We start from the raw sequence: 56,247 nt of genomic DNA, 5'->3' as shown, positions 1-56,247 counted from the left end.
TGAAAGCCGAAGATTTTCCCGGCATGGACGACAACGCGCTGTCCGGACTGGCCCGTACGTGCCTGCGTCCGGGCGCCATCAACCTGCAGTGGTATGCGGCAGGTGAGGGCGGTTACCCCTATTGGCACTGCGAGCTGTACCCGCGCGACCCGGCAGGGGAAACCCTGCACCGGCACCTGCTGTGGACGCTGTACCTCAACGACGAGTTCGAGGCGGGCGAGACCGAGTTCCTGTTCCAGGACCGGAAGGTGGCGCCGCGTACCGGGAGCCTGTTGATTGCGCCGACCGCCTTCACCCATACCCACCGGGGCAACCGCCCGCAGGGTGGGGACAAGTTCATTGCGACAAGCTGGATCCTGTTCCAGAGCGCGGAGAAGTTGTACGGGGGTGGGTGAGATCTGTGGGGTGGTTCACACAGAAACAGCATTCGGAATGCTGCAACGGGCTGGACGCGTCAATCAGTAGGCTGTGCCTACTGAAATCGAAAATTCAACAGAAACAATCGTTTTGTGTTCCGCAGCCGACGTCTGCAAGGTGGGTGCCGGAGCTCAAAAACTCCGCATAACCGAAAATAGTGGATGCCCCATGTCGGGAGGGTGGTTAATACAAGACCCTTCACAGGGGAATACGCCCGCCGTCTGGTTATGCACGGTTTTTGACCTCCCGACGCCCTCGCCTTAACCGGCGAGGGCCATTCCCCGTTTGGAGGCAAACCATGAAGAGCGACCCGGCCCAGCCGACTGAAGACCAACGCGTCCCGCGCGAGCGGTGGATGCAGTACAGCCAGATCAACAACGTACGTGCCGTGCCGCAGATCTCCGAGCGGGACCGCGATCACTTTGGCCCAGTCCCCTTTGTCATGCTGCGGGGCACCTGGCTGCGCAGGTTCGGCTTTGAAGTGGGTGTCCATATCAGGATCGAAGTAGTCCACGGCCAGATCACCGTCAGGCCGCTGTGGAACGACGGCCAGTTCAAACCCCAGGCCACGGCGACAGACAAGCCCATCACGTGGCGCGCGCAAGTAAAGGACCGCTGAGGATCGAGGCTGGGCGGGCCACCACGCAGCGCCATGTAGTGGCACCGCACCCGCCCATGTGCTTCCATTGCCAGGCACCCATATCCGCGAGGAGTCCGCCATGCCCCTGGCCCGCATTGACCTCCGCAAAGGCAAGACCGCCGCCTACCGGCAGCAGGTTGGCCAGGTGGTGTACGACGCCATGCTCAGCATCGGCGTGCCGAAGGATGATCGCTTCCAGATCATCCAGGAGCACGAACCGGATGGGCTCATCTACGACCCCGGCTACCTGGGCATTGCGCGCACCGATGACTTCATCTGCATCCAGGTCACCTGGAACGAGGGCCGCACCCTGGAGCAGAAGAAAGCCTTCTACACCGCTGTCGCCCATGGCCTGCACGACGCGGTGGGCGTTCGCCCTGAGGATGTCTTCATCAATCTGGTGGAGGTGAAGCGTGAGAACTGGTCGTTCGGAAATGGGCTCGCGCAGTATGCGATGTGAGCCACCCACTGAAGACTGCACCCAGCGCATCAATCTCGCCGGTAGATCGCACACGCTACAACGGCCCTTTGTGGGTGCTAACGTTCGCCACGTAGGCAATCCGGTCTGAACCTGGGGAGTAGGGCAGTGGGAAGAACCTGCGAGTCATCCATGCACCGCAAGCAGTTGCTGGCGAGCGATGTGGCCGCTTGCTACTACTGCTTTTCGGAGTTTCCGCCCAGCGCCGTCGAAGCGTGGTGCGATGGCGACGATCAGGACCAGACTGCACTCTGCCCGCGTTGCGGCGTGGATGCCGTGGTGGGATTCAATGGCCCGGTGGATGCGACGTGGATGCGGTCCGCGCACCAGATTGGATTTGGCTAGAGTGAAGGAGAACTGCACATGCTGAAGGAAGTCGGCGGCGTCCCCATCCAGCCCAAGCACCGCGCCACGTGCCACTGCGGCGCCGTGGAGCTGGAGCTTGACCTGCCCAATGGCATTGAGAGCCCACGGCGGTGCGACTGTTCGATCTGCCGTCGCAAGGGAGCAGTTGTGGCTTCGGTGCTCCTGTCCGGGCTTCGTTTGGTAAAGGGTGAAGAACACCTCAAGCTCTACGAGTTCAACACCCACACGGCCAAGCACTACTTCTGCGGCATCTGCGGCATCTACACCCATCACCAACGCCGCTCGAATCCTCATCAGTACGGGTTCAACGTCGGGTGTCTGGAAGGCATCAACCCCTTCGCCATACCCTACGTTCCCGTGGAGGATGGAGTTCACCATCCGGCCGACATGGTGGGCTGACTTGCTGTTCAGCGTGGCGCACTCTCGAGAGATAACGTTTCTGCGATACGTACGATGGAAGAACAACATGTTGAGCTTTGATAAGGGACTTTTTCGTCAGGATCTTGAGTTCCAAGCAAGTTGCGCACGACGTGGCCTCGATGCATCCGCTCGGAGGCGGCAAGGCTCATGAACGTTTACAAGAAGGCTGTGCTGTTGGGCGCTGGTATGGGCATTGTGGGGGCGTGTACGGTGTTCCTGTTTTCTACGGCAGGGGTGCCCTACCCATTCGCTCTTGCTGTTGCGGTAGCTATGGTGGCCGCATCGATGGCGTTGCTTGGGCCGCGCGACGGTGGCAGTAGCAAACCCTAACGGTTTGCTTGGTATACGCGCACTCAGCCGCCGATCTTTCCCGTCACCGAGTACAGCGGCTCCAGGATCCACTCGTAGATGCGCCGCTTCTCGCCCATGATGTCCGCATCCACGATCATCCCTGGCCTCAATGGTTCGGCGACCCCGTAGGCCAGGACGGATTGGCTGTTGAGTGATACCAGGACTCGATAGACAGGCTCTGCCGCCTGCCCTTGGTTCGATTGAGTAGGAACCGCACTGCGCGAGACCCGAATCACGCGGCCTTCGTGGCTGCCGAACTTCTGATAGGGGTATGCCCGGTAGCGCAGCAGCACGCGATCACCTGGCTTCACGAACCCGATGGCGGCACTCGGAATCAACAACTGCGCGCGCAGTGCGGATCCATCGGGGAGCAGGCTCAGCATGGGCTGGCCCGCCTGCACCGCTTGGCCTACCTCCACCAGCCTGCTCGCCACGAGCCCAGTGACCGGTGCCCTCAGCGACATCTCCCCGTTGGATTCCACCTGTACCGTCTCGTCGCCAAGCTCCGCGATGGCGCGTGCGGACGTGGCCTGCGCCGAGCGCCGCTGCTGGGGAATCTCCGCGATGGATTGATCCAGCTGCGCCAGGTTGCGGCGAATGGAGGTCGCCTGCCGCTGCAGCGTCTGCTGGGCGTTCAGCAGATCCAGCATGCCCTGCTCCTGCTGGTTCAGCTGGACAAGGCTCACATACCCCTTGTCTGACACCTGCCGGTACCGCTCCACGGTCTCTTTGGCGAGCCTGACCTGCTCGCCTCGTGTTGCCACCTCATCGTCAATCTGGCGCAGCTCTCGGCGCATGGCGTCGCGCTGCTTCTCCAGGCCGATCTGCTGCACCTTGAACTGTTGGTCCTGGGAGTCACGCTGGGAACCCAGGCTCTTCAAGCGGGTATCCAGGCCTTGGCGCAGCGCCTCCAGTGTGTCTTCACCTGCCGCAGTCACGCGCGGCACGCTGATCAGCAGCATGGGGGCCTTCCGCTGCACGCGGTCGCCCTCATCCACTTCGAGCGCGGCCACCACCCCCGCAGCGGGCGCCATCACGGTAGACAAGCCCAGGTCGGGTACCAGCTCGCCGGAGACGCGTGAGCGCCGCGAGTAGTCGCCGAAAACGATGAAGCCAACGATCAGTGCCGCCGAAAGCGCGCCGAAGCCGGCCAGCACCCACAGCCGAAGCGGTTGGGCCAGGGATATCTCCCCCAGCCAACTGCTTCGCTTTTCATCAAGAACTTCCTGCCGGAACAGTCCGCTCATGCGAGTTCAACCTCGCCAGCGTCCTCGATTCTGGGCGCCGGCGGCCGCAGCTCCTGGACGATTGCGCCGCCATGCATCACCAGGATCCGGTCCGCACTGGCAATCGTCTCGGGACGGTGCGCAATGATGACGCGCGTCAGGTCGAGCTTACGCACAGCATCGCTGACGAGACGCTCGCACTCCACATCCAGGTGGCTGGTCGCCTCGTCAAGGAACAGCAGGCTGGGCTGGCGATAGAGCGCGCGCGCCAGGATCACCCGCTGCTTCTGGCCGCCGGACAGGGTGGTTCCCATGTCGCCGATGAGGCTGTTGTAGCCCATGGGCATCGTCGCGATGTCCTGGTGCACGGCTGCCAGCTTCGCTGCGGCCTGCGCCCGATCTTCGTCCACACCCTCGTCCTGGAACGCGATGTTCTCGCTGATGCTTCCCGCGAAGAGCTGGTCATCCTGCATCACCGCGCCGAGCAGCTGCCTGTAGTTTTCCATGCCGATCTTCCCGAGCGGCATGCCACCCACGCGGATCTCGCCCTCGGTGGGCACCAGCAGGCCAAGCATCAGCTTCACAAGCGTGGTCTTTCCGCAGCCCGAGGATCCTACGATGGCGACGGACTCGCCCTGCTCGATTACCAGCGACAGGTTGCGGATCACCCAAGGCTCGTCAGCGGCATAGCGGAAGCCCAATCCCTCAACTTCAATGCGGAGGCTTTCCGGGACGGCGGCAGCATGGCCCGTCTGCGTGGCTTCGGGCGCAGCCAGAACAATGTCCGACAACCTCTCGCAGTGCAGCCGCAGCATGCGGAACTCCACCCATTTGTCTACCAGGCCGCCAACACGCTGCGCGAACTGATCCTTGTACGCGAGGTAAGCGATGAGCATGCCCACGGAGAACACGTTCTGCATCGCGAGCACCGCCCCGATCCAGATCACGGCAACGCGCTCCACGCCAAAGATCAGTTGGTTGGCACCACTGAACACCAGACCGAAACGTGAGAGCACGACCTCACGATTGACGGTGTCGTTCAGCAGGTTGAAGTAGCCCGATCGCCGCAGCGGTTCCCGCCCAGCCACCTTGATGGATTGGGCGCCCCGGATTGATTCAAGCAGATGACTTTGCTGGCGTGCCGCTGCAACCAGTTGCTGCTCGGTTCCGCTTCGCAGCGCGCGGAATGCCATGGCGCGGCTGGCCATGTACAGGGCGACGGCCAGCAACGTAACCAGCGCCAGCTTCCAGCTGTACAGAAGCATCATCGCCAGAGTCACCACCGCCATGAGGCCATCGATGAGCGCCTCCATGAAGCTGGTGGTCAGGGTGCGCTGTATGGCCTGCACGCTGCCCATCCGGGAGGTGATGTCGCCCAGGTGGCGCTTCTCGAAGAAGTCCAACGGAAGTTTGAGCAGGTGGCTGAAAACGTTGCCTGTCCACTGCAGGCCCAAGCGGCTGGAGAGGTGGATGACCGCCCATCCTCTCAGCTGGCCTATGCCTACCTGCAGTACCAGCACCAACAGGAATCCGATGCCGAGTACGGTCAACAGGTCCCGATCGGCAGCAATGAGAACGTGGTCGACGATCCATTGCATGAAGAATGGCGCCAGCAGCACGAAGACCTGCAATGCAATGGACAACAGCAGGATGAGTGCAACCGAGCGCCACAGCCCGCTGATCCTGCCCGTCAGCTGTGAGATGCCGATGGCCGGTGCCGGTGGCGCCTGCCTGAAGTCCGCCCCAGGCGTGAGTTCCAATGCCACGCCCGTGAAATGCCGCGAGACCTCCTGCAGCGTCAATGACCGCTTGCCGATGGCCGGATCGAACACGGTTACGCCGCGCTTGCCGACGCGTGCAAGCACGACGAAATGATTGAGGTCCCAATGCAGGATGCAGGGCAGCTGCAGCTCCGCGAGGTGTTCCATGTCCAACCTCAGCGGCCGGCACATGAAGTGCATCCTTTCGGCGATACCCATGATCTGGCCGAGGGTGGCACCCTTCAGCGAGAGCGAGTGGCGCCTCCGCAGCTCACGGATTCCCATACGGTTGCCATGCGCGGAGGCAACCATTGCCAGGCACGCCAAACCACACTCTGCCGCCTCCGATTGAACTACCGCTTCCATGCGCCGTCGTCTACACCACGTTCAATCATGCGGATGCTAGTGGAATTCCCCGAGGGTGTGTATCAGATTCTTCTGACTGCGCCCGGATGGACAGGTTTCCGCCTTCCTGCGGGCATCCGTACCCGGTCGGTGGGCATGCTAGTCTGCACGGTTGCACCCATCCTCCCGCCAGCCCATGCCCACCACGCCCAAACCCAGCGTTGCCACCCAGGCCGGAGCCGGCTTCCGCACGCTTTGGCCGCTGCTGGCGGTGATGCTGTTCTTCCTCGGCAGCGGGTTCCTGGCCGGCAAGAACATCCGCACCATCCGCGAGGGCAACGCCCTGGTGATCCGCTCCCAGGAGACGATGACCGCCCTGGGCGATGTGCTCTCTGCGGTGCAGGATGCCGAAACCGGCCAGCGCGGCTATCTGCTCACCGGCGATGACAGCTACCTGGAGCCGTATCGCACGGCCTTGGGTGTGGCCAGCACCCGGCTGGAGACCGTGGAAAAGGCCTTGGCCGATGACCCGGCCCAGGTGGACCGGCTGAAGCTGCTGGGGCGGCGGGTCCAGGACAAGCTGGACGAGCTGCATGAAACCATCGAGGTGCGCCGCACCCAGGGCCTGGAGCCCACCCTGGCAGTGGTGGGGTCCAACCGTGGCAAGGCAGCCATGGATGACATCCGTGCGCGGCTGGCCTCGATGGGCGCCATCGAGCTGGACAAGCGCGCCCGCCGCCTGGCGGAGATGGAATCGGCCTACAACACGGCGCTGAGCTCGGGCGCGGCCAGTGCGGTGCTGGGCATCGTGCTGACGATCTTCATCGCCATCCTGCTGCGCCGCCATACCCGCGCCCGCGAGCGCGATGCCTGGCTGCAGCGCGGCCGGCTGGAGCTCACCACGGCCACCGGCGGCGACCTGGACAGCGGTTCTCTGGCGCGTGCCAGCCTGGGCTTCCTGGCGGGCTTCACCGGTGCACAGGCCGGCATGCTGTTCGTGCCGGAGGACAACGGCTTCCGGCAGATCGGTGCGGTGGGCACCGCTTCCGCCCCGGACGGCACCGACCAGCTGCGCGACAGCGGCAGCCTGCTCGGCCGCGCGGTGGACGAGAAGCGCGTGCTGGTGGTGTCGGATGTACCGCCGGGCTACTTCACGGTCGGCTCCGGGCTGGGGCAGGCGCAGCCGCGCCACTTGGTCATCGCTCCAGGCATCCACGAGGGTGAGGTGAGCGGGGTGATCGAGCTGGGCTTCTTTGGTGCGGTTCCGGCCGAGGTGGTGGAACTGCTCCAGCTGGCCTCCGGCGACATGGCGGTGGCGCTGCGCTCGGCAGCCTACCGGGCCAAGCTGTCCGAGCTGTTGGCGCAGACCCAGCGGCAGACCGAAGCGCTGCAGGTGCAGAGCGAGGAACTTCGGGTCTCCAACGAGGAACTGGAGGAGCAGAGCCGGGCACTGCGCGGTTCCCAGCACGAGCTGGAAGAGCAGCAGGCCGAGCTGGAGCAGACCAACAACCAGCTGTTCGACCAGTCGCAGCAGTTGGAGAACGAGCGCGACAAGCTCGCGCGGGCCAACGCGGCCATCGTGGCCGAGGCGGACAAGGTGCAGCGCGCGAGCCAGTACAAGTCCGAGTTCCTGGCCAACATGTCGCACGAGCTGCGCACGCCGCTCAACTCTGCGCTCATTCTTTCCAAGCTGCTGGGCGACAACCGCGACGGCAACCTGAGCGCGGAGCAGGTGAAGTTCGCGCGCACCATCCACTCTTCCGGCACCGACCTGCTCAACCTCATCAACGAGATCCTGGACCTGTCCAAGATTGAAGCCGGGCACATCGAGGTGCACGCCGAACGCTTCGGCGTGGAGAAGCTGCTGACCGATATCTCGGCACTGCTTGGCCCGGTGGCCAGCGAGAAGGGCCTGACGCTGGACGTGTCGATGACGGCCGGCTGCCCGGTGGTGATCGAGTCTGATCGCCAGCGCATCGAGCAGATCCTGAAGAACCTGCTGTCGAACGCACTGAAGTTCACCGAAACCGGCGGGGTGACGGTGTCGGTTTCGTCGGCCGGCAACGGCAAGGTGGCGTTCGCGGTGACCGACAGCGGCATCGGCATTGCGCCGGAGCAGCAGGCGCGCATTTTCGATGCCTTCCAGCAGGCCGATGGTTCGATCAGCCGGCGCTATGGCGGCACCGGCCTGGGGCTGTCCATTTCCCAGGAGCTTGCACGTCTGCTGGGCGGCGACATCACGGTGGAAAGCGAGCCCGGCAAGGGCAGCTGCTTCCGGTTGGTGGTAGCCACACGGCTGGCAACCACCGAGCGCCCTGCAGCGCCTGAAGCGCTGCCGGCCATGGTGCCTGCACGCGCGGCATTCCCAGCGGGTGGTGTGGCCATGGCGCTGGAAGCGCGCGCCGTGGCCGCCCCAGGCAACAAGGCCAGCAGCAATGGCCGGGGCCTGATCCTGATCATCGAGGATGACCCTGCCTTCGGCCAGATCGTCAGCGACCTGGCAGTGGAGATGGGCTTCCGTGCACAGGTGGCGCAGACGGCGGCAGAGGCCCTTGCCGCCGCGCGCACCGAGCTTCCGCACGCGATCGTGCTGGACATCGGCCTGCCCGACCAATCCGGCCTGTCGGTGCTGGACGTGCTCAAGCACGACATCCGCACGCGCCACATTCCCATCCACGTGGTGTCGGCGACGGACCATTCGCGCAAGGCGTTGGCGCTGGGTGCGGTGGGCTATCTCGGCAAGCCGGCCACGCGCGAGGAGCTGGGCAATGTGCTGCTCTCGCTGGAGCGCCGCCTCTCGCAGCGTCCGCGCCTGGTGCTGGTGGTGGAAGATGACGATGTGCAGCTGGACGCGGTGCGCCAGCTGCTGGCGCTGGCCGATGTGGAAACCATCGGCGCGCGCTCGGCGTCGGAGTGCCTGCAGGCGTTGGCCCAGAACACGTTCGACTGCATGGTGCTGGACCTGACCCTGCCCGATGCCTCCGGCTTCGAGCTGTTGGAGCTGCTCAGCGAGCAGAGTCCGCACGCGCTGCCGCCGATCATCGTCTACACCGGCCGGGTGCTGTCGCCCGCCGAAGAGGTGCGGCTGGGGCGGTACTCGAGTTCGATCATCATCAAGGGCGCGCGCTCACCCGAACGCCTGCTCGATGAGGTCACGCTGTTCCTGCACAAGGTGTTGAGCGACCTGCCGGAATCGCAACAGGGCATGATCCGTACGGCGCAGCACCGCGACACGGCACTGGAAGGCCGCCGCGTGCTGATCGTCGAAGATGACGTGCGCAACATCTATGCGCTGATGAACGTGCTGGAGCCGCACGGCTGCAAGGTGAGCATCGCGCGCAACGGCCAGGAAGCCATCGATGCGCTGACCACCGCCGTCGACGGCCCGTCGCCCATCGAGCTGGTGCTGATGGACATCATGATGCCGATCAAGGATGGCCTTACCGCCACCCGCGAGATCCGCCAGGACGGGCGCTTCGGCAAGCTGCCGATCATCGCCCTCACCGCGAAGGCGATGCCGGATGACCAGCAGCAATGCATCCAGGCCGGTGCAAACGACTACGTGGCCAAGCCACTGGACGTGGACAAGCTGGTGTCGCTGATCCGGGTGTGGCTGATGGCGTGAGCCGGAGAGGGAAGCGCAGCACGGTGTAAGCTGTGGCTGATCAACGTGAACAACAAAGGAGCTTCATGAAAAAGGCATTTCAACGTTTGAGCATGCTCTCGGTATTTGTTCCATTGGCTGCAGCGGCCGATACCGCGTCCCACGAAGCAGGCTACAGCGCGGGTTACAAGCTGGGTTGGTACGTGGGCTGGTTTATTGGAACCTTCGGGCCGTACCTGATCGCCGCCGCCTTGGTAGGTGTTGTCGGGTGGTTGTGGTTCCGCCGGGCGAAGGCACGACAGATCCGCGGTGATGGCAGCTGAGTCATCCCAGGCGCTGCTGGACCTCCAACCGAAGCCGCGCCTGCTCCCGCAGCACCCATAGTTCGGCGCCCGTTTTGCCGTTGGCAAAGGCGGTGCAACGGCGAAGACGCCGTCCTTCCGGCTCGCGATGCGCATCAAGCATCGCCACCCATTCCCTGCCTCGCTGGGGTTGATAGATGTGGACCACCCACGTGTCGCCATGGGCGATCACCGTTTCGTCGTAGGCGGTGGCGGCGGGTTTGATCCATCGGAAGTCGGGCGGGAGCATGGACGAGAGCTTTACCGTTCCGCCTCTCAAATGCTGCGACAAGCGCCTTGGCCCGCTACCCATTGACGGCCTGCGCGGATCTGGCCGTTCCCTCAGAGCTTGCCAGCTTTCTTGTAACGGGAAACTCCGTGTTCGATCAGCTGCTCGAGCTCCTGCGGCAGCGTGGGATCCATTACCTCAAAGTTGAAGCATGATTTCCCCTGCATGCGCTTCTTCAGGGCAGGGCTGAGGCCCAGCAGCAGCTCGGGAAAGTCGTAGACCGGCATGAAGTGGAAGGCGTGCTTTCTGGCAGAGACTTTCACCGCTCCGAAGAACTGCGCCTTGCCCTTGCTGTCAGCGTCCCTGCAGTTGGCGTAGAAGTGGGCGTCGGTATCGTGCACGACCACCAGCGCATCCTTGTGGGCCAACAGTAGATCGCGCAATGCGACGAACAACGCCGAGGGCCTCCCCGATTCTGAATTTCGCGTCTGGGAGGTTGGTTTGCCTGGAGTCTTCATGGGTAGCTCCGGAAGTTCTCGCCACCATACCGCCGGCACGGGCACAACAGGTAGTGGCTACCTGGGCCCAGCGTTTGAGGGTAACCGGAGACGGCGCTATGCTGGCCCGGCCATTACGATGGGAGCTGCGGGTGCGAAGTGGATGGGCTTGGTGTGTCGTTCTGGCGCTCGCGTGCATTTCGGGTATCGCCCATGCGGCCGAACCGGATCGGCGCATCGCGCTGACCATCGACGATCTTCCGTGGCAGCGGCTGGGTGAACGTGCCGAGCCGGATCTCGCCGCACAGCACGCCAGATTGCTTGCCGCGCTGAAGCAGGCCAACGTCCCGGTGGTGGGCTTCGTCAACGAAGCCAAGCTTGAGGTCGGCGGCCAGGTGCAACCCACGCGCGTGCAGATGCTGCGCCACTGGCGTGATGCCGGGTTCGAGCTGGGCAATCACACCTTCGGGCATGTCGACCTGCATGCGATGCCGCTGGAGGCTTACGAGCAGGACATCCTGCGCGGTGAAGCCACCCTGCGCCCGCTGCTGGCCGAAACCGGGCAGGTCCCACGCTGGTTCCGGCACCCGTACCTGCATGCCGGGCAGTCGCCGGAGGCGCGCGCGGAACTTGCGGCATTCCTGAAGCAGCACGGCTATGAGATCGCCCCGGTCACGATCGATAACAGCGAATGGATCTGGGCCTTTGCGTACGACCACGTGCGCGATACCGAGACCGACCCCGCCAAGCGGGACGCCCTGATGCAGCAGCTGCGTCGTGGCTACGTGCCGTACATGCTCAACAAGCTGGACTACTACGAACAGAAGTCGCAGGAACTACTCGGCCGGCTGCCGGCACAGGTCTGGCTGATGCATGCCAACGCGCTCAATGCCGATTCCGTGGGCGAGCTGGTAGCCGCCACCCGTCGGCGCGGCTACCGCTTCATCTCGCTGGAAGTGGCGCTGCAGGATCCTGCCTATCAGCATGCCGACGGTTACAACGGCGGCAGTGGCATGAGCTGGATCCAGCGCTGGGCGATGGCCGAGAAGGTGCCGAAGGCGTTCTACGCGGGCGAACCCACGGTGCCTGGCTGGGTGATGACGCTAGCCGGGCGGGATGGCGAGTAGTCGCGCCCCGCCTATCGATCAGTTTTCCTGATAGTCGCTTTCATCGTACGTGCCCGCAACCGTGCAGGTCAGCTGCGGCGCTCCGCCGTCGCTCAGCATGAGCTCACCCGTCGTGGTCGTGCGTCCACCCGCCGTGCTGAGCTTTGCGGATTTGCGGACCGCCGCCGCGTTGGTACCGAGGGTCGCGGTGTAGCTCTCACCCAGCTCGCCGTCCGGGTCGATGAAGATCGACACTTCCTGCACCGGCAGACCGAACACCGTGAAAGGCGCAGGTGGCTTGATGGCCTCAATGCCGCCGGATTCGTCACGAGGCAGGGCTTTCCAGGCGGCGGCGGTCGTATCCGGCTTGGCGCGGCACTCAACAGCTGCCTGGATCGCGGGCGCTACAGCCTGCCATTGCGTAGCGTCGATCGCCTGCGCTGCCGGGGCGAACAAGGCGCCAACAAGCAGCGTGATGAGAATCTTGGTGGTTGCGCCGCGCTGATGCGGCTTCCCTTGGGTAGTGGTCATGAGGCATTCCGTTTGCGCTGTGGGGTTCTACTTCCAGAGCAAGTTTACTGCGCAACGCATCAGGCCGCCCAGTGGCGGCCTGATGGTCTACAGGGTTGCGATGCTCAGAAGAAGATCGCGTAGAGGATCAACAGCGGGATCGGTACGCCGAGTGCCCAGAGCAGCAGGGTCTTCATGGGAAGTCTCCTTGTTCGATTGGGAAGTTACAGGTCGCGGCGACGGCCGCCCCACGTGGCGCTGAGGCTGGCGAAGAAGGCACCGATCAGCAGCGTGATGAACAGCCACAGCGCCGCGTAGGCCGTAGCCTTGCGCGCATCGTCGGCTACTTCCTTGGCCTTGTTCTTGGCGTCTTCCAGCGCAGCACGCATGCGGGTCTGGGTCTCGGTGACACGCGCTTCTGCTTCTGCCTGGCTCATCCCAGTCTCGCGGGCGATCACCTGCGCCAGGTACTGCTTGTCTGCCGGGTTGAGGCCATCGGACTGCAGGCTGGTGACGATGATGCGGTTCACCTCGGCGCGCACTTCACGGCGGTCGCCGCCCGGGCGCGGGCCTTGCGGCGGCAACGGGCGCGGCGGCGCAACGTTTGCAGGGCCGACGCCCGGAACCATCGCCGACGGATCGACCGGTGCGGCAGGATCGGCCGGCGCCTGGCCGGGCATGGGTGCCGGCATGCTGCCATTGCGGAACAGCGAGTCCACCCAGTAGTTCAGGTCGCCCTGGTCCGAACCTGCGACAGCGGTGCCGGCGCCTGCGGCAGCAATCCCGGCGGTGGACGCTGCAGCGCCTGCGGTTGCGCCGACAGCTTTGACGCCCGTGCCGAGCACGCCGCCAATAGCCGAGGTCAGCAGGCCTGCGGTGAGGAGGGTAGCGACAGCCCAGGAGACGAAGCCATGGGCGGTATCGCGGAAGTAGGTTTCGTCGCCGTGCAGGCGGGTCCACTTGGTGCGCAGGCGGCCGGCCAGGTACCCGCCGAGGCCGGAGGCGGCCAGCGCGGTGAAGGTCAACCAGACGATGCTGCCCCAGCCGAAGGTTTCCTTGGAGACGCCATCAAATGCCCACGGCGATACCGAGGACAGGCCAAGGCCAACGCCGAGGATCAGCAGGACGAGCGACAGCGCGGCGGCGGCGACGGCACCTGCCAGGATCGCGCCCCAGGACACCGCGCTTTCGGGCGCAGGTTCGTGACGGATGTTTCAGTCACAACGGCGATGTCGGGCCCGAGGGCGCCTCGATCGGGGTAATCAACGCGGGTGTTCATCGGTACTGCGCTCCGTCTGGATGCTGCGTGTGCAGCTGGCACCCAGAGGCTGCGCGAAGGCAGGTGAAATCGGTGAGACCTGCGTCTTCACTTCCCGCATGCGCGGGCGGGCGCCAGGGCGATATCCTGTCTCGCGGTTGACGTGGCGAGGTTGTACAGCCAGGCCATGGATCTGTCATTCAAGGATAGGAGGGCATATGAAGCGCGGCGCAAAAGTATTGATCGCCATCGTGTGCACCCTGCTGCTGGCTCCCGCCGTGGCATTCCTGATCTATGACGCGTTGGTGTTCTGGCCACACCGCGATGACATGCGAGCCGTCCTGGAGAATGCAGATCCGCTGGATCGTTCGCCGCCTTCGAAGGTTCGCGCCTACATCCGTTCACAGCATGATGGTGCATTGCCGTCCGCAGTAGTGGCGCGTCAGTTGCATTCCCGTTGGCTGCCCCGCAAAGGCATGCTTGACTGGCACGTGCGGAGCTTCCTGTGGGAGCGGCTTGTCTCCCTGCACCTGTCGCAGGAAGAGGTATTGGGGCTCTATGCAACCCTTGCCTACAACGGACAGAGACAGGGGATGAACTCACTTTCGCAGCGCTTGTTCACCAAGCCCCTGGACGCGCTGTCGGATGAAGAGGCCGCGATGGTGGTTGCCTACACATGGGCGCCTGACCTCTATGCCCAGCATCCTGAACGGCTGCGGGCGCGTACAGACATCCTGCTTTCCCGGGCGCGCAGCACACAGCTCAACGCTCTCTGACGGCGCCGCGGGCAATGGCCTGCGCGACTTCACTATCAAAGCCCTCACTCGTGGTGATGTGTCTTCTGACGTCGTCGGCCATCAGCTGGTCAGCATCCAGGTAGGAGAGCTCGACCAGCTTCACCAGCGCATCCTTCGATGGAGACTGCTTCAGCCACCAGTGGAAGACGCCGTTGCGGTCGTGTTCGGAGGCATTCTCCATGCCAGGTTCGTAGGTCTCCATCAGCAGCTGCAGATGATCTTCTGGCACCAGGCCGTACTCTTTCCACCTGGGGTGGAAGTGCATGAGTGCGAGGTAGCTCTCGATGTCCATCACGCGCTCCGTTGAAATCGCTTGCGCCTGCGACGGCGCAGCATGAGGGCGGCGCCAGCAAGCACCAGATAGATGCACCCTACCATTGCCCTGCCAGAAGGCTGCACGAAGAAGCCTACTTCACTGTCGGGCATGAAGAATGGCTCGCCCAGCCAGTATGCAAAGGGCCAGTAGTAGATCTGGTGCAAGGCGAACGTGATCAGGTCATTGCCAAGGTCGAGCACCCACGGCAGCGCGATCCATGCGAGGAGGAAACCGACCCAGAGACGTGTTCTTTCTCTAAGGGAAGGCGGTTGTTCGATTGTCCTCTTACCTTCCATGGTCGGCTCCTGCGGAACGGTGTCCGAATGTGACGAGTATTACAGTTTCCACACACTACTAGCTCCAAGAGCTGCCTCTCGCTCACGCTTGGTTTCTGGCGCCATGATAGATTCTTGCCGATCCCGAAGGCATCTGGACACCATGACCGTACGGACGACTGAACCAGCATTCCCGTCCCTCATCAGGGGCCTTTTCGCGCTGTTGGCCGGCGTGTTGACCGCAGGCTGTGCAGGTGGTGCATTGGAAGCCAAGTCCGGGATGGCGAAGGCCAGTCCGTCTACCGAATCCAGGAGTGAGAATCTGATGGACCGCCTTCGTCATGATGTGGATCAACTGATCGAGACCCCCTTCGACGATATTGCAGCGGTGGACGCGTTGCTTGGGTCGCAACTCGGGCCGGTTGGGTCGGATGACCAGCTCAACGTGCGCAAGGCGGATGCGGGTGCCATTGCAGGGATTTCGCTGCGGAGCATCGAGTTGCGCTCCGCGCGGGATGATCCCAGGCACGCAACACTGCTGATGAGCGTTGAGCCATCGGCATTGATGATGACGGATGCACCTTGGCCCGCCGCGGTGCTCTATCCACCGCGCCCGGACGCACCGGACTCCAATGCGTACTGGTCGCTTCAGACTGGTGGAGCAACGGTGATCGTCGGTCTAGGGCCTGACCAGGTGCATGTGAGCTACGTATCGATCAGCAAGCGCTGATCCGGGTCATTGGCCATGGCAAAGGATATGCAGAATGGATAACCCTGATCCCGCGGCGGCACCTGCACCGACACGCGCTTCGTCCCCATTGGCTGATGCGACGCTGGCCGCATTTCTTGAGAAGTGCCCCACGCTTCGCAGCGGGCTTGCGCAGCTCAACCGGGACGGCATCAACGTCGAATGGGGTGCGGCGGGCGGCGGCACTTACCTCGTGCCGGGCAGCAAGATCGTCATTGACGCAAACGCTGCCAACCAAGGCGGGCGGATTGCGCGTTCTCTCTCCCATGAGATCGGGCACCACCGCTTCACCGAGCAGCCGGATCAGTCGTCCAAGCAAGCGTTCGTCGGAACACTGCTGCGCGGCGAAGCTGCAGCCACGCTTAGCAACGCACATATTCGCCGGGAAATAGTGAATGGTGGCGGCCCCGATATTGGTATCTCTGGCTCCGGCGACCGGCCACGCCGATATCAGGCCATCGCAGATCAACATCTCGCTGGCGCGCTTACGCGCGATGCCGCGTTGGACCAGATTGCCGAGATCTTCAAGACAGAGCGACCGTCCGTCGGTCCGCATGCAACATATGAGCTGTACTACGGCGCTCACTACGACGCGCACATTGCGCCACGACTTCGCCGCCAGGGCAATCCAGAGCCGACGTTGGATGCGGTGACGCCGGGCACGTCCCACCTTGATCCCGCGGACGGCAGGCTCTATGGGCAGATCCGCGCGGGTGTGGAAACGCTGGATTCCAAGCATGATCGTCAGTGGGATGTTTCGAGCGAGCGCATGACGGCCAGCTTGCTTGTATTGGCTAAAGAGGAAGGGTTGTCACGGGTGGACCATGTGGTCCTCAACCAGGCCACGGAACGTCATGCGGGTGGGGAGAGGGTGTTTCTGGTGGAGGGAGCCTTGAATGACCCCGCGCAGCATCGTGCAAGCATGGCGACCGGTGATGCGATTGCCGTTTCGGAGGCGCAATCTTTCGCGCGGGTTGAGTCCATGAATCAAGCGCGTGATGTGGTGACGCAGCAACAGACACGTTCGCAATCAGATGCTATCGAGCAGGCGGTGTACACCCAGAGCGCCTCGCCGCATATGCGGTAGGACGCTTCAGAACAACTGCCCCTGCGGAGAATCCTCGCGCGGCGGCAGCGGCCGCACGAACTTCGTGCAATCGAGCTTCGGCCAATGGCTGTTCTGCGCATCGAAGCCAAGGCGCTTGCGGGCGAGCTTGAAGCGGCTGGAAAGCAGGTCCGCGTAAACGCCTTCACCGCGCATACGGCTGCCGAACTCGCTGTTGTAATCCTTGCCGCCACGCAGCTGGTTGATGGTGCTCATCACGTGCGCGGCGCGGTCGGGGTGATGCGTATCGAGCCAGTCGCGGAACAGCGGCGCCACTTCCAATGGAAGGCGCAGCAGCACGTAACCGGCGGTGCTGGCGCCGGCGTCGCGTGATGCTTCGAGCACTGCTTCCAGTTCCGCATCGTTGATCCAGGGAATCACCGGGGCCACCATCACGCCCACCGGAATGCCGGCGTCGTGCAGGCGACGCATGGCGCGCAGGCGCGCGTGCGGGGCCGATGCGCGCGGCTCAAGGCGCGCCGACAGATGCGGGTCCAGCGAGGTCACCGAGAAGTGCACGCTGACCAGGTTTTTCTCCGCCAGCGGCGCGAGCAGGTCAATGTCGCGCTCTACCAGGGCGTTCTTGGTGATGAGCGAGAACGGGTGCTGGGTGTCCAGCATCACTTCGATCAGCTGGCGGGTGAGTTTGAGTTTGCGCTCGATCGGCTGGTAGGCGTCGGTGTTGATGCCCAGGGCGATCGGTTGCGGGGTGTAGGCAGGCCGCGAGAGTTCCTTGCGCAGCAGCTGCGGCGCGTTGGTCTTGGCGAACAGCTTGGTTTCGAAGTCCAAGCCCGGGGACAGGTTGAGGAAGGCGTGCGAGGGGCGCGCGAAGCAGTACGAGCAGCCGTGCTCGCAGCCGCGGTAGGGATTCACCGATTGGCTGAAACCCACGTCGGGCGATTTGTTGCGGCTGATGATGCTGCGCGCGGTTTCGGCGCGCACTTCGGTACGCAGGCGCGGGGCTGCGAATTCTTCGCTGGTTTCCGGTTCCCAGCCGTCGTCCATTGCTTCGCTGACCGTGACTTCGAAACGGCCGGCGAGATGCGTGGTGGAACCACGGCCTTTGATTGCGATACCCATCTTCAGAGGCTACCGGCGGGACGTCTCAGGGGTTGAGACGTTGTGTGGAGCGCAGGGAAGGGTGGAGCGTTGCGCATGGGTTAGTAGTATTACTAACCACAGGGTCGAAGGGAAGCGGAATCCGCGTCCCCGTTGGGTTTGGGCTGAATCGTTGTGGTTTGGTCCCCAAGGTTATCCACAGGTGCTCATGGGACCTTTGGTTGCACGCCAGGAGCATCCGGGCAGGGCCCGGATCTACGCAGGTGCGCGGAACAGCGCGCTCAAAGAAGGGCGAGGTAGCCCTTTACCGTTGCGTCCAGCCCGGCATACAGGGATTCGCTGATGAGGGCATGGCCGATGGAGACTTCGAGGACGTTCGGCACCGTTTGCAGGAAATCGCGGAGGTTTTCCTGGGAAAGGTCGTGGCCGGCATTGACGCCCAGGCCGGCGGCCTGGGCACGGCGGGCGGCGTCGGCGAACAGCGCCAGCATGACGGTGGCGTCGCCTGCGGCGTGCGCCTCGGCGTAGGGGCCGGTGTAAAGCTCGACGCGGTCGGCACCGATAGCGGCCGCCTGGGCCAGGTCGGGGTTGCCGGCGTCCACGAACAGGCTGACGCGGCAGCCGTAGCGCTTCAGTTCCGCGATCAACGGGCGCAGGCGCTCGGCGTCGCGGCTGAAATCAAAGCCGTGGTCGGAGGTGAGCTGGCCGTCGCTGTCGGGCACCAGGGTGGCCTGGGCCGGGCGGGTCTGCGCGCACAGCGGCAGCAGGCCGGGGTACCCCGGGCGCGGCGGGGCGAACGGGTTGCCTTCGATGTTGAATTCCACGCCGCGCGCGGTGGTCAGCGCCGAGAGGGCGAGCACGTCCTCGGCATGGATGTGCCGGCGGTCGGGGCGCGGGTGCACGGTGATGCCGTGGGCGCCGGCGTCCAGGCAGGCGGTGGCGGCCTGCAGTACATCCGGGTCCTGGCCGCCGCGCGAATTGCGCAGGACGGCGATCTTGTTCACGTTGACGCTGAGGTGGGTCATAGGCTCGGTGGAAGGTCGTTCGGATCGCGGTCGGCGTCACGGCGGGCCTGCGCCTGCTCACGCAGCCGGCGCAGCTCGGCGGGGTCGATCGCGTTGTAGATGTCGTGCGGGCCGGCGGTATCGCGCTGGCTGCCGCCGAAGCTGGCCAGGTAGCGGCCGCGGATCCAGGCCAGCAGGAACACCAGTGCGCCGGCCAGCCACAGCATCATCAGGCCGGTGGACGGTGTCTTGATGGCGAAGGTGAAACAGCCCAGCGACAGCAGCAGGAACAGCCAATACATTGTCATTCTCCCCGTTGACCTGCGCAGTGTAGCGCCGGGGCGGGGGCCGGTTCCACGTGGCCGCTACAGCAGCGGGGAGGCCAGGCGGGCGAACGCCTCGGGCACGCGGTGCAGCCACAGCGAGCGGCGGCGGTCGTCCCGCACCGGGCTGGCGGCGGCGAATTCGGCCACCAGGATCTTCTCCAGTTCGGCCACGCACGCTTCGTCGCTGATCATCATGGAGAGCTCGAAATTGAGCCGGAAGCTGCGGTGGTCGAAGTTGGCGCTGCCGGCGATGCACACGTCGTGGTCGGCGATGAAGGCCTTGGTGTGCAGCATGCGCGGACCGTACTCGTAGATCTTGACCCCGGCCTGCAGCAGTTCATCGAAGTACGAACGCGCGGCCTGGGTGACGAACCAGGAGTCGCTCATCTTCGGCACCAGCAGGCGCACGTCCAGGCCGCCGAGCGCCGCGGAGGTCAGGGCCATGCGCGCGGCCTCGCCGGGCACGAAGTAGGGCGTGACCAGCCACACGCGCTTGCGCGCTTCGTGGATGGCGGCGACCTGCAGCCGGTGGATGGTTTCCCACGAGGAATCCGGGCCCGAGACCAGCACCTGCGTGTTGATCGTGCCGTCCTGGCGACCGGGCATGTCGTTGGGCCACAGCTGGGCGATGTTGAAGCGTTCCCGGGGCTCGCCGGTGGCGTAGATCCAGTCTTCGACGAACACCAGCTGCAGGCTGCGCACGACGTGCCCGACCAGGCGCATGTGCAGGTCGCGGTAGGCGTCGGGCCGGCGGCTTTCGTCTTCTTCATCGGTGATGTTGATGCCACCGGTAAAGGCGATGCGGCCGTCGATCACCACCAGCTTGCGGTGGGTGCGCATGTTCATCCACGGCCGCTTGAACGGCTTGAGCAGCTGGCGCGGATGGAACCACGCGACTTCGGCACCGGCTTCGCGCAATGGCTTGAGGAAGGCGTTGCGGATGCTGGAGGAACCCACCGCATCCAGCAGCAGGCGCACGCGCACGCCGGCGCGCGCGCGCTCGACCAGCGCATCGCGCAGCGCGGTGCCCGCGTGGTCGGGATTGAAGATGTAGTACTCCACGTGCAGGTGGTCGCGTGCCTGGGCCACGGCCTTCAACAGCGCGGCATAGGTCTGCGCGCCATCCACCAGCCACTCCACTTCGGTGGCCGAACTGGGCGCCAGCCCGGTAGTGGCCTGGGCGATCTTGGCCAGTTCGGTGCAGTCCGCATCCGGCGGGCACACGCTGTTGTAGTGCTCCATGCCGGAACGCGCGCGGCCACGGCGCAGGCGCTGCCGCTTCACTTTCTGCGGGCCCAGCAGGTAGTACACGAACAGGCCCAGGTAGGGCAGCGCGGCCAGCGACAGGATCCAGCTGAGGGTGGCCACCGGTTCGCGCTTCTGCAGCATGATCCAGCCGATCAGCCACAGCAGGTAGAGCACGTAGGCGGCAATGAGCAGCGGGCGCAGGTGCGGAACGGCATCCAGCCAGTGGAGCCATTCGGCAAGCGCGGGGTAGGTGGCAAGCATGCGCGGATCATAGCTAAAAAAAAAGCGCCCCTGTTTCCAGGGGGCGCTTTCCAGTCGCGTCATGACTTGATGTTGCGTCTTACTGTTGCTGCTGGAACCCGATCTTCTTCATCTGCGCGTTCTTCGCGGCGGCCAGAACCTTGGCCATCACGTCGTACTCGGAGTCCGGGCTGGCGTCGATGCGCAGCTCGGGCTGGTTGGTCGGGTCACGCTGCACTTCCTGTTCCATACGCTGCTGGAGCTCAGCCGTTGCAACCGGGCTGTTGTTCCAGAACACCTGGTTGCTGGCGTCGATCCGCAGCTCGATCGGCGGCGGCGGTTCGACCAGCTGCGGCGGTGGGTTGAGCACGCGCTGCGGCAGGTCCACGGCGATCGGGTACGTCATGATCGGCGCGGTAACGATGAAGATGATCAACAGCACCAGCATCACGTCCACGAGGGGCGTAACGTTGATGTCGGCCATTGGGCCCTTGCCACCACCAGAACTGAATGCCATGGCTTACTGCCCCTTCTCTTTGGTGGCCACGAAGCCAACGTCGAGCATGCCCTGCTCCTGCGCGATCTTCGTCATCTCGTTGATGACGCGCATCTTGGTGGTGCGGTCACCACGCAGATTGAGCGGGGGCTGGGGGGTCTGCTGGGCGGCGGTCGCCAGGCGGGACTCGAGAGTCTGCTTGTCGATTTCTTCGTCGTTCCAGTAAATCGAGCCGTCTTCCTTCACCGCCAGGGTGATGGGGCCCTTACGATCAGCCGCATCGTCAGGGTTCTGCACCAGGTTTGCCTCGGGCAGGTCGACCTTGACCTTATGGGACATCAGGGGCGCCGTGATGATGAAGATGATCAGCAGCACCAGCATCACGTCCACGAGGGGCGTAACGTTGATGTCGGCCATGGGGCCGCCGCTGTTACCACTACTGAAAGCCATAACGGGCTCCGTCTAGATCGTGTTGACTACGTTCTCGCTGGGTACAGCGCGTCGCAATTAGCGGACGCGCGAACCGGTGGCGAAGAAGTCGTGCAGGTCGTGAGCGAACGTATCGAACTTGCTGATCGTGGCGCTGTTGATCTTGCTGAAGAAGTTGAAGGCGAACACGGCCGGGATTGCCACGAACAGACCGATGGCGGTCATGATCAGGGCTTCACCCACCGGGCCGGCAACGGCGTCGATGGAGGCCGAACCGGTTGCACCGATCTTGATCAGCGCGCCGTAGATGCCCCACACGGTACCGAGCAGACCGACGAACGGAGCGGTTGCACCGACGGTGGCCAGCAGGGTCATGCCTGACTGCAGGTTGTTGCTTTCGCGGGTCACGGCCTGACGCAGGGCGCGGTCGACGAACTCCGAACGGCTCAGGTTTTCACCCAGACCACCGGTGGCGCCACCTTCGGCACGCTGGTGGTGGGCAGCAGCCTGGGCTGCGTCCAGGGCGATCTTGGAGAACGGCTCGGAAGCCGGCTGTTCTTCCATGGCGCGGATGGCGTCCTGTGCGTTCGGGGTATCCCAGAACAGGCTCACGACCTTGTCAGCAGCACTCTTCAGGCGGGTAGCACGGAAGATGTTGATGACGGTCCAGTACCAGGACATGGCCGACATGATCACCAGGGTCAGAAGCACGACCCAGGAGACGGCGAAGTCGCCCGGCTTGGAGGTCATTTCGTGGATCAGATGCTCGAAGCCCATCTGCGAGAGGGCATTCGACGGGTTGCCCCCGGCAGCAGCGGCGATGAAGAGTTCCTGCAGCATGACGCTTACCTTTGTTGTGTGTGGTGATGAATGTTGTAGCTAGGTTCAAGTGACGGGTGGGTGGCCGGCAGGCCACCCGGCCCATCAATTCAGCGCAAAGTTGACCGGGACGCGGACGCGACCTGCAGCTTTCTTCCCGCCCGATTCGGCAGCGTTGAAGCGCCATTTACGGGCGGCTTCCATCGCGGCACGGTCCAGATCGCGGTTACGGCTGGACTTTTCGACCGACACATTGGTGACGTTGCCGTTGGCATCGACATCAATGATCAGGATCACTTCACCCTGGATACCTGCGCGGAATGCAGCCGGCGGGTAACGCGGGGGATTCATGGCCTTGGACGAGATATCGACGCTGGCCTCGATGGAACTCGGCGGCTGCGGCGGGCTCGGCGGACTCGGCGGCGTGACGATGTCGTTCGGACGCGGTTCCGGCACGTCGATCACCGGCGCCTGCGGCGGCGGCGGCACCGGCGAGGGCTTGGGCGGCGACAGGTTCTTGACCGGCGGCGGCGGCGTTTCAGTCGGCGGCGGCGGCGGCGGCGGCGGTGGGGGCGGCGGCGGAGCGTCGACCAGGGTCACCATGATGTTGCGTTCCTTCTCCGTGATGGCCTTGGGGGCCACGGCGGGAATAAGGAGCAGCATCAGGGCGGCGAGATGCAATGCGATTACAAAGGCGATACCCACGATGCGCGGCCAGCTGAGGCCGGTGTCATCGCGTTGTTCGTACCTGTGAACGACTAGTTGTTCCGTCATGCGCCAAGAGCTCATTAGTGGGGCCGGGTACCTGGGGACAGATAGCCCATGATCAGCGGTGCATGACACCGCAGGAACCTCCAAGCTTATACCAATCCTGAGCGCCTGCGCATCACTCACGCAGGCGTTCAGGCGTTATTCCTACTTACTTCAGGTTGATGATTTTCTTGGCATCGGCCTGGTTCTTCACACCCTTCGCCAGCGCCTGCTGGGCGGCCGTCTTGGCCTCCGGAATGCGACCTTCCGAATGCAAGACACGTGCCAGGTTCAAGTAGGTTTCACCGTCCTTGGAAAGCGGGGCGGCCTTCTGCCACGCTTCGATCGCCTTTTCGACCTGCGGCGGATCCGAGTAGTAATACGCCTGGGCCTGGGCCAGGTACACCTGGTAATCCGGCTTCAGGATGCCCTTCTGCAGGCCATCGTTGATCACCGCAATGACCTCGGCTTCCTTCTTGTCCGAGTTGGCGTAGATCGAGTACGCCTGCTTGTACTCGCGCTCCTCGGTCAGCTGGCCGCCCTTGAAGAGCTTGTCCATGACCGCGCCGGCCTTGTCCATCTGGTCGGCCTGCAGGTACATGCTGGCCAGGTTCATCTGGGCCTTCTTGTCGGCCGGGTTCTTGGCGGCAAGGGCTTCGGCCTGCTTCACCGCTTCACCGGTCTGGCCGGACTCGGACAGGGCGGCCATCAGCAGCTGGTTCCAGTTGTCCTTCGGCTCGGTGGCACCGGCGATGGCCTGCTGGATGACCGGCACCGCTTCCTGGTAGCGCTCGAGCTGGTACAGGGCCTGGCCCTTGATGATCAGCTCTTCCGGCTTGGTCGACTTGGTTTCAGCGAAGTACTTGTCCAGGGTGGCCAGGCCTTCGGCAAGCTGGTCGTCCTGGATCTGCAGCTGGCCCAGCATCAGCATCGACTGGAAGTGGCCGTTGTTGTCCAGGCCGTTGAATTCCAGCACCTGCAGCAGGTACTTCTTGGCAGCGGCGTTGTCGTCGGTGTTGTAGGCGGCCTGCGAGGCCAGCTGCGCGGCCAGCGACTTGTCGTACGCATTGGCGGCGCTGTTGCCCAGGATTTCATTGGCCGCGGCCAGCGTCTCGGGGAACTTCTGATCGTTGTAGCTGTCGATCATCTTCTGCAGCTGCTTGCCCAGCTTCGGCGACGCCTTGATGTCCGGCTCGGCACGGGTGGCCTGCGGGTACAGCGCTTCGGCCTTGGCCTGGTCCTTCTTGCCACCACGGCGATCGGCGCTGCGATCGGTGGTGCGGGTCTGGGCGACGGCGTCAGTGACCACAACGCCACCAATGGCGGTCGCGATGAGGACGGAAAGCACGGCTTGCTTGTGGTTGCGGAAAATCATCTTTCACCTCGATCGAACCGCCGCGGCGGCATCAAAACGGACTGTCAGAAAAATCTGAGCCGCCAAACGTATCAGAAACTGATGGCGTGAGAAATCGTTTCCGATGCTGCAATACAGCATCCTTTAGTCGAATCACCCGCACTTCGGGCGCCGTCCAGCGGCCTGGGCCTGCTGGAAAACACCGGTCAGGGCGGGGGCATCGCGTTGCAGCTCCCGGATCCGGTTGGCCGGGTCCGGGTGGGTGGACAGCCATTGCGGGGAACGCCCGCCGCTGGCAGCCATCATGTTCTGCCACAGGTTCACGGCCTGGGCCGGGTCGAAACCCGCCTCGGCCATCAGCCGCTGGCCGACCACGTCGGCTTCGCTTTCCTGGGTGCGCGAACCGGGCAGCAGGAACGCCGCTTGGGCGCCGGCGCCGCCAAGCTGGTTGACCGTGCTGGCCGCGCCGTCGCCATACGCTGCGCCAGCCAGCGCGCCGAGCACGGCCAGGCCGGTCTGCGCGCCCATCTGGCGGGTGAGGCGCTCTTCGTGGTGGCGCGAGATGACATGGCCGATCTCATGCCCGATCACGGCGGCGAGCTGGTCCTGGTTCTTGGCCACGGTGAAGATGCCGGTGTTCACGCCGACCTTGCCGCCGGGCAGGGCGAAGGCGTTCGGCTCGGCATCGACGAACACGGCGGTCTCCCACCGTACGCCACGGTACTGAGGCGGCAGCTGGGCGACCAGCGCATTGACCACGCACTGCACGTATCCGTTCTGGCGGCCGTCGCTGCTGATCTTCTGCTTCTGTTTGGTTTCGGCGAAGGCCTGCGCGCCGAGCTGGTCCAGCTCGGCCTGCGAGACGCCACCCACCATCTGCTTGCGCCCGGTGGGCGAGGTGGTGGTGGCGCAAGCGCTGAGCGCCAAGGTGATGACAAGTCCGAGCAGCAAGGGTTTCAAGGCGGGGACTCCCGTGTTCATGTCTGCAGTGTGGCGTGCGGAATGTAAGGTTTTGTCAAACCGTCGGGTCAGTGCAAGCCCAGGAACACCAAGGCGGCCAGGGCGATGGCGTTGTTCAACGCATGCGCCACGATCGGTGCCCACAAGGTGCCGGTGCGCTGGTACAGCCAGGCGAACGCGGCGCCCATGCCGCCATATACCAGCCACAGCTGGGCGATTTCCCAGGGGCCGTTCGCGCTGGTGCCGGGGACTTCATGGACCAGGGCAAATGCCAGGCTGCTGAGCAGCATGCCCAGCCACGGGCGGCCGGCCTGCCACAGGCGGCCGAACAGCACGCGGCGGAACAGCAGTTCTTCGTAGGCCGGGGCCAGCACGATGGCGAACACGGCCAGGAACCACGGGAAGCGGGCCAGCGCCTGTTCCATCAGGGCCAGGTTGGTGGGTACCGGTTCAATACCGGCCTGCCGGGCCAGCCAGGCAATGCCGTTGCTGCCGATGATCACGCCCACGGCAACCAATGCTGTCCAGCCCCAGGTGGATGGGCGGCGGGCAGCCTCGAACGAGGCGCGGCGCTCGTTGGCGTCGGCACGGCGGCGAAGGAAGTACAGGAATACGGCAGCACCGCCGGTGGCGAACACGGCCATCAGGATCTGCGCGAGCGCGCCGGGTTGGCCCACCTGCTGGGCGAGCGCTTCGGCCGCGTGTGCGCCGGTGTCGCGGACCACGACCACCGCGCGGTAGAGGCCCCAGAGCAGGCCACTGGCCAGGCTGAGACCCAGCAGGGCCAGGGTGGCGATACCCAGGTCGATCAGGAATCCCGCAACGGGCGAGCCTGGTTTCCGTTGGGGCGCCTTGGGCAGGGCGGGCGGCAGCGGAGGCGTGGTGGACGCCGGAGCGGTAGCGGACATCGGGTTCCTGGCAGCAATAGGCGGTGGCCAGGCCGGTTGCAGGTCGCAACCGGCCGGCCCTGAGCCGATTGTGTCAGATATCCAGGTTTGCGACCCGCAACGCGTTGTCTTCGATGAAATCGCGGCGCGGTTCCACCACGTCACCCATCAGGGTGCTGAAGATCTGGTCGGCCGCCACGGCGTCCTCGATGCGCACCTGCAGCAGCCGGCGCGTATCGGGGTTCACGGTGGTGTCCCACAGCTGTTCGGGATTCATTTCACCCAGGCCCTTGAAGCGCTGGATCTGGCGGCCCTTCTTGGCTTCGTCCAGCAGCCAGTTGCGGGCATCGGCAAAACCACCGATCTCCGACGACTTGGCACCGCGGACGATCCTGGCACCCTCACGCACCAGCCCGTGCAGCAGCAGCGAGGACTGGTGCAGGGCACGCAGCTCACCGGTTTCGAAGGCCGACAGCGGCAGCACCTGGATCAGCTGTTCGCCCATGTGGCGACGGGTGACCAGCAGCGCTGCGGGACGCTCTTCGGTGGGCTCCTGCAGTTCCAGGCTGAAACGCGGCGACCCCAGGCTGCCCTGGTTGAGGCGCTTGGCCAGTGCGGCCAGGCCTTCGTCGGCGCCGGCCTTGCGCAGGTGCTCCAGGTCCATCGGCGTGAAATCGACCAGCGCTTCAAGCACCTGGCGGTCGTAGCGATGGGCATTGCGGCCGATCGCTTCCTGCGCCGAGGCGTAGGCCAGCAGCAGCTTCTCCAGGGCGACGCCTTCGATGGCCGGCTCGTTCTCGGCCGGAATCAGCGAGGCGTTTTCCACCGCGTTGCTGGCCAGGTAGGCATCCAGCGCGGGGTCGTCCTTCAGGTACAACTCCTGCTTTCCCTGCTTGATCTTGTACAGCGGCGGCAGGCCGATGTAGACGTGGCCACGCTCGATCAGCTCCGGCATCTGCCGGTAGAAGAAGGTGAGCAGCAGGGTACGGATGTGCGCGCCGTCGACGTCGGCGTCGGTCATGATGATGATGCGGTGGTAGCGCAGCTTGTCCGGGTTGTACTCGTCGCGGCCGATGCCGGTGCCCAGTGCGGTGATCAGCGTACCGACCTGGTCGGAGGCGAGCATGCGGTCGAAGCGGGCACGTTCCACGTTGAGGATCTTGCCGCGCAGCGGCAGCACGGCCTGGTTCTTGCGGTTGCGACCCTGCTTGGCCGAACCACCTGCGGAGTCACCCTCGACGATGAACAGTTCGGACAACGCCGGGTCTTTTTCCTGGCAGTCGGCCAGCTTGCCGGGCAGGCCTGCGATATCCAGCGCACCCTTGCGGCGGGTCAGGTCGCGCGCCTTGCGCGCGGCTTCGCGGGCACGGGCAGCGTCGACGATCTTGCCGGCGATGGCCTTGGCTTCGTTCGGGTTTTCCTGCAGGAACTCTTCCAGGCGCTGGCCGAACGCGCTTTCCACGGCCGGGCGCACATCCGAGCTGACCAGCTTTTCCTTGGTCTGGCTGGAGAAGCTGGGGTCGGGCACCTTCACCGAGAGCACGGCGATCATGCCTTCGCGCATGTCATCGCCGGTCAGGTTGATCTTGGCCTGCTTGGCGATGCCGTTCTGCTCGATGTAGTTGTTGAGCACGCGGGTCAGCGCGCCGCGGAAGCCGGCAAGGTGGGTACCGCCGTCCTTCTGCGGAATGTTGTTGGTGAAGCAGTACATCGTTTCCTGGTAGGAATCGGTCCACTGCAGCGCCACGTCCACGGTGATGCCGTTGGACTCGCCGGTGACCGAGATGACGTTCGGGTGCAGCGGGGTCTTCAGCTGCGCCAGATGCTCCACGAAGCTGCGGATGCCGCCTTCGTAGTGGAAGTCGTCGCGGCGGCCATCACCACGCTCATCCACCAGGACGATCTTGACGCCGGAGTTCAGGAACGAGAGTTCGCGCAGGCGGCGCGCCAGGATCTCGTAGTGGAACTCGACGTTGTCGTGGAACGCGACCACCGACGGCCAGAAGCGCAGGGTGGTACCGCGCTTGGTGCTGGCTTCGACCTGGGCCAGCGGGCTGACGGCCGCGCCATCGGCGTATTCCTGGTGGAAGTGGAAGCCGCTCTGGAAGATGTCCAGGGTGAGCTTCTGCGACAGCGCGTTGACCACGCTGACGCCGACGCCGTGCAGGCCGCCGGAAACCTTGTAGCTGTTGTCGTCGAACTTGCCGCCGGCGTGCAGCACGGTCATGACCACTTCGGCAGCAGACACTTCGCGGCCGAGCTTCTGGCTCATCTGCCCGTGCTTGCCGGTGGGGATGCCACGGCCGTTGTCGGACACGGAGACCGAGCCGTCGGCGTGGATCGTCACCGCAACGTGGTCAGCGTGGCCCGCCAGCGCTTCGTCGATGGAGTTGTCGACGACTTCGAACACCATGTGGTGCAGACCGGTGCCGTCATGGACGTCGCCGATGTACATGCCGGGCCGCTTGCGGACCGCCTCCAGGCCTTCCAGGGCGGTGATGCTGTTGGCGTCGTAATTGCCGGTAGGTGCCGGAGTGTTCTGTTCTTCAGTCATTGCGCTTGCCATAGGCTCCGCAGGTCGGGCCGCCGCAGGAAGCGGGGCGCCGATGGATAAGGGGTTGCAACAGCAATTATACCAGCCGGGCGCTTCCGCCCCTGCCAGCACTATGGCACAAGCTGGACCTGGCCATGTTCCACGTGGAACCGGGTGATATCGGTGCGGTCCTGCAGTGCGGCGGGGGTCTCGGTGGCGGTGATGAAGATCTGCGCGGGGCCTGCACGCAGGCGGTCCAGTACCCGGGCTTGATGGGTACGATCCAACTCTGAGGCCAGGTCATCCAGCGCGATCACCGGCCATTCGCCGCGCTGTTCGGCGTAATCCTCGGCCTGGGCCAACAGGCAGGTGAGGGCGGTGAGCTTGGCCTGGCCGCGCGAGAGCGCATCGCGACCGGGAATCGTAGCAAACCCCACGCTCCAGTCGGCCCGGTGCGGTCCCACGGAGGTGTAGCCCGCCAATCGGTCACGCTCCCGGGCCAGCAGCAGGGCGTCGGACAGGGAAAGTTCGTGTTTGCGCCAGCCCGGGCTCAGGGTCAGTGACTGGATGCCCAGGTTCGGGGCCAGATCCTGCGCCAAGCCGATGGTCCGGTCCTGGAGGCGGTCCAGGTAGTGTTGGCGGCGGGTGGTGAGCGGTTCGCCGGCTTCCGCCAGCTCCCGATCCCACGCATCCAGTGCATTCGGGTGCCCGCCTTGCTTGAGCAGGGCATTGCGCTGCTTCAGGGCCCGCGAATACCGTCGCCACAGGGCAAGGAAGTCTGGTTCCACGTGGAACAAACCCCAATCCAGGAACCGACGACGCGGTTCGCCACCGCCGCTGACCAGCGCGTGGCTGCCAGGCTCGAAGGTAACCACAGCAAGGGCTGCGCAGAGGTTTCCCAGCTGTGCGACGTCTTCGCCATCGAGCCGTCCCTTCCATTCCTGGCCGCTGTGGCGCAGCCCGGCCTTGCGGCGCGTAGCCGAATCCGCACCGGAACGTTGTTCGTCCCATTCAACGAAGACATCCAGCGCATCCTGGCCTTGGCGCACCAGACCATCGCGCACCCGCCCGCGGAAACTGCGTCCGTACGCCATCACGTGCAGGGCTTCGAGCACGCTGGTCTTGCCCGCGCCGTTGTCGCCAGTGATCAGGTTGATGCCCGGTTGCGGGGCCAGTTCCACGCTGTCAAAGCGGCGAACCTGGTGCAGGGACAGACGACGGATGTACATGCGATCGGATCTGGGCCGCAGTTGCGGCAGAAGGGTTGGGGCAATCGATCAGCTTACTGCATCGGGGTGGTTTCGCCGCACGTCCGAGACACCGTGAATTCTTTGAAATCTGGAAGAGCACCACGGGTGTAGCCGTGCAGATTTCAAGGAATTTGCGCTCCTTGGAGATCGGACTGGCGGCGGTCCATTCCGACGAGGCGCTCGATTCTTTGAAATCTGAAGAGCGGGGCAGGGTAGGCGTTCTCAGATCTCGCGAGATTGAGGCCTTCCATTTCCGGCTATCCACAGGGGGTCTGTATGACTTATGCACAATCTCTGTGCAATCTGTGGATAAAAAGCAGGCCTTGGGCACTCCTGAAAGATATCCACAGGTTGAACCCCAGGCTCAGACCCTGTTTTACCGGGGTTTCAGGTACATATTCCCCTTTAAATTCAATTAGATAAGATACTTTTCAACCAAATCTGGCTCTACCACCACCACCTAGCTTTAGATTTATATACAGTTTTTAAAAGCTTAGAGCTGGGATCCAGGGGCAAACCAGACCGTTCTTCGAACCCCGTAGAGCCACGCGCTGCGTGGCTGCTCTTTCCGTAGAAAATCCAACGATCTCCTCGTTGATGGCAATCGAGATCGAGGCGCAGAGATTTAAGCGACAGGACGCGAGATCGAAGGTAGCCACGCAGGAGGCGGCGAAGCAGTTCGGTAGATGCTCCACGTGGAACGTCGGGGCAAAAAGAAACCCGGCACTTGGCCGGGCTTCTTGGTTACCGCGGTTCCACGTGGAACCAAGCGTCAGGTCAGAGACGCAGCGGCATCACCACGTGACGCGACTTCTCGCTGCTGGCTTCGCGCACCAGGGCCGAGGAGTTGGAATCGCGCAGCTGGATGACCACGTGCTCGTCGCGCAGTGCAGACAGGGCGTCCAGCAGGTAGTTCACGTTGAAGCCGATGGCCAGATCGCTCACGGTGGTATCCGCTTCGATCTCTTCCTGGGCTTCTTCCTGCTCCGGGTTGTGCGCGCTGATCTTCAGGTTGCCCGGCGAGACTTCCACGCGGATGCCGCGGTACTTCTCGTTGGACAGAATCGCGGCACGCTGCAGCGAGGCACGCAGGGCTTCGCGATCGACCTTCACTTCACGGTCGGCACCGATCGGAATCACGGCCTCGTAATCCGGGAAGCGGCCGTCGATCAGCTTGGAGGTGAAGGTCACATCGTCGCGCTTGACGCGCACGTGGCTGCGGCCGACTTCCAGCTCGATCTCGCGATCACCGCTCTCCAGCAGGCGCTGAAGTTCGGTCACACCCTTGCGCGGCACGATGATCTGACGCTTGGCGCCACTGGCTTTTTCCAGGTCGGTTTCGCACAGCGCCAGGCGGTGGCCGTCGGTGGCGACGGTGCGCAGCGCATCGCCGCGCAGGTCGAACAGCAGGCCGTTGAGGTAGTAGCGCACGTCCTGCTGGGCCATCGCGAACGCGGTGCGCTCGATCAGTTCCTTCAGGGTGGCTTCGCCAATGGCCACGCGCTCGGTGGCTTCCACTTCGTCCACCGACGGGAAGTCGTTGGCCGGCAGCGTTGCCAGGGTGAAGCGGCTGCGGCCGGCCTGCACGGTGATCTTGTCACCGGTCTGCGAGACGGTGATCCGGCTGCCGTCGGGCAGGGCGCGGATGATCTCGAACAGTTTGCGTGCCGGGATGGTGGTCTCGCCGTCCTGGGCATCATCCACCGCGATCCGCGACACCATCTCCACTTCCAGGTCGGTACCGGTCAGCGACAGCTGCCCGTTCTGGACCTGGACCAGGAAATTAGCCAGAACCGGCAAGGTCTGGCGGCGTTCGACCACGTTGACGACTTGTGCCAACGGCTTGAGAAAGGCTTCGCGCTGCAGTGTGAAACGCATGTGGTTCCGTGCCCCTATGCTTTAAAAAGATGTGGAATAAATCAAAAGCTTGGTGGTGATGGTAGAGCCAGAATTGCGGGAAAACACATCTAAGTATTTGTAAATAAAGGCTTTTATGGCCTCGAAACCCTCTGCACTACTACCCCCCAAGGGGTGGGGAAGCCTGTGGATAAAAATCCCGCCAACTCAAACGGGTTTTTTATCCACAGCCTGTCCCTCGCTTACACCCGGATTTTGCACCGTTTTATGCGATGACGCCCGTGCGGCGTGCATGCATCATTCGCTCAACTTCCGGATCAGCTTGTCCCAGTCTTCCCGCAACTTGCCGTCGGTCTCCATCAGCGTCCGGATCTGCCGGCACGCATGCAGCACCGTGGTGTGGTCACGACCCGCAAAGGCATCGCCGATTTCAGGCAGGCTGTGCTCGGTCAGTTCCTTGGTCAGGGCCATGGCGACCTGTCGCGGACGGGCCAGCGAACGGGTCCGGCGCTTGGACAGCAGATCCTTGATCTGCAGCCCGTAGTAGTCGGCCACGGTTTTCTGGATGTTGGGAATGCTGATGGCCTGCTGCTGGGCACGCAGCAGGTCGCGCAGGGTTTCCTGGGCGAAGTCGGTGGTGATCGCGCGGCCGGTGAAGTTGGCACGGGCGGTCAGGGTATTGAGCGCACCTTCGAGGTCGCGGACATTGGAGCGCATCTTCTTGGCAATCAGAAACGCCACATCGTCGGGAATCTCAGCACCGCGTTCGCGGGCCTTGGCCAGCACGATCGCCGCGCGCGTTTCGAAGTCCGGCGGCTCGATGGCGACCGACAGGCCCCAGGCAAGCCGCGACTTCAGGCGCGCTTCCAGCCCTTCGACTTCGCGCGGGTACCGGTCGCAGGTGAGGATGATCTGCTGCTTGCCGTCGAACAGGGCGTTGAACGTGTGGAAGAACTCTTCCTGGGTTCGGTCCTTGCCGGCAAAGAACTGGATGTCATCGATCAGCAGCGCGTCCACCTGCTGGAACTGGCGCTTGAACTGATCCATGGTTTTTTCCTGCAACGCACGGATCATGGCGCTGAAGAACTGTTCCGAGCGCAGGTACAGCACCTTGGCGGCCGGGTTGGCCTGGCGCATGGCGTTGCCGGCGGCGAACATCAGGTGGGTCTTGCCCAGGCCCGTGCCGCCGTACAGCAGCAGCGGGTTGTGCGCCCGGTCGCCCGGTTTCTGCGCCGCCTGGAACGCCGCGGCCAGGCCCAGCTGGTTGCTGCGGCCTTCCACGAAGTTGGTGAAGGTGTAGTGCGAATCCAGGTTGCCGGCGAACGGCACCAGCGGCTCAACCGGCGCAGCGGGCGCGGAATGGCCCGGAATCGGCGCGATCTGCGCCTCCACGGCCCGCGGACGCGAGCCGATTTCAAGAAAAACGTCGCCAAAACCGGCGAAGTGCGCCAGCAGTTCCTTGATCCGCGCCAGGTACAGCTCGCGGACCTGGTCGACGATGAAGGCGTTTGGCGCATAAAGCACCAGGCTGTCCGCGCGCAGATCGGCCTGCAGCGGCTTCAACCAGGTGTGAACATCTTCGGGCGGGAACTCCGCCTCAAGGCGTTCGAGACAACGGGACCAGGCATCCATCGGCAATAATCGTCTGGGGCCAGCGGTTGGGGCGCAGAAAGCCGCCGTGCCGCAGGCCGGAAGGGGAAAGAATGGATGGCGCAGACTACCACCGACGCGGGGTGCCGGTAATGGTTGTCCCGAAGTTATTCACAAAATGATCCACAGCTATTGCACAGGCCGGTGAAATCCCGTAGTGACATGGGCTTGACGCGCCCCGGGGTAGGTCTATAGAATTTCCGGTTCTTTCCGTCCCCTTCATATAGAGGCCCGCATGGCCACCAAGCGCACTTTCCAACCCAGCAACCTCAAGCGTAAGCGCGACCATGGCTTCCGTGCCCGTATGAAGACCGCTGACGGCCGCAAGATCCTGTCGCGTCGCCGCGCCAAGGGCCGTAAAGTCCTGAGCGCTTGATTGCAATGCCGCTTCCCGCGGCAGACGCAATCCTGACTGTGAGCAGTTCCGACCCGCGCAAGCGATTTCCTCGCTCTGCGCGGGTTCGTACGCGTGCCGAATATACAACGGTCTTCAACGGCGCCCGCCGTGTGTCCGAACCGCTGATGACCCTGCACTGGCTGAAGAGCGACACGCCGGCCAGGCTGGGTCTTGCCGTTTCGCGCAAAGTCGATCCCCGAGCCGTGGGTCGCAACCGTATCAAGCGTGTGCTGCGCGATGCCACACGCCACCTACGGCCGTGGATGACTGCCGGCGATTATGTCGTAGTTGCCCGCAGTTCCGCCCGTACCGCAAGTAATTCCGAGATCCGCCAGGCCTTCGAGCGCCTGCTGCGCCGGCTGGGCGCATTGCCCATGCCGGGCGCGGACGGCACAATGCCGCCGCCCGGGGTTGCACCCCTTTCCCAGTCCGAGCCGGCACCTGCTGCCGGCCCCGTCGAGCCTGCACGCTGATGAACCAGACCCGCGTTTTCCTGATTGTTGCCTGGCTGATGGTGGCCATCCTGCTGTGGATGCAGTGGGGTAGCGACAAGGCCCAGCCGGCGCCCACCGCCCCGGTGGCCGCCCAGACCCAGGCACCGGTGCCGGGCGCAACGGGCTCCGTGCCCGGTGCCAACGTGCCGCAGGCCCCGGGCAGCGCCCCGGCCACCCAGCCGACCGCGCAGGCCCAGGCCGGCGCGCCGCGCGTGACCGTCACCACCGACGTGCTGCGCCTGGTGCTCGATGGCGGCACCGTGCTGGATGCGGAGCTGCTGCAGTTCCCGCAGACCAAGGACGACGGCAGCCCGCCGGTGCGCCTGCTGACCGAAGACCCGGCCCACCCGTACCGCGCGGTGACCGGCTGGACCAGCCAGGACAAGAGCATGCCGGTGCCGGAAGCCAACGGCTTCACGCTGGTAGGCGATGCCAAGGACTTCGTGCTGGCCAAGGGCCAGGACGAACTGCAGATCCCGTTCGTGTGGAATGGCCCGAACGGCGTGAGCATCCGCCGTACCTTCACCGTCAACCGCAATGAATACGCGGTCAAGGTCAAGGACGAAGTGATCAACGCCGGCACCACCCCGTGGAGCGGCTACGTGTACCGCACCCTGGACCGCACGCCGACGATCCTGTCGCGCAGCATGACCAACCCGGACTCGTTCAGCTTCAACGGCGCGACCTGGTTCGACAAGGACGGCAAGTACCAGCGCCGTGCCTTCAAGGATTACCTGGACGATGGCCCGCTGAACCAGCAGGTCACCGGTGGCTGGGTGGCGATGCTGCAGCACCACTTCTTCACCGCGTGGGTGCCGCAGAAGGACCAGGCCGCGAACTACTCGCTGTCCCAGCATGACGGCCGCGACCAGATCCAGGCCACCGGCCCGGCGTTCACCGTGGCCCCGGGCCAGCAGGTGAGCAGCGAGGCACGCCTGTGGGTGGGCCCGAAGCTGGTCAACCAGATCGCCAAGGAAGATGTGCCGGGCCTGGATCGCGTTGTCGATTACAGCCGCTTCTCGATCATGGCCGTGATCGGCCAGGGCCTGTTCTGGGTGTTGAACCAGGTCCACAAGGTCGTCAACAACTGGGGCTGGGCCATCGTGGGCCTGGTGGTGCTGCTGAAGCTGGTGCTGTATCCGCTGTCGGCGGTGCAGTACAAGAGCGGTGCCAAGATGCGTCGCTTCCAGCCGCGCATCGCGCAGCTCAAGGAGCGCTATGGCGATGACCGCCAGAAGTTCCAGACCGCGATGATGGAGCTGTACAAGAAGGAAAAGATCAATCCGATGGGCGGCTGCCTGCCGATCCTCATCCAGATGCCGATCTTCTTCGCGCTGTACTGGGTGCTGGTGGAATCGGTGGAACTGCGCCAGGCCCCGTGGCTGGGCTGGATCCAGGACCTGACCGCGCGCGACCCGTACTTCATCCTGCCGGTGATCAACGTGGCGGTGATGTGGGCCACGCAGAAGCTGACCCCGGCACCGGGCATGGACCCGATGCAGGCCAAGATGATGCAGATGATGCCGCTGATCTTTGGCGTCATGATGGCCTTCATGCCGTCCGGCCTGGTCCTGTACTGGGTGGTCAACGGCGGCCTGGGCCTGCTGCAGCAGTGGTGGATGACCAAGCGCCACGGCGGCGACCCGGTCCCGGCCACCGCTAAAAAATAAGCGGTGGTAGCAGACGACCGTTGGTCGTCTGACCTTCCTGGTCGTCTGACCTCCAAAGAGAAACCCGCCCTCCGGCGGGTTTTTCTTTGCCAGCGATACAATCGCCTGCATTCACCCACCCGCATCACCCACCGAGCCCTCCATGCCCCGTGCGTCGTCGTTGTTCCGCCTGCCGTCCCTGCTGCTGCTGACCCTGGCCGTTGCCAGCTGTGGCAACAACGGCCCCGCCGCCCCGGCAACGCCGACCCCGACCCACCCCAGCGCGCAGGCCGCGGCATCTGCAGATCCTGCGGCCGCGCCGCTGCTCACCGCCCTGCAGAAGCAGCTCGACGGCCACCGCCGCATCATCGTGCTGCTGGCCGACGAAGCGCAGCAGTCGGCGCGCGACCGCGACACCTCCAGCCGCATCGGCCAGCAGCTGTTCCACGATGGGCTGGACCAGCGCCAGGCCATCGCCACCCAGTTCGATGCGCTGCTGCGCGGCAGCAGCCCGCAGCGCTTCACCACCCTGGGCACGGTGCTGGACTACATCGAATCGGCACCGGAACTGTACGACGCCGACCGCCTGGCGTTCCGCGAAGTGCTGCGCGACCTGCACGAGCGCATCGGCACCGATTCCTCGCTGCCGGCGGTGAAGCTGCACCAGCGCGTGGGCGAGGACCTGGACGCGCTCGATGAAATCGAGCGCAACTACAACCAGGAAATCACCAACATCTTCAGCCGCTTCGACCGCACCCGCGCGATCACCCTCAAGCGCGAAAAGTGGGACGACTACCTCGCCCACCTGCACAAGCAGTACAGCCGCGAGGCGATCCTGCGCGATTACGGCGTGATCGAGCCGTACCCGATGTCGATGAAGGACAGCGATCGCGAGATCTTCGGCCGCGACCTGCCGCCCAAGACGGTGGTGCTCACCTTCGACGATGGCCCGCACAAGGCCTACACCGACGAGGTGGTGGCCATCCTCAAGCGCTACGACGTGCCGGGCGTGTTCTTCGAAGTGGGTCGCAACCTGGGCGAAGTGCATGCCGATGGCAGCGTGAAGCTGGGCCCGATGGCCGGCATCAGCCGCAACCTGATGGAACAGGGCTACGCCGTGGGCAACCACAGCCTGACCCACGCGCAGCTGTCGCGCACCACCGGCGACGCGCTTCGCCAGCAGGTGCTGGTGACCGACACGCTGCTCAAGGACGTGGACAAGCGCCGCGCGCCGCTGTTCCGCTTCCCCTATGGCGCACGCAACGCCGAAGGCCTGCAGCTGCTCAACGAGGCGGGCCTGAAGTCGATCATGTGGAACATTGATTCGATGGACTGGGCCGACCCGGTGCCCGAATCGATCGTGCAGCGCGTGCTGGGCCAGGTGCAGAAAGAGCAGCGCGGGATCATCCTGTTCCACGACATCCACGACCGCGCGGTGAAGGCACTGCCGCAGATCCTGGACCGGCTGATCGCCGAGGGCTACCAGTTCGCCGGCTGGAATGGCCGCGAGTTCACCGTCAGCCGCCCGCGCAGCGCTGCCGCCAGCGAAGCCACCGTCACCACCGGCTACGAGAAGTCCTGGGCGATCGTGATCGGCATCGACGAGTACGCCAAGTGGCCGCGGCTGGAATACGCCAGCCACGATGCCCAAGCCATCGCCGATACGTTGACCGGCCAGTTCAAGTTCCCGTCCTCGCAGGTGATCGTGCTGAAGGACAAGCAGGCCACCCGCAACAACATCCTGGCCGCGTTCCACGACCGCCTGGCCGATGACCGCACCGGCCGCAACGACCGCGTGTTCGTGTTCTTCGCCGGCCATGGCGCCACGCGCCGGTTGGCGTCGGGCCGCGACCTGGGCTACATCATCCCGGTGGATTCGGATCCCAACGAGTTCGCCACCGATGCCATCGCGATGACCGACATCCAGAACATCGCTGAAAGCATGCAGGCCAAGCACGTGATGTTCGTGATGGATGCCTGCTACAGCGGCCTGGGCCTGACCCGTGGCGGCCCGTCGTCATCGGCGTTCCTGCGTGAGAACGCCAAGCGCAGTGCGCGGCAGATGCTCACCGCCGGCGGCAGCGACCAGCAGGTCGCCGACAGCGGCCCGAACGGCCATTCGGTGTTCACCTGGGTGCTTCTGCAGGCGCTGGCAGGCAAGGGCGACCTCAATGGCGATGGCCTGATCACCGGCACCGAACTGGCAGCGTACGTGGCGCCGGCGGTATCGGCGGTATCCCGGCAGACCCCGGCGTTCGGCAGCCTGCCCGGTTCGCAGGGCGGCGAGTTCGTGTTCCAGGTGCCCGACAGCCAGGAATACCTCAACGCCGATACCAGCCAGCTCTCGGCGGACGCGATCGCGCTCAACAACCGGGTGGATGCCGCGCAGGACGCCAAACCGCCCGGCGAGGCACCGGTGACCGTGGCCGACCTGCAGGGCGGCAAGAGCACGCTGGTGGTGCCGGCGGCCGTGCCCACCTCCGACCGCCAGCGCGCGCAGCAGGCCAACGACCGTGGCCTGCAGCTGTACCGAGAGAAGCGCTATGACGAGGCGGTGGCCCAGTTCACCGAAGCATTGAAGCTGCGCCCGGACTTCGCCCAGGCCGCCAACAACCTCGGCTTCGTCTACTACCGCCAGCAGCGTTACGCTGAAGCGGCGCGCTGGCTGGAGAACACGCTGAAGATCGACCCATCGCGCGCGGTGGCCCACCTCAACCTGGGCGATGCGTACTTCCACGCCGGCGACAAGACCAAGGCCAAGCAGGCCTACACCACCTACCTGGCGCTGCAGCCGCAGGGCAGCGGCGCTGCCCAGGCACGCGCGCAGCTGGAGAAGCTCTGAGCCATGAACGCCGCCACCGACACCATCGTTGCCATCGCCACCGCGCCCGGTGCCGGCGGCGTGGGCATGCTGCGCGTGTCCGGCCCGCAGGCGCTGCGCATCGCCGTGGACCTGGGCTGCCCGCCACTGCAGCCGCGGCACGCGCACTACGCCCGCTTCCGCGATGCCGCTGGCGAGGTGCTGGATGACGGCATCGCCCTGTACTTCCCGAATCCGCGCAGCTTCACCGGCGAAGACGTGGTGGAGCTGCAGGGCCACGGCAGCCCGGTGGTGCTGCAGCAGCTGGTCGGTCGCTGCATCGCACTCGGCGCGCGACAGGCGCGGCCCGGCGAGTTCAGCGAGCGCGCCTTCCTCAACGGCAAGCTCGACCTGGCCCAGGCCGAAGCCATCGCCGACCTGATCGCGGCCAGCGATACCCGTGCCGCCCGCGCGGCGCGGCGCTCGCTGGACGGCGTGTTCTCGCGCCGCGTGGACGCGGCTGGCGAGCAGCTGGTGCGCCTGCGCATCCATGTGGAAGCGGCGATCGACTTCGCCGACGAGCCGCTGGATACGCTGGGCGGTGAGCAGGTGCGGCTGGGCCTGGGCGAGGTGCTGCGTGCGCTGGTGGCCCTGCGCGACGATGCCGAACGCGGCCGCCGCCTGCGCGATGGTCTGCACGCCGTGCTGGTCGGACCGCCCAACGCAGGCAAGAGCTCGCTGCTCAATGCGCTGGCCGGCAGCGAACGCGCCATCGTGACCGACATTGCCGGCACCACCCGCGACACCCTGCGCGAAACCATCCGCATTGATGGGCTGGAGCTGACCCTGGTCGACACCGCCGGCCTGCGCGAAGGCGGCGACGCCATCGAACGCGAAGGCATGCGCCGTGCCCGCGCCGAGATGCAGCGCACCGACCTGGCCATCATCGTGCTCGACGCGCGCGACCCGCAGGCCGGCCACGCGGCGGTGGCCGATGCGATTGCCGAGGTGCCGCTGCAACTGTGGATCCACAACAAGAGCGACCTGCTCGAGGCGCTGCCGGCCGACATCGACGCCAACGTGGTGCACGTCTCGGCCGCCACCGGCCAGGGCCTGGACCTGCTGCACACCCGCCTGCGCGAGCTGGCCAGCGGCAGCGCCGGCGACAGCGTGGAGGGTGAGTTCTCCGCCCGCGCCCGCCACGTGGAGGCGATCACCCTGGCCATCGGCCACGCCGAGCGCGCCGAAGCCGAGCTGGTGCACGAACACCTGGAGCTGGCTGCCGAAGAGCTGCGCCTGGCGCACGAGGCGCTGGGCGAGATCACCGGGCGGATGAGCGCCGATGACCTGCTGGGGCGGATCTTCTCGAGCTTCTGTATTGGGAAGTAAGCCGATACTGCCAACTTCACGGACCGGGAAAGGCAGCACGTTCAATAAGCTGCGCTAGCATCAAACTTGTTCACCGGCACCCAGACTCCCAGACGTGCCATCGAGGAGCAGGCGATGGAAAAGAAGACACTGATCCGAAACAGCACTGCCGAGTTCCTGATCTTCACCAGGCAGGCAGGCGAGGCGAGCATTGAAGCCCGCTACGAGGATGAGACCCTATGGCTGTCCCAAAAGCTGATGGGTGAGCTCTTTGGAGTAGATGTTCGCACCGTCAGCGAGCATCTTCAGAACATATTTGCGAGCCAGGAGCTTGAACCTGAAGGAACTATCCGGAAATTCCGGATAGTTCAACAGGAGGGCTCACGGGAAGTGTCCCGAACGGTGGACTTCTACAACCTGGACGCCATCATCTCGGTCGGCTATCGAGTCAATTCGGTACGGGCCACACAGTTCCGCCAATGGGCTACCGGAGTACTGCGCGAGTTCGCCCTCAAAGGGTATGTGCTCGACCGGCAGCGCATGGAGAACGGCAGCTTTCTGGGCGAGGACTACTTCGAGCGCCTGCTCGCCGAAATCCGCGAGATTCGTCTCAGCGAGCGGCGCTTCTACCAGAAGATCACCGACATCTACGCTACCAGTCTGGATTACAACAAGGATGCCCCAACGACCAAGGCATTCTTCGCTAAGGTGCAGAACAAGCTTCACTACGCCATCCACGGGCACACGGCCGCAGAGCTGATCAGCAGGCGGGCAGACAGCAGCCTTCCCCACATGGGCCTGACGACCTGGGCGAGCGCACCGGACGGCAGGATCCTGAAGACCGACGTTGGGGTGGCGAAGAACTATCTCACCCAGGAAGAGCTGGATTCACTGGGGCGGATCGTCAACGCCTACCTCGAGCTGGCAGAAGACCGCGCTCGCCGCCGAATTCCCATGAGCATGGAAGACTGGGCCAAGCGGCTTGATGCATTCCTGGAATTCGATGATCGCAACGTTCTCAAGGACAGTGGCAAGGTCTCCGCGAAACTGGCCCAGTCTCACGCGGAGACAGAGTTCGAGAAGTACCGGATCGTCCAGGATCGGCTGTTCGAGAGCGACTTCGACAAGGAAATCAAAGACCTCGCGGCAGGTACCGGAGACGTCGCCAGAGGCCCATGACCGGCTTTCTTTGATCTGTCATACCGCGCAACGACAATGCGCACGTCGTTTCCACGCCCCCGCCGCGTCGGCGCGGGCCGCCGTACCAACAGGGGTTTGCAGTGTCGAAGTCGTTGTGGGGTTGTGCGTTGCTGTTCTCGCTGGCCGTGGCACCATCGGTGGCCATGAGCGCTGAATCTTCCCCACCCGCGCCGCGCAAGACGGCGGTGTACGGCCACCGCGGCGCCAGCGCGCTGCTGCCCGAGCACACCCTGGCCGCCTACGCGCAGGCCATCGCCGATGGCGCCGACTACATCGAACCGGACCTGGTGATGACCAAGGACGGCGTACTGGTCTCGCGGCACGAGAACGAGATCAGTGGCACCACCGACGTGGCCGCCCATCCCGAGTTCGCCAACCGCAAGACGAGCAAGACCATCGATGGCGAACGCATCGAAGGCTGGTTCACCGAAGACTTCACCCTGGCCGAGCTGAAGACGCTGTACGCCCGCGAGCGCCTGCCGCAGCTGCGCAGCACGGCCTTCGATGGCCAGTTCCGCATTGCCACGCTGGACGAGATCGTCACCTTCCTGGTCCAGCAGGCCGGCCGCGCCGGGCGCGGGATTGGCCTGGTGCCGGAGATCAAGCACGGCACCTACTTCAAGGGCATCGGCCTGCCGATGGAAGACCTGCTGGTGAAAACGCTGCAGGCCAACCCCTACACCCGCGTGGCGCCGGTGACGATCCAGTCGTTCGAGGTAGGCAACCTGCGCTACCTGCGCAGCAAGCTCGGCCGCGACAGCAACATCCGCCTGCTGCAGCTGCTGGGTGACCCCAAGCAGCAGCCAGGTGATGTACTGGCCGCCAAGGGCAGCCAGCACTACGCGGACATGATCACGCCGGCCGGGCTGGACCAGATTGCCGGGTATGCCGACGGCATCGGGCCGAGCCTGCGCATGGTGATTCCGCTGGATGCCGCAGGCCGCCTGGACACGCCGACCACGCTGGTGCGCGACGCGCATGCGGCCGGGTTGCTGGTGGTGCCGTATACGTTCCGACCGGAGAATGCCTTCATGGCCGCCGAGTTCCGCAAGGGCGAGCCCAACGCGCGCAATCCCGAAGGGTCGGTGGCGGAGATGCGCGCCTACCTGGCAACAGGGATCGATGCGTTCTTCACCGATGACCCGGCGTTGGGCCGCAGGGCAGTGGACGGGAACAATTGATCAACGTTCGTCGGGCCGACGGAAAGGCAACACGACGAAATCCTGCCCTTCGCGCGGCTGCCACAGCACCGGCACCCGGTGCGGAGAGGGCGGTTCGAGGTCGCTGTCGCGCTGTGCGTCCAGCGCGTCCTCGTCTTCCTCTTCCCAGCTGTAACGCTTGCGCGGCGCCATCGGGTCGGACAGGCGGAACAGCAGCGCGCTGATGATGCCGGCGAAGGCGCCGCCCATGTGCGACTGCCAGGACACGCCCGGTTCGTGCGGGAGGATGGTGATGAGCATGCTGCCGTAGAACAGGAAGGCGATCAGGCCGGCGGCAATGGCTGGGCGGTCGCGGCGCAGCAGGCCGAGCACGAACACCAGGAACATCAGGCCGTGGGTGATGCCGCTGGCACCCAGGTGGCGGCTGCCGATATCGCCCAGCAGCCAGGCGCCCAGCCCGGAACCGATCCACAGCAGCGGGAAGGCACGCAGGGTCGCCTTTGGATAGACGCTTCCTGCCAAAGTGCCAAGAATCAATAGAGCAAAGCTATTGGCGGCCAGATGCTGGACCGAGCCATGCAGCAGCGGCGCACCCAGGATGCCGAGCAGGCCGTCACTTTCCAGCGGGGCCACGGCCCAGGGGCGCCAATCGAAGTGGCCCTGCGCGGTGAACACCGCCACCAGCACCAGCACGAAGGCCAGGCTCAGGTTGAACGCCCGCACCACACGGCCACGGTCGTTGCGGGGAGAGGCCGGCGGCTCGCCGGCAGGCAGGGGCAGGTTGGCGTTCATACCCAAAGGGATTGCGTCGCGTCTGCCTGAACACAAGGGCAACGCGACGGGAGACAGAGGTGCCGCCGACGGGACAATCCCGCCGGCGGCGATCAGGGGTTACGCGTCGCCGGTCTTCGGCGGGTTCTTCAGGCTCAGCACCACGGTGGCGGCAATGATCACCGCGACCACGCCCAGCGAGATCGGGGTGGGGATCTTGAAGATGTCGATCAGCATCATCTTGGCGCCGATGAAGGCCAGCACCAGGGCCAGGCCGTACGGCAGCAGGTGGAAGCGATCGGCCATGCCGGCCAGCAGGAAGAACATGGCGCGCAGGCCCAGCACCGCGAACACGTTGGAGGTGAGCACGATGAACGGGTCGGTGGTGATGGCGAAGATCGCCGGGATGCTGTCCACCGCGAAGATCACGTCGGTCACGGCAATCAGGATCAGCACCACGAACAGCGGGGTGTACCAGCGCTTGCCGTCGCGCATGACGCTCATGGCATTGCCGGCGTAATCGGGCAGCAGGCGCAGGTGCTTGCGCATCCAGCGCAGGGCCGGGTTGCTCTCCAGGTCAGGCTCCTGGCCAGCCGAGAACCACATCTTCCAGCCGGTGAACAGCAGGAATGCGCCGAACACGTAGAGCAGCCAATGGAACTTGGTGAGCAGCACGCTGCCGGCGAAGATCATGATCGTACGCAGCACGATCGCACCCAGGATGCCGATGATAAGCACCTTCTGGCGCTGCTCCTCGGGCACGGCGAAGTAGCCCATGATCATCAGGAACACGAAGATGTTGTCCACCGCCAGGGCTTTCTCGACCAGGTAACCGGTCAGGAACTCCAGGCCGACCTTGTTGGCCACCACCTGGCCGGCGGTCTCGTTCAGGTAGTACCAGAGGCCACCGTTGAAGGCCAGGGCGAGGGCGACCCAGCCGATCGACCACCACAGGGCCTCCTTGAAGGTCACCTTGTGCGGGCCGCCGTGTCGCATCAGTACCAGATCGACCAGCAGCGCGATGATCACCACCGCGCCGAAGCCGCCCCACAACCACAAATTACCGATCGTCTGCATGAGTTTGTCCGTTGAATGAATGAAATGCCTCAAGCCGGACGGCGAGGATCTGCAACGGAGGATCGGAGGGGATCCGGGGACAGAGCTTCGCCATACGGCGAAGGTCTCGCTCGCAGTCCCACCGGGTGGGACTGCCGTTGCACCGGAGCCTGCGGGCTCGAATTGACGGCGACAACGTCTGGGAGCTACTCCCCTTCTGGGGCCGATTCTGCGGGCTGAATGGGTTGGCGTCAAATCGGCGGCCTGCCGGGCCATGGCGCCCGTCTACAATAGGCAGATGAATACCGTCCCCACTCCCGTTGTCCGCCTTAAAAACGCCTGGCGCTCCAGCCACCCGTGGATCTTCCAGAAACTGGTCGAAAAGCCCACCGTCCGCCCGAAGCCCGGCGCCATCGTCGACGTGGTCGGCGTGGATGGGGAGTGGATTGGGCGTGGCTTCTACAACGGTCATTCGCGCATCGCCGTGCGTATCCTCGAGACCGACCAGCGCGTCCCCGTCGATGCCGGCTGGTTCTCGCGGAAGATCGCCCAGGCGGTGTCGCTGCGCCGTGATGTCCTGAAGCTGGACGCGATTTCCGATGCCTGGCGCGTGGTGCACAGCGAGGGCGACGGCCTGTCCGGCCTGGTGGTGGACCGCTACGGCGACCTGGTGGTGGTGGAGTTCTTCGCCGCCGGCATGTTCCGCCACCGCGAGTGGGTCTACGAGGCGCTGCGCGAGCAGTTCCCGGGCTGCCGCTTCCACAGCTTCGCCGACGAACACGTGCAGAAGCAGGAAAGTTTCGACTTCCACGGCAACACCACCACCGAAGCCTCGGTCATCACCGAGTACGGCGTGAAGTTCCGCGCCGACCCGGCCGGTGCGCACAAGACCGGTTTCTTCGCCGACCAGCGCGAGAACCGCCAGTGGCTGAGCCAGGAAGTGGAAGGCAAGTCGGTGCTGGACCTGTGCTGCAACACCGGTGGCTTTGCGGTGTATGCCGCGGCGCGCGGTGCCTCGGACGTGCTGGGCATCGATATCGATGAAGACGTGATCGCCATCGCCAAGGGCAATGCGCGCCTGAACAACGTGCGCCCGCGCTTCGTGCAGTCCGACATCTTCCCGTGGCTGCGCGACGCGGCCAACCGCGGCGAGCAGTTCGACGTGGTGATCCTGGACCCGGCGAAGATGACCCGCGACCGCGACCAGGTGATCACCGCGCTGAAGAAGTACCTGGACATGAACAAGCTGGCCCTGGGCGTGGTCAAGCCGGGCGGCCTGTTCGCTACGTTCTCGTGCACCGGCCTGGTGGCCGAGGACCAGTTCCTGGACATGCTGCGCCGCGCGGCGTTCTACTCCGGTCGCACCATCCAGATCCTGAAGGTCTCCGGCGCCGGCCCGGATCACCCGTTCATGGCCCACGTGCAGGAATCGCGTTACCTCAAGGCCGTGTTCTGCCGCGTCCTCGATTGACCTTCGCGTGCCGACCAACGGTCGGCACCTACCGCGGAATGACAGGGTAGGTACCGACCGTTGGTCGGTACGCTTTGCTATGGTCTGACGCATTCCCATCTGAAGAGAGGCGTCATGACGTTGCGCAGTCTGTCCCTGCTGGTGTCACTGGCGCTGTGTGCGCCGCTGTCGGCCTAGGCCATCGAATTCAGCGCGCAGGAGCTTGCGCGCGCTGCCACCCTGCAGAAAAAACTGCTCACCCTCGACAGCCATCTGGACACGCCGGCGAACTTCCACCGCGAAGGCTTCGACATCCAGCAGCGCCACGACCACAACGCGCTGTCGCAGGTGGATCTTCCGCGCATGGTGGACGGCGCACTGGATGGCGGCTTCTGGGCCATCTACACCGACCAGGGCGACCGCAGCCCGGCCGCACACCAGCACGACCGCGATGCGGGCCTGCTGCGGTTGATGGAAATCCGCGAGATGCTCGCCGCGCACCCGGAGAACTTCGCGCTGGCACTGACCGCCGCCGATGCCGCCCGGATCAAGGCAGCCGGCAAGCGCGTGGTCTACATCAGCATGGAGAACGCCAGCCCGCTGGTCGACGACCCCACGCTGCTCAGCTTCTACCACCAGGCCGGCCTGCGCCTGCTCAGCACGGTGCATTTCGCCAACAACGAGTTCGCCGATTCGGCCACCGACAGCAAGGGCCCCGAATGGAAGGGCCTGAGCCCGGCCGGCAAGGCATTGGTGGACGAGGCGGTGCGTCTTGGCATCGTGATCGACCAGTCGCATGCCTCGGACGCCGTGTTCGACGATCTGATCCAGCGCATGCCGGTGCCGTTCGTGCTGTCGCACAGTTCGGCCAAGGCGATCTACAACCACCCGCGCAACCTGGACGATGTGCGCCTGAAGCAGCTGGCCAAGGCCGGTGGGGTGATCCAGGTGAACGCCTATGGCGGCTACCTGATCGACACCGGCAAGAACGAGGCGCGCAAGCAGGCCGAAGACGCGCTGATGAAGCAGATCGGTGCCGACTACGATGACCTGAGCATGGCCCAGGGCGTGCAGCTGAAGCAGGGCCTGGCGGAGATCGACCAGCGCCTGCCGTTGCGCAAGGCGACCCTGGACGACTTCGTTGCGCACTTCGAGCACATCCTGGCCGTGGTCGGTCCCGAGCATGTGGGCATCGGGCTGGACTGGGACGGCGGCGGTGGCCTGGCCGACCTGCAGGACGTGAGCGATCTACCGAAGATCACCGCCTGGCTGCTGCGCAAGGGCTACACCGAGAAGCAGATCGCGGGGATCTGGGGAGGCAACCTGCTGCGTGTGCTGCAGCAGGCGCAGGACTACGCTGCGCAGAAAGCGCGCACCACCAACGGTGGCGCGCTACCGCGGTAATGGCTTGGAGGGTAGGTACCGACCGTTGGTCGGTACCCCCCAGATGCCTCAACGGCCGATCAGCGCGTTGCGGCGGCTGTAGAGGAAATACACCGCCAGGCCGATCACGTTCCAGATCAGGAAGTACAGCTGGGTGCTGCTCGGCAGGCTGATGAACAGGTAGATGCAGCCCAGCGCCGCCGCCGGCCCGATGAACCAGGCAATCGGCGTGCGGAAGGTGCGCTTGGCATCCGGTGCACGCTTGCGCATCACCACCAGGCAGATACCCACGGCAGTGAATGCGGCCAGCGTGCCGGCATTGGCCAGCGCGGCAATCTCGTCCAGCCGCGCCACGCCGGCCAGGGCCGAGACCACGGCAGCACTGAACAACGTGGTGGCCACCGGGGTACCGGTGCGCTTGTTCACTGCCGACAGGCCGCGCGGCAGCAGGCCATCGCGGCCCATGACGAAGAACACGCGGCTCTGGCCGAACAGGAAGGCCAGCAGCACGGTGGGCAGCGCGATGATCGCCACCACGCCGATGACCGCCGCCGCCTTGGGCTGGCCCAGTTCGCGCATGATCAGGGCCAGCGGTTCGGCGCTGTGGCCGAACACTGCGTAGCTCATCGCGCCAACGGCGGCCAACGCCACCAGCATGTAGATGATGGTGCAGCCGACCATCGAGCCGATGATGCCGATCGACAGGTCACGGCCCGGGTTCTTGGTTTCCTCGGCCGCGGTGGAGATGGCATCGAAGCCGTAGAAGGCGAAGAAGATGATGGCGGCCGCCGCCATCACGCCACGCTCCACGCCATCCGGGCCCAGCGACTTGGCGAAGCCGTGCGGCATGAACGGGTGCAGGTTGGCCGAATCGAATGCGGGCAGCGCCACGGCGACGAACACGCCCAGCGCGATGATCTTCAGCACCACCAGGATCGCATTGAGCGTGGCACTCTCCTTGGTGCCCAGCATCAGGCCGCCGGCGACCACCCAGGTGATGATCACGGCGGGCAGGTTGAACACGCCGCCTTCCACGTGCGGGCCGGCCGACAGGGCCAACGGCAGCCGCATGTCGATGCCGGTGTTGCCGTGTATCCATTCCAGGAAGCCGACGAAGTAGCCGGACCACCCCACCGCCACCGTACTCACCACCAGTGAGTACTCCAGGATCAGGCTCCAGCCGACCACCCAGGCGAAGATTTCGCCCAGTGCGGTGTAGCTGTAGGTGTAGGCGCTCCCGGCGGCCGGCATCATGGTGGACAGTTCGGCGTAGGACAGCGCCGCGCAGGCGCAGACCGCACCGGCGATGGCGAAGGAGATCAGCACCGCCGGGCCGGCGAGATTGGCACCCACGCCGATCAGCGTGTAGATGCCGGTCCCCACGATGGCACCGATGCCCATGGCGATCAGGTGCGGCCAACTCAGGGTGCGGATGAGGCTCCTGCCGGCTTCATGGACAGTGACGGAATCGAGCGACTTGCGCCGTAGCAGCGATGACATGGAACCTCACAGAGTGACTGGTATCGACAATTTTCCGAGTGTGACCGAACGCGGCGCAGCATTACTACTGCCGGACGTCGTGAATCCCTTGACGATCATTTCAAATAGCCCACGTTGACGAATTTGGCACAACCCGGCTGGCCGCGATCAAGGGGCCCCAGCGCGCCACATCGGCGGCGCCCTGTGGATAGACCACGCAGGTGTCGTCGGGAAGTTTCTTGCAGCGCAGGACCCCCCGTTCATCGAATACCCGCCAGCCGCAGGCGTCGGCCTCGGCTTCGCAGATGCGCCGGCGCAGCCCCAGCAGCAGGCTGGCAGCGCAATCGAAGCGGCAGCCGCGCAGCTCGATGCGATCCAGCGGCTGCAGGTCCGCCATGATCCGCTGGACCGAGGGGTGGGCCAGGTCGACGCGGTCGGTGCTCAATGCCAGCAGGCGCTCGTCGTGGCCGGCCAGGTGCTGCACGAAGTACACGGGGGTAGTCATCTCGAAGGTGCCTCGCCACGGGTCGGATGCCCGCGATGGCACCGATTGGACACCGGCCGGCGCCCGGGAAGAATTACGCGCTATCGATCGCCGGGGGCCGCTTCGATGACGCGGCCTATCGCTTCAGGCCGGGATCCGAGGCCAAACGCCCGCCCCCCAAGCGTTCAGCCACTCAGCCCCAGGCGCACGCCAAACCCGATCAGGAAAACCCCCGCGATGCGCTTCAGTACTACCCCCACACGCGGGTGCTGGATGATCCGACGTCGCAACAGGTTGCCCACCCCGATCAGCACCGAGCAGTACGCCAGGCTGAGCACGAAGATCAGCGTCGCCATGGTCGCGAACGTCACCACGCCCTGGTGCCGCGCCGGGTCGATGAACAGCGGCAGGAACGCCATGTAGAAGATGATCGCCTTGGGGTTGAGCAGGCTGATCAGCACCGCCTGGCGGAAGTAGTGCCCCGGCTGCAGCCGGATGCCGCCGGTGTCACCGCTGGCCGGCGCGGGCCGCAGCAGGCCGATGCCCACCCACACCAGGTAGGCCGCACCGAGGTACTGCACCGCGTGGAACACCAGCGGGTTGGCCTTGAGCAGGGCGGCCACGCCGGCCACCGCCAGCCACATCAGGATCTGGTCGCCCAGCAGCAAGCCGAACAGGGCGGTATAGCCGCCGCGCACGCCACCGCGCCCGGTGGCGGTGAGCAGGGTGAAGGTACCCGGGCCCGGCAGCGCCAGGAACACCAGCACGGCGATGACGAAGGTCCACAGGTCCTGGATGCCCATCCACGGCATGGCGATGACTCGAATTCGGGGGGCCGCCATTGTCGGCTACCCGGCCCGGTGCCGACAGCGCTACAGCGCACGTCCCGGCAGATCAGCCAGCATCGGCTGCAGGCGCTGGGCGCACAACGCATGCAGCTGGCGGATCGCGGGCGAAAACTGCTTGCGGTGCGGGCACACCAGGTTCAACGGCAGGCTGTCGCCTGCGCCCCCCAACAGCACCTGCAGGCGCCCGGCGCGCACATCGTCGGCCACGTCCAGCCACGACTTGAACACGATGCCTTCGCCGGCCACCGCCCAGCGCCGCACCACGTCGGCGTCATCGCACACCAGCTGGCCGCGCACCGGCACCACCACGCGCCGGCCGTCCTGCTCGAAACTCCAGCGGTCGTAGGGACGCCCGGCGAGCTGGTAGACCAGGCAGTGGTGGTCCTTGAGCGCTTCCAGCGAGGCCGGCGTGCCCTGCCGCTCCAGGTAGGAAGGTGCGGCGCACAGCACGCGCCGGTTGCCCGGCAGCAGCGGCAGCGCCACGTAGCTGGCGGTGTCGAAGCGACCCAGCCGGAACGCGATATCCACCGGATCGCGGAACACGTCGGCCACCTGGTCGGACAGCAGCAGGCGCAGCTGCAGCTTCGGATGCGCGGCGCGGAACTCGGTCAGCCAGGGCAGCAGCACATTGCGGCCCAGGTCCGACGGCGCGGCCACCTGCAGCACACCGCGCAGCTCGGCGTCTTCGCCGCGCACCCGGGCCTGGCCCTCATGCAGGGTGTCCAGCAGGTCCTGGGCGTAGGGCAGGTAGAGCACGCCCTCGGCGGTGAGGCGCAGGCTGCGGGTGGAGCGCACGAACAGGCGCAGGTCCAGCTCGCGCTCCAGCCGGGCCACGGCGGCGGCCACCTGGCCGGGCAGCAGGTCGGCCTCGCGCGCTGCGCTGGAGAAGCTGCCCAGCGCGGCGGTGCGGACGAACAGCTGCAGATCCTCGAAGCGGACCATTTTCATTCCAGGAGTGAAAGTGCTGCTGCATTCTGCGCCTTTCCGGCCGGAGCAGGGCAGGCCAACCTGAGCACCTCATCCACGGACCGCCCCCATGAAAGCCATCGCCTATACCCAGCACGGCCTGCCCATCACCGACCCGACCGCGCTGGTCGACCTCACCCTGCCGGTGCCGGCCCCGGGCCCGCGCGACCTGCGCGTGCAGGTGCGCGCGGTGTCGGTGAACCCGGTGGACACCAAGATCCGCCGCGGCGTGGCAGTCGAGGCCCCGCGCGTGCTGGGTTGGGACGCAGTGGGCATCGTCGACGCGGTGGGCAGCGAGGTCACCCTGTTCCAGCCGGGGGATGCCGTCTTCTACGCCGGCGACATCAACCGCCCCGGCAGCAACGCCGAGTACCAGCTGGTGGATGAGCGCATCGTGGGCCGCAAGCCGGCCAGCCTGGACGATGCCGCCGCCGCAGCGCTGCCGCTGACCGCGATCACCGCATGGGAGCTGCTGTTCGACCGCCTGCGCATCGCCGAGGGCGGTGGCGAAGGCCAGACCCTGCTGGTGATCGGCGCGGCCGGCGGGGTGGGCTCGATCCTGGTCCAGCTGGCGCGCCAGCTGACCCGGTTGACGGTGATCGGCACCGCCTCGCGCCCGGATACCCAGGACTGGGTGTACGCGCTGGGGGCCCACCACGTCATCGACCACAGCCAGCCGTTGACCGAGGGCCTGGCCCGGATCGGGATCGAGGCCGTCACCCACGTGGCCAGCCTGACCCACACCGACCAGCACTACGCGCAGATCGTCAGCGCACTCGCGCCGCAGGGCCAGCTGGCCCTGATCGACGACCCTGGCCAGCTCGATGTGATGGCGCTCAAGCGCAAGAGCCTGTCGCTGCATTGGGAATCGATGTTCACCCGCTCCAGCTTCAGCACGCCCGACCTGCAGCAGCAGCACGTGCTGCTCAGCCGGGTGGCCGATCTGGTCGACGCCGGCGTGCTGCGTACCACGCTGGGCGAGAACTACGGCCGCATCGATGCGGCCAACCTGCGCCGCGCGCATGCACACATCGAAAGCCACCGCGCGGTGGGCAAGGTGGTGCTGGAAGGCTTCTGAGCCTCAGGCCACGCCGTTGTCGCAGTGGCGGGCAAACCCGGGCCGCGTGCCCAGGCGGTCGAACCACGCCGCCACCGCCGGCAGCTCGGGTTTGTCGCCCGGGGTCAGGCGCCAGCGCTGGGTGGACAGCCCCAGCACGAGGTCGGCGAGGGTGAAGTCCTCGCCGACCACGTAGGCACCGGTGCCGGCCAGTTGCTGGTCCAGGTGCTGCATGAGCCGGTTCCACTGCGTGAGGCTGGCCTGCGCGGCGGCATCGTCGGGGTAGGCCGGGTGCTGGCGCACGCGGGCCATGAACACGTGCCGCCAGGCGGTGTTGAGGTCGGTGGCCTGCCAGTCCATCCATTGTTCCACCCGCGCGCGCGGCTGCGGGTCGCGCGGCAGCAGGTCGTGGCGGCCGGCTTCGGCAGCCAGGTAGCGGCAGATGCTGTTGGACTCCCACAGCACGAAGTTGCCATCGCGGATCACCGGCACCTGGCCGTTCGGATTGAGCGGGTGCAGGGCCGCAAGGAAATCCGCATCGTGGCCGTCGGCCCCGAGCTGCCGGTATTCCAGGCCCAGCTCGGCGCACAGCCAGAGCACCTTGCGCACGTTGATCGAGGTCGACTTTCCAAGAAGATCCAGCATGGAGCGATCCGGCGCAGCGAATGAGACCGGCTCAGCCTACACTTCTTCCATGCAACCTGAATTCCTCATCCTTGGCGGCCTGCTGTGTGCCGTCCTCATCCTGCAGCTGGTGGCCCTGCTGCGGCGTTCCGGCCATGGCGACCTTGAGCAGAGCCTGCGTGAAGAAGCGCGGACCGGCCGCAGCGAACTGCGCGAGCAGCTCGAAGGGCTGGGCCGGCAGCAGGACGCGCGGCTGGAAACCTTCGCGCGCGCGCTGACCGACCTGTCTACCCGTACCGACCAGCGCCTGGACCTGCTGCGCGATGCCTTGGGCGAAGACGCGCGCAAGGCCCGCGAGGACGCCGGGCAAGCCCAGCAGCGCAACGACGCGCACCTGGCCGCGTTGCGCCAGACCCTGGCCGACGACGCCCGCCTGGGCCGCGATGAAACCGGGCAGTCGCAGCAGCGCCTGGCCGAATCGCTGGGCCTGCGCCTGCAGGAGATGACCCAGCGCAACGAGCAGCGCATCGGCGAAATGCGCGCCACGCTGGAACAGCAGCTGCAGAACCTGCAGGCCGATAACGCGCAGAAGCTGGACCAGATGCGGGTCACAGTGGACGAGAAGCTGCAGACCACGCTGGAAGCGCGCCTGGGCGCATCGTTCCAGCTGGTCTCCGACCGCCTGGAGCAGGTGCAGCGCGGGCTGGGCGAAATGCAGCAGCTGGCCACCGGCGTGGGTGACCTCAAGCGCGTGCTGACCAACGTCAAGAACCGCGGCAGCTGGGGCGAAGTGCAGCTGGACAACATCCTGGAGCAGACCCTCACCCAGGAGCAGTACGCGCGCGGCGTCAAAGTGCGCCCGGACAGCGGCGAAATGGTGGACATCGCGGTGCGCCTGCCCGGGCGTGGTCATGACGACACGCCGGTGTGGCTGCCGATCGATTCCAAGTTCCCGCGCGAAGATTACGAGCGCCTGCTCGATGCCCAGGAACAGGGCGACGCCGATGGCGTACGCGTGCAGGGCGCGCAGCTGGAACGCGCGATCCGGATCCAGGCCAAGTCGATCTGCGACAAGTACATCGTGCCACCGCACACCACCGATTTCGCGGTGATGTTCCTGCCCACCGAAGGCCTGTACGCCGAGGTGATCCGCCGCCCGGGGCTGGTGGACCTGCTGCAGCGCGAGCACCGCGTGGTGGTGGCCGGGCCGACCACGGTGACCGCGCTGCTCAACAGCCTGCAGATGGGCTTCCGCACGCTCGCCATCGAACAGCGCTCCAGCGAAGTGTGGAGCCTGCTGGGCGCGGTGAAGAGCGAGTTCGGCAAGTTCGCCGGCATCCTGGAAAAGGCCGAAAAGCAGATCAGCACGGTCGGCCGCAGCCTGGGCGAAGCCAGCCGCAAGACCCGCACCATCGAACGCCGCCTGCGCGGGGTGGAATCACTGGGCAGCGAGCAGACCGATCTGCTGCTGGGCGATGCCAGCGGCGACGATGACGATACCGGCGCGGATGAGACCCCCCTCGCGCAGGACTGACACCTGTTGCCCGCACACTGCACTCCCCGCCTTCATGGTTTCCACAAGGATTGAACCGATGCGCTTTGGCTTGATGTTGTCCCTGATGTTCGTGCTCGCCGGTTGCAGCACCGCGTCCCACCCGACCGATACCACCGCCGCTACGCCCGGCACCGAAGCGGCCGTTGCGGACGCAGCCAGCTGTGCCGCCGCCGGCGGTGAAATGCGCCCGCTCGGTCGCCTGCAGCGCGTGCAGTGCGTGAAGCCGTATGCCGACGCCGGCAAGGCCTGCAGCGCCAAGACCGACTGCACCGGCCAGTGCCTGGCCGACGGCGAAACCGAGCTCGTGGCCGGTGCGAAGGCGCGCGGTATCTGCCAGACCGACGTGAGCCAGAACTTCGGCTGCCGCCAGCGCATCGACAACGGCGTGGCGCAGGGCACGATCTGCGTCGATTGATTCCGCTTCATTCCCACCCCACAGGATTTCCCGTGAGCCAGACCGTCTACGACATTCCCGTTTCCACCATCGAAGGCCAGCCCAGCTCGCTGGCCGACTACCGCGGCAAGGTGCTGCTGGTGGTCAACGTGGCCTCCAAGTGCGGCCTGACCAAGCAGTACGAAGGCCTGCAGGCGCTGTACGCCGACAAGCACGCGGCCGGGCTGGAAGTGCTGGGTTTCCCGGCCAACAACTTCCTGGGCCAGGAGCCGGGCAGCGACGCGGAGATCCAGCAGTTCTGCCAGCTGGAGTACAACGTGAGCTTCCCGATGTTCGCCAAGCTCAGCGTGGCCGGCGCTGACATCCACCCGCTGTACCAGCAGCTCACCCAGGCCCAGCCGACCGCCACCGGCGAAGGCCCGATGCGTGAAAAGCTGGATGGCCTGGTGACCAAGTACCCCGACCTGGCCGTCAACCCGGCCCCGGGCGTGCTGTGGAACTTCGAAAAGTTCCTGATCGGCCGCGACGGCCAGGTCATCGCCCGCTTCGCCCCGGACGTGCCCGCCGACGACGCGCGCCTGGTGGCGGCCATCGACGCCGCGCTCGCCGCCTGATCTGACAGCCACCGCCGATGCAAAAAAAACCCCGCCAAGGCGGGGTTTTTCTTTTGATCAGTTGCCCCAGTTGGGCATCGGCATCGCGTCGACCGGGATCGGCGCGCTGTCGTCGTCATGCCCGCGGTCGCGGCGGCCACGCAGGTCGTTCTGGATCTGGTAGTTGCGGCGCTGCAGCCAGGCATCGCGGGTGAGCGCGTACTCGTCCACGGCGTTGTCGCGGATGTCGTCCAGTGCCAGCAGCTGCGAGCGCATGTCCACCAGCTGCAGGCCCTGCAGGGTTATGCGGATCTTGTCTTCCTCGATCGTGCGGATCGGCGAGAGCGGGATGTCGCCGGCCAGGCCGAACACATCGCGCACGGTACGCGGGCCGAAGAACGGCAGTTCCACGTAACGCGAGCTGCGCCAGCCCCAGGCACCCAGGGTCTGGCCGAAGTCTTCACTGCGGCGCGGCACCAGCGCGCGGCTGGCCGGGTCGAACAGGCCACCGATGCCCAGCGTGGAGTTCATCACGAACCGGCCCAGGCTGTCCCAGGCATCGCCCGGGCGGCCCTGCAGCAGCTGGTTGGTGATGGTCACCGGGGCGCGCAGGTTGCTGAAGAAGTTGGTTACGCCGGTGCGTGCGAAGCGCGGCACCACGTTGGTGTAGGCGGTGGCCAACGGGCGGGCCACGGCGCGGTCGACCACGTTGTTGAACGCGTGCACGCGGCGGTTGAAGCCTTCCCACGGGTCGTACGGCGAGCGGCCCGGTTCGGCGCCATCGGCGGTCGGCGCCGGACCGCCGTACAGCGCGGCAAAGTCGTCCTCGGCACCGGTCGGCGGCGCTTCGGTGGTCGCGGCCGGTGCC

Annotated in this window: 53 protein-coding genes and 2 pseudogenes (1 of these 55 only partly in view); 24 read left to right on the top strand and 31 right to left on the bottom strand. The window is 65.2% G+C overall.

Going from position 1 to position 56,247, the window contains the following annotated elements:
• The 5 genes from QMX79_RS02575 to QMX79_RS02555 all read left to right on the top strand — a co-directional run.
• On the top strand, window positions 1-395 hold the 3' portion of the coding sequence (locus tag QMX79_RS02575) for a 2OG-Fe(II) oxygenase (protein ID WP_282244077.1). It extends 316 nt beyond the left edge of the window; the window shows 395 of its 711 coding nt (coding positions 317-711); its start codon lies off the left edge, out of view; its stop codon occupies window positions 393-395.
• Between the two features lie 320 nt (window positions 396-715).
• Window positions 716-1,036 (top strand): SymE family type I addiction module toxin, encoded by a 321-nt coding sequence (locus QMX79_RS02570; protein WP_282244073.1) that lies wholly within the window; start codon window positions 716-718, stop codon window positions 1,034-1,036.
• 100 nt (window positions 1,037-1,136) lie between these two features.
• Window positions 1,137-1,517: a tautomerase family protein gene (locus tag QMX79_RS02565; RefSeq protein WP_282244071.1), complete on the top strand. Its 381-nt coding sequence runs from the start codon at window positions 1,137-1,139 to the stop codon at window positions 1,515-1,517.
• A 150-nt stretch (window positions 1,518-1,667) separates the two neighbouring features.
• Complete coding sequence (locus tag QMX79_RS02560; protein WP_282244069.1) at window positions 1,668-1,880, top strand: hypothetical protein; 213 nt, start codon at window positions 1,668-1,670, stop codon at window positions 1,878-1,880.
• 18 nt (window positions 1,881-1,898) lie between these two features.
• Complete coding sequence (locus tag QMX79_RS02555) at window positions 1,899-2,300, top strand: GFA family protein (RefSeq protein WP_282244067.1); 402 nt, start codon at window positions 1,899-1,901, stop codon at window positions 2,298-2,300.
• 374 nt (window positions 2,301-2,674) lie between these two features.
• Here the strand turns inward: QMX79_RS02555 and QMX79_RS02550 are convergent, their stop codons facing one another.
• Both QMX79_RS02550 and QMX79_RS02545 read right to left on the bottom strand, forming a co-directional pair.
• The gene (locus tag QMX79_RS02550) at window positions 2,675-3,919 is read right to left on the bottom strand and encodes an HlyD family secretion protein (RefSeq protein WP_282244065.1); all 1,245 of its coding nucleotides are present in this window, start codon (window positions 3,917-3,919) and stop codon (window positions 2,675-2,677) included.
• Window positions 3,916-6,024: a peptidase domain-containing ABC transporter gene (locus tag QMX79_RS02545; RefSeq protein WP_282244063.1), complete on the bottom strand. Its 2,109-nt coding sequence runs from the start codon at window positions 6,022-6,024 to the stop codon at window positions 3,916-3,918. Before QMX79_RS02545 ends, QMX79_RS02550 begins: the two co-directional genes overlap by 4 nt.
• Window positions 6,025-6,199: 175 nt before the next feature.
• Between QMX79_RS02545 and QMX79_RS02540 the strand changes: the two genes are divergently transcribed.
• Both QMX79_RS02540 and QMX79_RS02535 read left to right on the top strand, forming a co-directional pair.
• Window positions 6,200-9,628 carry a response regulator gene (locus QMX79_RS02540; protein WP_282244061.1) on the top strand — a complete coding sequence of 1,143 codons (3,429 nt, stop codon included), beginning with the start codon at window positions 6,200-6,202 and terminating at the stop codon, window positions 9,626-9,628.
• 65 nt (window positions 9,629-9,693) lie between these two features.
• Window positions 9,694-9,930 (top strand): hypothetical protein, encoded by a 237-nt coding sequence (locus QMX79_RS02535; protein ID WP_282244059.1) that lies wholly within the window; start codon window positions 9,694-9,696, stop codon window positions 9,928-9,930.
• Window position 9,931: 1 nt separating this feature from the next.
• Here the strand turns inward: QMX79_RS02535 and QMX79_RS02530 are convergent, their stop codons facing one another.
• Together QMX79_RS02530 and QMX79_RS02525 are read right to left on the bottom strand one after the other, a co-directional pair.
• On the bottom strand, window positions 9,932-10,198 hold the full coding sequence (locus tag QMX79_RS02530) for a hypothetical protein (protein ID WP_282244057.1): 267 nt from the start codon (window positions 10,196-10,198) through the stop codon (window positions 9,932-9,934).
• Between the two features lie 92 nt (window positions 10,199-10,290).
• Window positions 10,291-10,695, bottom strand: coding sequence for a hypothetical protein (locus tag QMX79_RS02525; RefSeq protein ID WP_282244055.1), 405 nt, complete (start codon window positions 10,693-10,695; stop codon window positions 10,291-10,293).
• Window positions 10,696-10,826: 131 nt separating this feature from the next.
• Here QMX79_RS02525 and QMX79_RS02520 point away from each other — a divergent pair, with 131 nt between their 5' ends.
• Entirely contained in the window at window positions 10,827-11,801 is a 975-nt protein-coding gene (locus tag QMX79_RS02520; protein WP_282244053.1) for a polysaccharide deacetylase family protein, read from the top strand.
• Window positions 11,802-11,819: 18 nt separating this feature from the next.
• On the opposite strand, the gene QMX79_RS02515 is transcribed toward QMX79_RS02520, so the two are convergent.
• Window positions 11,820-12,311 (bottom strand): hypothetical protein, encoded by a 492-nt coding sequence (locus QMX79_RS02515; RefSeq protein ID WP_282244051.1) that lies wholly within the window; start codon window positions 12,309-12,311, stop codon window positions 11,820-11,822.
• Window positions 12,312-12,514: 203 nt separating this feature from the next.
• A pseudogene (locus QMX79_RS02510) lies at window positions 12,515-13,569 on the bottom strand (hypothetical protein).
• Window positions 13,570-13,766: 197 nt separating this feature from the next.
• On the opposite strand from QMX79_RS02510, the gene QMX79_RS02505 reads away from it, so the two are divergent.
• Entirely contained in the window at window positions 13,767-14,324 is a 558-nt protein-coding gene (locus QMX79_RS02505) for a transglycosylase domain-containing protein (protein WP_282244049.1), read from the top strand.
• Here QMX79_RS02505 and QMX79_RS02500 read toward each other — a convergent pair.
• Together QMX79_RS02500 and QMX79_RS02495 are read right to left on the bottom strand one after the other, a co-directional pair.
• The gene (locus tag QMX79_RS02500; protein WP_282244047.1) at window positions 14,311-14,637 is read right to left on the bottom strand and encodes a hypothetical protein; all 327 of its coding nucleotides are present in this window, start codon (window positions 14,635-14,637) and stop codon (window positions 14,311-14,313) included. The genes QMX79_RS02505 and QMX79_RS02500 overlap by 14 nt on opposite strands.
• Window positions 14,637-14,957: a hypothetical protein gene (locus QMX79_RS02495; protein WP_282244045.1), complete on the bottom strand. Its 321-nt coding sequence runs from the start codon at window positions 14,955-14,957 to the stop codon at window positions 14,637-14,639. Before QMX79_RS02495 ends, QMX79_RS02500 begins: the two co-directional genes overlap by 1 nt.
• A 304-nt stretch (window positions 14,958-15,261) precedes the next feature.
• Here QMX79_RS02495 and QMX79_RS02490 point away from each other — a divergent pair, with 304 nt between their 5' ends.
• Complete coding sequence (locus QMX79_RS02490; protein ID WP_282244043.1) at window positions 15,262-15,666, top strand: hypothetical protein; 405 nt, start codon at window positions 15,262-15,264, stop codon at window positions 15,664-15,666.
• Window positions 15,667-15,700: 34 nt separating this feature from the next.
• Window positions 15,701-16,771: an XVIPCD domain-containing protein gene (locus QMX79_RS02485; protein WP_282244040.1), complete on the top strand. Its 1,071-nt coding sequence runs from the start codon at window positions 15,701-15,703 to the stop codon at window positions 16,769-16,771.
• A gap of 6 nt (window positions 16,772-16,777) precedes the next feature.
• Here QMX79_RS02485 and QMX79_RS02480 read toward each other — a convergent pair whose 3' ends face one another.
• The 15 genes from QMX79_RS02480 to dnaA form a co-directional block, all read right to left on the bottom strand.
• A complete protein-coding gene (locus QMX79_RS02480) occupies window positions 16,778-17,869 on the bottom strand; it encodes a PA0069 family radical SAM protein (protein ID WP_282244038.1) in 1,092 nt (363 codons plus the stop codon).
• A gap of 260 nt (window positions 17,870-18,129) precedes the next feature.
• Window positions 18,130-18,873, bottom strand: coding sequence for a pyridoxine 5'-phosphate synthase (locus QMX79_RS02475; RefSeq protein WP_282244036.1), 744 nt, complete (start codon window positions 18,871-18,873; stop codon window positions 18,130-18,132).
• Window positions 18,870-19,154 carry a hypothetical protein gene (locus QMX79_RS02470; protein ID WP_282244034.1) on the bottom strand — a complete coding sequence of 95 codons (285 nt, stop codon included), beginning with the start codon at window positions 19,152-19,154 and terminating at the stop codon, window positions 18,870-18,872. The genes QMX79_RS02475 and QMX79_RS02470 overlap by 4 nt, the downstream gene beginning before the upstream one ends.
• Before the next feature lie 63 nt (window positions 19,155-19,217).
• Entirely contained in the window at window positions 19,218-20,687 is a 1,470-nt protein-coding gene (gene cls / locus QMX79_RS02465; protein ID WP_282244032.1) for a cardiolipin synthase, read from the bottom strand.
• 79 nt (window positions 20,688-20,766) lie between these two features.
• Window positions 20,767-21,183, bottom strand: a complete 417-nt coding sequence (locus QMX79_RS02460; protein ID WP_068848037.1) for a biopolymer transporter ExbD — start codon at window positions 21,181-21,183, stop codon at window positions 20,767-20,769.
• A gap of 3 nt (window positions 21,184-21,186) precedes the next feature.
• Window positions 21,187-21,612 (bottom strand): biopolymer transporter ExbD, encoded by a 426-nt coding sequence (locus QMX79_RS02455; RefSeq protein ID WP_282244029.1) that lies wholly within the window; start codon window positions 21,610-21,612, stop codon window positions 21,187-21,189.
• Window positions 21,613-21,669: 57 nt separating this feature from the next.
• The gene (gene exbB / locus QMX79_RS02450; RefSeq protein WP_068848033.1) at window positions 21,670-22,431 is read right to left on the bottom strand and encodes a TonB-system energizer ExbB; all 762 of its coding nucleotides are present in this window, start codon (window positions 22,429-22,431) and stop codon (window positions 21,670-21,672) included.
• A gap of 84 nt (window positions 22,432-22,515) precedes the next feature.
• A complete protein-coding gene (locus QMX79_RS02445) occupies window positions 22,516-23,073 on the bottom strand; it encodes an energy transducer TonB (RefSeq protein ID WP_282244118.1) in 558 nt (185 codons plus the stop codon).
• A gap of 256 nt (window positions 23,074-23,329) precedes the next feature.
• Entirely contained in the window at window positions 23,330-24,535 is a 1,206-nt protein-coding gene (locus tag QMX79_RS02440; protein ID WP_282244026.1) for a tetratricopeptide repeat protein, read from the bottom strand.
• Between the two features lie 132 nt (window positions 24,536-24,667).
• Window positions 24,668-25,474 (bottom strand): M48 family metallopeptidase, encoded by an 807-nt coding sequence (locus tag QMX79_RS02435; protein WP_093535447.1) that lies wholly within the window; start codon window positions 25,472-25,474, stop codon window positions 24,668-24,670.
• Window positions 25,475-25,542: 68 nt separating this feature from the next.
• Complete coding sequence (locus QMX79_RS02430) at window positions 25,543-26,382, bottom strand: CPBP family intramembrane glutamic endopeptidase (RefSeq protein ID WP_282244019.1); 840 nt, start codon at window positions 26,380-26,382, stop codon at window positions 25,543-25,545.
• 73 nt (window positions 26,383-26,455) lie between these two features.
• Window positions 26,456-28,915, bottom strand: a complete 2,460-nt coding sequence (gyrB, locus tag QMX79_RS02425) for a DNA topoisomerase (ATP-hydrolyzing) subunit B (protein ID WP_282244018.1) — start codon at window positions 28,913-28,915, stop codon at window positions 26,456-26,458.
• Window positions 28,916-29,025: 110 nt separating this feature from the next.
• Entirely contained in the window at window positions 29,026-30,123 is a 1,098-nt protein-coding gene (recF, locus tag QMX79_RS02420; RefSeq protein WP_282244016.1) for a DNA replication/repair protein RecF, read from the bottom strand.
• Window positions 30,124-30,921: 798 nt separating this feature from the next.
• A complete protein-coding gene (gene dnaN, locus QMX79_RS02415; protein ID WP_068848019.1) occupies window positions 30,922-32,022 on the bottom strand; it encodes a DNA polymerase III subunit beta in 1,101 nt (366 codons plus the stop codon).
• Window positions 32,023-32,298: 276 nt separating this feature from the next.
• Window positions 32,299-33,633: a chromosomal replication initiator protein DnaA gene (dnaA, locus tag QMX79_RS02410; RefSeq protein WP_068848017.1), complete on the bottom strand. Its 1,335-nt coding sequence runs from the start codon at window positions 33,631-33,633 to the stop codon at window positions 32,299-32,301.
• A gap of 253 nt (window positions 33,634-33,886) precedes the next feature.
• On the opposite strand from dnaA, the gene rpmH reads away from it, so the two are divergent.
• From rpmH to QMX79_RS02375, 7 genes are all read left to right on the top strand, one after another.
• Window positions 33,887-34,027, top strand: coding sequence for a 50S ribosomal protein L34 (gene rpmH / locus QMX79_RS02405; protein WP_006404565.1), 141 nt, complete (start codon window positions 33,887-33,889; stop codon window positions 34,025-34,027).
• A 5-nt stretch (window positions 34,028-34,032) separates the two neighbouring features.
• Window positions 34,033-34,521 (top strand): ribonuclease P protein component, encoded by a 489-nt coding sequence (gene rnpA, locus QMX79_RS02400; protein ID WP_214902958.1) that lies wholly within the window; start codon window positions 34,033-34,035, stop codon window positions 34,519-34,521.
• Window positions 34,521-36,212 carry a membrane protein insertase YidC gene (gene yidC / locus QMX79_RS02395; RefSeq protein ID WP_282243964.1) on the top strand — a complete coding sequence of 564 codons (1,692 nt, stop codon included), beginning with the start codon at window positions 34,521-34,523 and terminating at the stop codon, window positions 36,210-36,212. The genes rnpA and yidC overlap by 1 nt, the downstream gene beginning before the upstream one ends.
• Window positions 36,213-36,354: 142 nt before the next feature.
• Window positions 36,355-39,033 carry a polysaccharide deacetylase family protein gene (locus QMX79_RS02390; protein WP_282243962.1) on the top strand — a complete coding sequence of 893 codons (2,679 nt, stop codon included), beginning with the start codon at window positions 36,355-36,357 and terminating at the stop codon, window positions 39,031-39,033.
• A 3-nt stretch (window positions 39,034-39,036) separates the two neighbouring features.
• Window positions 39,037-40,380, top strand: a complete 1,344-nt coding sequence (gene mnmE / locus QMX79_RS02385; RefSeq protein WP_282243960.1) for a tRNA uridine-5-carboxymethylaminomethyl(34) synthesis GTPase MnmE — start codon at window positions 39,037-39,039, stop codon at window positions 40,378-40,380.
• Between the two features lie 66 nt (window positions 40,381-40,446).
• On the top strand, window positions 40,447-41,538 hold the full coding sequence (locus QMX79_RS02380) for a virulence RhuM family protein (RefSeq protein ID WP_282243958.1): 1,092 nt from the start codon (window positions 40,447-40,449) through the stop codon (window positions 41,536-41,538).
• 164 nt (window positions 41,539-41,702) lie between these two features.
• Window positions 41,703-42,740: a glycerophosphodiester phosphodiesterase gene (locus QMX79_RS02375; protein WP_282244116.1), complete on the top strand. Its 1,038-nt coding sequence runs from the start codon at window positions 41,703-41,705 to the stop codon at window positions 42,738-42,740.
• On the opposite strand, the gene QMX79_RS02370 is transcribed toward QMX79_RS02375, so the two are convergent.
• Together QMX79_RS02370 and QMX79_RS02365 are read right to left on the bottom strand one after the other, a co-directional pair.
• Complete coding sequence (locus QMX79_RS02370) at window positions 42,741-43,511, bottom strand: rhomboid family intramembrane serine protease (protein WP_282243956.1); 771 nt, start codon at window positions 43,509-43,511, stop codon at window positions 42,741-42,743.
• A 99-nt stretch (window positions 43,512-43,610) separates the two neighbouring features.
• The gene (locus QMX79_RS02365; protein ID WP_282243955.1) at window positions 43,611-44,567 is read right to left on the bottom strand and encodes a TerC family protein; all 957 of its coding nucleotides are present in this window, start codon (window positions 44,565-44,567) and stop codon (window positions 43,611-43,613) included.
• Between the two features lie 277 nt (window positions 44,568-44,844).
• Here QMX79_RS02365 and QMX79_RS02360 point away from each other — a divergent pair, with 277 nt between their 5' ends.
• Window positions 44,845-46,017: a class I SAM-dependent rRNA methyltransferase gene (locus QMX79_RS02360; protein ID WP_282243954.1), complete on the top strand. Its 1,173-nt coding sequence runs from the start codon at window positions 44,845-44,847 to the stop codon at window positions 46,015-46,017.
• Window positions 46,018-46,131: 114 nt separating this feature from the next.
• Window positions 46,132-47,400: pseudogene (locus tag QMX79_RS02355) on the top strand (dipeptidase).
• 48 nt (window positions 47,401-47,448) lie between these two features.
• On the opposite strand, the gene QMX79_RS02350 reads toward QMX79_RS02355, so the two are convergent.
• The 4 genes from QMX79_RS02350 to QMX79_RS02335 form a co-directional block, all read right to left on the bottom strand.
• On the bottom strand, window positions 47,449-48,879 hold the full coding sequence (locus tag QMX79_RS02350) for an amino acid permease (RefSeq protein ID WP_282243952.1): 1,431 nt from the start codon (window positions 48,877-48,879) through the stop codon (window positions 47,449-47,451).
• 100 nt (window positions 48,880-48,979) lie between these two features.
• The gene (locus QMX79_RS02345; RefSeq protein WP_282243950.1) at window positions 48,980-49,363 is read right to left on the bottom strand and encodes a hypothetical protein; all 384 of its coding nucleotides are present in this window, start codon (window positions 49,361-49,363) and stop codon (window positions 48,980-48,982) included.
• A gap of 164 nt (window positions 49,364-49,527) precedes the next feature.
• Entirely contained in the window at window positions 49,528-50,154 is a 627-nt protein-coding gene (leuE, locus tag QMX79_RS02340) for a leucine efflux protein LeuE (protein ID WP_336618846.1), read from the bottom strand.
• Window positions 50,155-50,214: 60 nt separating this feature from the next.
• Complete coding sequence (locus QMX79_RS02335) at window positions 50,215-51,138, bottom strand: LysR family transcriptional regulator (protein ID WP_336618845.1); 924 nt, start codon at window positions 51,136-51,138, stop codon at window positions 50,215-50,217.
• A gap of 88 nt (window positions 51,139-51,226) precedes the next feature.
• Between QMX79_RS02335 and QMX79_RS02330 the strand changes: the two genes are divergently transcribed.
• A complete protein-coding gene (locus tag QMX79_RS02330) occupies window positions 51,227-52,234 on the top strand; it encodes a zinc-binding alcohol dehydrogenase family protein (protein ID WP_282243944.1) in 1,008 nt (335 codons plus the stop codon).
• Between the two features lie 3 nt (window positions 52,235-52,237).
• Here QMX79_RS02330 and QMX79_RS02325 read toward each other — a convergent pair whose 3' ends face one another.
• Window positions 52,238-52,858: a glutathione S-transferase family protein gene (locus QMX79_RS02325; protein WP_282243943.1), complete on the bottom strand. Its 621-nt coding sequence runs from the start codon at window positions 52,856-52,858 to the stop codon at window positions 52,238-52,240.
• Window positions 52,859-52,907: 49 nt separating this feature from the next.
• Between QMX79_RS02325 and rmuC the strand changes: the two genes are divergently transcribed.
• The 3 genes from rmuC to QMX79_RS02310 are packed head-to-tail and all read left to right on the top strand — an operon-like array spanning window position 52,908 to window position 55,400.
• Window positions 52,908-54,371, top strand: a complete 1,464-nt coding sequence (rmuC, locus tag QMX79_RS02320; protein WP_282243941.1) for a DNA recombination protein RmuC — start codon at window positions 52,908-52,910, stop codon at window positions 54,369-54,371.
• A gap of 58 nt (window positions 54,372-54,429) precedes the next feature.
• Complete coding sequence (locus QMX79_RS02315) at window positions 54,430-54,807, top strand: hypothetical protein (RefSeq protein WP_282243939.1); 378 nt, start codon at window positions 54,430-54,432, stop codon at window positions 54,805-54,807.
• Window positions 54,808-54,839: 32 nt separating this feature from the next.
• Window positions 54,840-55,400 (top strand): glutathione peroxidase, encoded by a 561-nt coding sequence (locus QMX79_RS02310; protein WP_282243938.1) that lies wholly within the window; start codon window positions 54,840-54,842, stop codon window positions 55,398-55,400.
• 57 nt (window positions 55,401-55,457) lie between these two features.
• On the opposite strand, the gene QMX79_RS02305 is transcribed toward QMX79_RS02310, so the two are convergent.
• A partial coding sequence (locus QMX79_RS02305) for a VacJ family lipoprotein (protein ID WP_282243936.1) occupies window positions 55,458-56,247 on the bottom strand: 790 nt, incomplete at its 5' end.

Origin of the sequence: Stenotrophomonas sp. PS02300, assembly GCF_029959395.1 — a bacterium.
Taxonomy (GTDB): Bacteria; Pseudomonadota; Gammaproteobacteria; order Xanthomonadales; family Xanthomonadaceae; genus Stenotrophomonas; species Stenotrophomonas maltophilia_AD.
The sequence above is the reverse complement of the archived record's forward strand: the minus strand, read 5'-3'. Positions and strand labels throughout refer to the sequence as shown.

Excerpts from the sequence above, each read along its gene's own strand:
- QMX79_RS02570 (WP_282244073.1), top strand. The coding sequence starts at position 716 with ATGAAGAGCGACCCGGCCCAGCCGACTGAAGACCAACGCGTCCCGCGC.
- QMX79_RS02565 (WP_282244071.1), top strand. The coding sequence starts at position 1,137 with ATGCCCCTGGCCCGCATTGACCTCCGCAAAGGCAAGACCGCCGCCTAC.
- QMX79_RS02560 (WP_282244069.1), top strand. The coding sequence starts at position 1,668 with ATGCACCGCAAGCAGTTGCTGGCGAGCGATGTGGCCGCTTGCTACTAC.
- QMX79_RS02555 (WP_282244067.1), top strand. The coding sequence starts at position 1,899 with ATGCTGAAGGAAGTCGGCGGCGTCCCCATCCAGCCCAAGCACCGCGCC.
- QMX79_RS02550 (WP_282244065.1), bottom strand. The coding sequence starts at position 3,919 with ATGAGCGGACTGTTCCGGCAGGAAGTTCTTGATGAAAAGCGAAGCAGT.
- QMX79_RS02545 (WP_282244063.1), bottom strand. The coding sequence starts at position 6,024 with ATGGAAGCGGTAGTTCAATCGGAGGCGGCAGAGTGTGGTTTGGCGTGC.
- QMX79_RS02540 (WP_282244061.1), top strand. The coding sequence starts at position 6,200 with ATGCCCACCACGCCCAAACCCAGCGTTGCCACCCAGGCCGGAGCCGGC.
- QMX79_RS02535 (WP_282244059.1), top strand. The coding sequence starts at position 9,694 with ATGAAAAAGGCATTTCAACGTTTGAGCATGCTCTCGGTATTTGTTCCA.
- QMX79_RS02530 (WP_282244057.1), bottom strand. The coding sequence starts at position 10,198 with ATGCTCCCGCCCGACTTCCGATGGATCAAACCCGCCGCCACCGCCTAC.
- QMX79_RS02525 (WP_282244055.1), bottom strand. The coding sequence starts at position 10,695 with ATGAAGACTCCAGGCAAACCAACCTCCCAGACGCGAAATTCAGAATCG.
- QMX79_RS02515 (WP_282244051.1), bottom strand. The coding sequence starts at position 12,311 with ATGACCACTACCCAAGGGAAGCCGCATCAGCGCGGCGCAACCACCAAG.
- QMX79_RS02505 (WP_282244049.1), top strand. The coding sequence starts at position 13,767 with ATGAAGCGCGGCGCAAAAGTATTGATCGCCATCGTGTGCACCCTGCTG.
- QMX79_RS02500 (WP_282244047.1), bottom strand. The coding sequence starts at position 14,637 with ATGGACATCGAGAGCTACCTCGCACTCATGCACTTCCACCCCAGGTGG.
- QMX79_RS02495 (WP_282244045.1), bottom strand. The coding sequence starts at position 14,957 with ATGGAAGGTAAGAGGACAATCGAACAACCGCCTTCCCTTAGAGAAAGA.
- QMX79_RS02490 (WP_282244043.1), top strand. The coding sequence starts at position 15,262 with ATGGACCGCCTTCGTCATGATGTGGATCAACTGATCGAGACCCCCTTC.
- QMX79_RS02485 (WP_282244040.1), top strand. The coding sequence starts at position 15,701 with ATGGATAACCCTGATCCCGCGGCGGCACCTGCACCGACACGCGCTTCG.
- QMX79_RS02480 (WP_282244038.1), bottom strand. The coding sequence starts at position 17,869 with ATGGGTATCGCAATCAAAGGCCGTGGTTCCACCACGCATCTCGCCGGC.
- QMX79_RS02475 (WP_282244036.1), bottom strand. The coding sequence starts at position 18,873 with ATGACCCACCTCAGCGTCAACGTGAACAAGATCGCCGTCCTGCGCAAT.
- QMX79_RS02470 (WP_282244034.1), bottom strand. The coding sequence starts at position 19,154 with ATGTATTGGCTGTTCCTGCTGCTGTCGCTGGGCTGTTTCACCTTCGCC.
- cls (WP_282244032.1), bottom strand. The coding sequence starts at position 20,687 with ATGCTTGCCACCTACCCCGCGCTTGCCGAATGGCTCCACTGGCTGGAT.
- QMX79_RS02460 (WP_068848037.1), bottom strand. The coding sequence starts at position 21,183 with ATGGCATTCAGTTCTGGTGGTGGCAAGGGCCCAATGGCCGACATCAAC.
- QMX79_RS02455 (WP_282244029.1), bottom strand. The coding sequence starts at position 21,612 with ATGGCTTTCAGTAGTGGTAACAGCGGCGGCCCCATGGCCGACATCAAC.
- exbB (WP_068848033.1), bottom strand. The coding sequence starts at position 22,431 with ATGCTGCAGGAACTCTTCATCGCCGCTGCTGCCGGGGGCAACCCGTCG.
- QMX79_RS02445 (WP_282244118.1), bottom strand. The coding sequence starts at position 23,073 with ATGCTGCTCCTTATTCCCGCCGTGGCCCCCAAGGCCATCACGGAGAAG.
- QMX79_RS02440 (WP_282244026.1), bottom strand. The coding sequence starts at position 24,535 with ATGATTTTCCGCAACCACAAGCAAGCCGTGCTTTCCGTCCTCATCGCG.
- QMX79_RS02430 (WP_282244019.1), bottom strand. The coding sequence starts at position 26,382 with ATGTCCGCTACCGCTCCGGCGTCCACCACGCCTCCGCTGCCGCCCGCC.
- gyrB (WP_282244018.1), bottom strand. The coding sequence starts at position 28,915 with ATGACTGAAGAACAGAACACTCCGGCACCTACCGGCAATTACGACGCC.
- recF (WP_282244016.1), bottom strand. The coding sequence starts at position 30,123 with ATGTACATCCGTCGTCTGTCCCTGCACCAGGTTCGCCGCTTTGACAGC.
- dnaN (WP_068848019.1), bottom strand. The coding sequence starts at position 32,022 with ATGCGTTTCACACTGCAGCGCGAAGCCTTTCTCAAGCCGTTGGCACAA.
- dnaA (WP_068848017.1), bottom strand. The coding sequence starts at position 33,633 with ATGGATGCCTGGTCCCGTTGTCTCGAACGCCTTGAGGCGGAGTTCCCG.
- rpmH (WP_006404565.1), top strand. The coding sequence starts at position 33,887 with ATGGCCACCAAGCGCACTTTCCAACCCAGCAACCTCAAGCGTAAGCGC.
- rnpA (WP_214902958.1), top strand. The coding sequence starts at position 34,033 with ATGCCGCTTCCCGCGGCAGACGCAATCCTGACTGTGAGCAGTTCCGAC.
- yidC (WP_282243964.1), top strand. The coding sequence starts at position 34,521 with ATGAACCAGACCCGCGTTTTCCTGATTGTTGCCTGGCTGATGGTGGCC.
- QMX79_RS02390 (WP_282243962.1), top strand. The coding sequence starts at position 36,355 with ATGCCCCGTGCGTCGTCGTTGTTCCGCCTGCCGTCCCTGCTGCTGCTG.
- mnmE (WP_282243960.1), top strand. The coding sequence starts at position 39,037 with ATGAACGCCGCCACCGACACCATCGTTGCCATCGCCACCGCGCCCGGT.
- QMX79_RS02375 (WP_282244116.1), top strand. The coding sequence starts at position 41,703 with ATGAGCGCTGAATCTTCCCCACCCGCGCCGCGCAAGACGGCGGTGTAC.
- QMX79_RS02370 (WP_282243956.1), bottom strand. The coding sequence starts at position 43,511 with ATGAACGCCAACCTGCCCCTGCCTGCCGGCGAGCCGCCGGCCTCTCCC.
- QMX79_RS02365 (WP_282243955.1), bottom strand. The coding sequence starts at position 44,567 with ATGCAGACGATCGGTAATTTGTGGTTGTGGGGCGGCTTCGGCGCGGTG.
- QMX79_RS02360 (WP_282243954.1), top strand. The coding sequence starts at position 44,845 with ATGAATACCGTCCCCACTCCCGTTGTCCGCCTTAAAAACGCCTGGCGC.
- QMX79_RS02350 (WP_282243952.1), bottom strand. The coding sequence starts at position 48,879 with ATGTCATCGCTGCTACGGCGCAAGTCGCTCGATTCCGTCACTGTCCAT.
- QMX79_RS02345 (WP_282243950.1), bottom strand. The coding sequence starts at position 49,363 with ATGACTACCCCCGTGTACTTCGTGCAGCACCTGGCCGGCCACGACGAG.
- leuE (WP_336618846.1), bottom strand. The coding sequence starts at position 50,154 with ATGCCGTGGATGGGCATCCAGGACCTGTGGACCTTCGTCATCGCCGTG.
- QMX79_RS02335 (WP_336618845.1), bottom strand. The coding sequence starts at position 51,138 with ATGAAAATGGTCCGCTTCGAGGATCTGCAGCTGTTCGTCCGCACCGCC.
- QMX79_RS02330 (WP_282243944.1), top strand. The coding sequence starts at position 51,227 with ATGAAAGCCATCGCCTATACCCAGCACGGCCTGCCCATCACCGACCCG.
- QMX79_RS02325 (WP_282243943.1), bottom strand. The coding sequence starts at position 52,858 with ATGCTGGATCTTCTTGGAAAGTCGACCTCGATCAACGTGCGCAAGGTG.
- rmuC (WP_282243941.1), top strand. The coding sequence starts at position 52,908 with ATGCAACCTGAATTCCTCATCCTTGGCGGCCTGCTGTGTGCCGTCCTC.
- QMX79_RS02315 (WP_282243939.1), top strand. The coding sequence starts at position 54,430 with ATGCGCTTTGGCTTGATGTTGTCCCTGATGTTCGTGCTCGCCGGTTGC.